The following is a 51,250-nucleotide window of genomic DNA, read 5'->3' on the forward strand; positions in this document are numbered from 1 at the left end:
CAAGATGACTCTTCTCAAGATAAACAGCAAAACTCTAAGCAAGATGACTCTTCTCAGGAGAAACAACTAAACTCTAAGCAAGATGATTCTTCTCAAGAGAAACAGCAAAACTCTAAGCAAGATGATTCTTCTCAAGATAAACAGCAAAACTCTAAGCAAGATGATTCTTCTCAAAGTAAGCAACAAAGCTCTAAACAAAATGATTCTTCTCAGAATAAACAACAAAGCTCTAAACAAGATGATTCTTCTCAAAGTAAGCAACAAAGCTCTGGAGGTAATAGTATTTATGACTTTACCAAACCAGAAAAAGACCGTATTCATTCTCTACAAGATTTAATAGAGAAACTTAAAAAGTCTAGTGATTTTATTAATTACCATACATCTGACGATGAAACGATGCCTTATTGGATTTCTTACTATCGCCCTTCACTTGATGGAGAGAAATTACAGAAATATTTAATGCCCACTCTTTTAGAGAAACCCTGTGCTTCTCTAGAACAACTAAAAGAACATATTCCGATGAGCGGCATTACAATTACGAACGATTTACAAAAAATTGAGGATATGGTTTTAAAGGGGCATGCGATTATTCAATTGAATCAGCAAGATCAAAAGTGTATGCTTGCAAACATTGCAATTGATAATTATCGTGCACCAACCCCTCCTTTAAACGAATCAACTGTTATTGGTCCGCAAGAAGGTTTTGTAGAGGATATTGATACAAACATTAATTTAGTTCGAAAACGTCTTCCTGTTTTAGATTTACAAACAAAAGAAATGATTATCGGCGAGTTTTCCAAAACAAAAGTTGTCATGATGTATTTAGACAACCTCGCTGAAAAAGATAATGTAGATTTTCTAGAAGAGTCATTACGCGCTCTTGAATATGATCAAATTAATGATAGTGCTTATTTACAAGAATTAATGGGTGAAAAATCGATTTTTCCTCTCTATATCAATACAGAGCGCACTGATAGAGTTACAAAAGCACTAATTGATGGGAAAATTGCAATTTTTGTTGATGGTTCACCAAATGTTCTATTAACGCCCGTATCATATTTCGATTTCTTTATTTCACCAGAAGATTATAATGTCTCTTGGCTATATGCAACATTTTCAAGAGTTTTACGACTTATCGCTGTCCTTTTCTCGATTTGTGCAGCTCCATTATATGTTGCCGTTTTAAATTATCATTATGAACTAATTCCAAGCGATTTGCTGGAAACATTGATTTTATCTCGAGCGCAAGTTCCATTCCCACCTTTAATTGAAGCACTGTTTTTGGAATTAGTTATTGATTTATTAAGAGAAGCCGGCGCAAGGTTACCGATGAAAGTGGGGCAAACACTCGGTATTGTGGGCGGTATCGTAATCGGGCAAGCATCTGTACAAGCTGGGTTAACGAGTAACATTTTATTAATTATCGTTGCACTATCAGCACTCGCTTCTTTTATTACACCTATTTATAAAATGGGTAACGCTGTTCGATTACTACGCTTTCCTTTTCTTATGTTTGCAGAAATAGGCGGATTGTTCGGGATTTCTCTTGGATTTATCTTCTTATTTACTCATCTATTCAGGCTTACTTCCTTACGTAAGCCGTACGCTTTGTTTTATCCGACAAGACAACAATCCGTTAAGGACTCTTGGATTCGTTTTCCTTTAACAATGATTGATACAAGAGATGTACAAGCAAGACCACAACATGTAAAAAAATCAGCAAAAGGGATTTCAACAAAACATAGATCGGACTTTGATGATTAAGAAATGAGGTGCATTGATGAGTAAAGTTCAAGAAAAATATCAAATATCTCCTATCTTTGTTTTCTTCTTAATTCACGGTGCACAATTTGGAGCTGGCGTTCTCGGCTTCGCTCGAATTATAGCAAAAGCCGCCGGATACGACGGCTGGATAGGAGTTCTCCTCACAGGAATTATCATTCATATTCTCATCTGGATGATGTATTATTCATTAAAAAATACAGAAGGAAACTTAATTGATTTACACAAACAGATTTTTGGAAAATGGATTGGAAATGGTATTAGTCTCATCTTTATGGCTTATTTTTTTATTGTAAGTATTTCTGTCGTTCGAACCTATGTCGAAATTATTCAAGTGTGGATGTTTCCTAGCGCATCCACCTGGATGCTCACTTTCTTTTTATGTTTAATAAGTTATTACATTATTTCATCAGGATTCCGCGTCATTACAGGAATTTGTGTTATTTCCGTTGGTGGAACATTAGGTTATCTTTTTCTAAGTCTTTTCATTTTGAAATTCTCACATTGGGATAATTTACTTCCAATGTTTTCACATTCTTTTACAGATATTTTGAAAGCAGCTCAACTATCCATTTATAGTATGACAGGATTTGAAATTTTCCTTATGGTTTATCCGTTTGTTAAAGAACCAGAAAAATCCCATAAATTTGCACAATATGGTGCATTATTCTCTAACTTCTTATATTTATTTAGTACCATTCTCGCTTTTACATTCTTTAGCGAAAAACAACTACTCAAAACAATTTGGTCTCAACTGTCCATGACACAAGTTATTAAGCTTCCTTTTATCGAGCGACTTGAGTATATTGCTATTTCCGGTTATGCTCTCGTTATTATTACAAGCTTTATTCTACCTTTATGGGCCGCTACTCGAGGAACACATGAAATCTTTCGTGTAAAACAACGAGGTATTTTAATTGCATTTATGCTTATCACCTTAGTTGTTTCACAACTTTTAACAAATAGGCATGATATTAATGATTTTATTAGCAATACATCTAAAGTTAGTTTTTGGCTTATATATGTATACATCCCAATTCTATTTATTATTGTGTGGGTGAAAAAAAAATGGAAAAAACCAAAAGAAAATTAATACTTCTTATTTGCATCAGTGTCTTCAGTCTAACTGGTTGTTTACAAAAAAATATTATTGATGATGTTCAGCTCATTCAAGGAGCTGCCTTCGATACAGCAAAAGATAATAAAGTAAAAGTTACATTTGTTTGTCCCATACAAAAAAAGGGAAATAAAGTTCAAGTTTATGAAGGAACAGGAAACGCAGTAAAACAAGTAAAGGCAGATACATCTTTGGAATCTTCGCAACCGTTCGCAAGCGGGCAAATGCGTGTTGCCTTATTCACAACAAAGATTGCTAAAAAAGGATTATCAACTTCCTTTGACACATTAATTCGTGATGTGAATATTGGTAACTCACTGTATGTTGGACTATTAGAAGGCAGTGGTACTGAACTATTTAAAGGAAAATATAGTACCTCTTACAATGTTGCGATTTATATAAAAAAAATGTTAGAACATAATATGGACACTGGGCCATTGCCAACTGACAATTTATATTTAGGTGCCTTCAGGTACTACCGTGAAGGACAAGATTCTTATATGCCTATCCTAAAAAAACATGGAGATAAAATAAAAATTACTGGTATTGGTCTTTTGAAAAAGGATAAGTTGGTCGGAACAATTAAGTATCACGATATGTTTGTTTTCAAAGGACTGCTAGAAAAGCACCGCTTGGACTCACATGAATTTAAAACAAATCCTGGCTATGCAATGATTAATAACATTCGTTCCGTTCCTACCTACGAAGTAAACATAAAAGATGGGAAACCTTCTTTCTATATTCACGTTAAGATGGATGCTCGTATTCAGGAGCTTTCTAGAAAATTTAATTTAGAAAACAAAAAAAATACAACAAAAATAGCCAAATCAATCGAAAAACAATTAGATGCAAAAGCTACAAAACTAATTAAACAGTTTAAATCTCTAAATGTTGATCCTCTTGCACTAGGAGCAAAATATAGACAACATTATCGCCCATTCAAATTAGAAGAATGGAGACAAATGTATAAAGATGTTCCGGTTCATATAAAATACACCGTAAATATTACAAATTCTGGTGTCATTGAATGAGAAATGATTGAACTCCTCTCTCCAGCATGATACAACGGAGAGAGGAGTTTTTTATTATCAAATAGAGAGAGAAGATATTTATGGGGGAACTTATGTCTAAAAAATTAGTAAAGCCTATTTTAAATGGTATTTTATTTCTCGGTGTCTTTTTATTTGCTCATACATACTTAAAAAATGTTTCCTTCACACGTTATTTACTTGTCGTTATACCAATGTTACTCGTCGGTATTTTTGGCATCGATCTTATTTTATCCCTTTTAATAAAAAAAGAAGAATAACAAGCGAACATCTTATTTCGATAAGATGTTCTTTTCATTTCATAATCACCTTATGTTACAATGAAATTCGGCAGAAAACGAGAAAGGATGAAACAACATGGCAAACGAAAAAGGTTTAGATAAAGGATTCGAACTTGTTGCAAAAATGCATGAAGAGTTCGGACATCCTGTGACAAATACTCCAACAAAACTAACAGAAGAGCGTGCAAAAATTCGTGCAAGTTTTATGCAAGAAGAGCTAGAAGAATTTCTAGAAGCAACGACTGTTGAAGATCAATACGATGCACTGATTGACCTTATTTACTTTGCATTCGGAACGTTTGCCGAAATGGGCGTACGTCCTGATAAAGGGTTCGAAATTGTAAATAACGCAAACATGGCAAAACTATTCCCTGATGGAAAACCCCGATTCCGTGAAGGCGACGGCAAAATTCTAAAACCAGAAGGCTGGCAAGCACCAGAACCACAACTTCGTGCTGAAATCGAACGTCAGCGCAAAGAAGCTGAAAAAAACTGCTAGGATTTCCTAGCAGTTTTTTATTATGTCTTTTTTCTGCAATTCATTAATGACCCACGTGTCCCGCGTGTCCTGCTGCTCCACTAATGCTAGCTGCTCCTGCCGCTGCCCCTGCTGCTCCTGCTCCAATTCCACCTGCCCAAGGAGAAGATTGTTGCTGTTGATATTGTTGGTATTGTTGGTGCTGTTGGTGCTGTTGACCATGTTGGCCTTGATGACCGTGTTGACCGTGTTGATCGTGGTGACCTTGGTGACCTTGGTGACCTTGGTGACCGTGGTGACCGTGGTGACCTTGGTGACCGTGGTGACCTTGGTGACCGTGGTGACCTTGGTGACCGTGGTGACCGTGGTGACCTTGATGGCCTTGGTGAGTTTGATAAAGAACAGCTTGCGGATGAATGTGGTGGTGACCTTGGTGATGTACTTGTTGTTGATGACCGTGGTGACCTTGGTCATGATGGTGTCCATGATGACCGTGGTGACCTTGGTGATGATGATGTCCATGATGACCGTGGTGACCTTGGTGATGATGATGTTGTCCATGATGACCGTGGTGACCTTGGTGATGATGGTGTCCATGATGACCATGTTGGCCTTGATGATGGTGATGTCCATGATGACCGTGAACAACTTGCGGATACCCACCTATTCCTCCAGCTACAACACCCACTCCCGGTACCGGGAATCCTGTCTGCACTCCTCCAACGAAAGAAGGAAATGTAGTTGGTGCTCCTACTGGAAATCCTGTCTGTACGCCAGCTACTGATGTCGGAAATCCTCCTGTTACTGTAGGCATTCCACCCCCTGATGTCGAAAAGCCCCCCATTGATGTAGGCATTCCAGTTTGCATGCCAGCTACCGATGTTTGGAACCCTCCTGCTGCTCCACCCATCCAGCTCGGAATTCCACCGTATCCTTGTTGGCCAGCCCCTCCCATTAACATCATTTGTTCATAACTATCCGATTCACCTCCGAAGAAGCCATGTGGTGCATTATTGTCCATCCCTTTCATTCCTTTCACCTCTTCTACTCAATTTAGCCTACCTTTTTTATCATATTTCCTATAGAAAAATAGGTGTTTGTCTGTATGGGAATTCCGCTCTTTTATTTATACGTAGTGGAATAATTGAAAACTTAGACTAAAGTGATCCAGAGATTATTTTCTACACAAAAAAGCTCAGAGCATAAATGCTCTGAGCTTTTATTTAGAATGAATTAGTTTGCAACAACGTTAACAAGTTTTCCAGGAACAACAATTACTTTACGAACTGTTTTCCCTTCAATTTGGTCTTGAATTGCTTCAAGTGCAAGTTGTTCCATTTCTTCTTTTGATGCGTCTTTACTCATTGTTAGTTTTGCGCGAACTTTACCCATAACTTGAACAACGATTTCAACTTCATCTTCTACAAGTTTAGACTCATCAAATATTGGCCAGCTTGCATATGTGATTGTTTCATTATATCCAAGTTTGCTCCATAGCTCTTCCCCGATGTGAGGTGCAACTGGTGCGATCATTTTTACGAAACCTTCTACATATTCTTTCGGAAGTGTTTCAGCTTTGTATGCATCATTGATGAATACCATCATTTGAGAAATCGCTGTGTTGAAGCGAAGCTCTGCATAGTCTTCTGTTACTTTCTTCACTGTTTGGTGGTAAGCTTTTTCAAGCTCTTTATTTGGTGCGTCAGTAATTTTCTCACTTAATTCACCGTTATCTTGAACGAATAGACGCCATACGCGGTCTAGGAAACGACGAGCTCCGTCAAGACCATTTTCAGACCAAGCGATTGAAGCATCTAATGGTCCCATGAACATTTCGTATAGACGAAGTGTATCTGCACCGTGGCTTGCTACGATATCATCAGGGTTTACAACGTTACCTTTTGATTTACTCATTTTCTCGTTGTTTTCACCTAAAATCATACCTTGGTTGAATAATTGTTGGAACGGCTCTTTCGTTGGAACTACACCGATATCGTATAATACTTTATGCCAGAAACGAGCATATAGTAGGTGAAGTACAGCATGCTCTGCTCCGCCGATATAAATATCAACTGGAAGCCATTGTTTTACTTTTTCAGGATCTACAAGTGCTTCGCTATTGTTTGGATCGATGTAACGTAGGTAATACCAGCAGCTACCAGCCCATTGTGGCATTGTATTTGTTTCACGACGACCTTTTTTACCAGTCTCAGGATCAACAACATTTACCCACTCGTCAATGTTAGCAAGTGGTGATTCACCTGTACCTGAAGGACGGATGTTTTCTGTTTTCGGAAGAACTAATGGTAATTCTTCTTCCTTCACAGCTGTCATTGTCCCATCTTCCCAGTGAATTACCGGAATTGGCTCACCCCAGTAACGTTGACGGCTGAATAACCAGTCACGCAGACGGTACGTTACTTTTTGATTTCCTGCGCTCGTTACTTCAAGCCATTCAATCATTTTTGCGATTGCTTCTTCTTTATTTAATCCATCAAGGAATGCTGAGTTTACGTGTGCACCATCACCTGTGTACACTTCTTTCGTAATATCTCCGCCTTTTACAACTTCCTTCATCGGAAGATTGAATACTGATGCGAATTCATAGTCACGCTCATCATGAGCTGGAACTGCCATTACGGCACCTGTTCCGTAAGTTGCAAGAACATAGTCAGCAATCCAGATTGGTAATTTCTCACCGTTTACTGGGTTAACTGCGTAAGCACCAGTGAATACACCAGTTTTCTCTTTCGCAAGTTCTGTACGCTCTAGGTCACTCTTCATTTTTACAGCGTTAATGTAAGCTTCTACCGCTTCTTTTTGTTCTGCTGTTGTAATTTCTGCAACAAGTGCATGTTCCGGAGCTAGTACACAGTATGTTGCACCAAATAGTGTATCAGGGCGCGTTGTGAATACTGTGAACTTCTCGTCTGTACCATCGATATTGAAGTGTACTTCTGCACCTTCAGAACGACCGATCCAGTTACGTTGCATATCTTTTAAGCTTTCTGGCCAATCAAGCTCATCTAGATCTTCTAATAGACGATCTCCGTAAGCTGTAATTTTTAACATCCACTGTCTCATCGGACGACGCTCAACTGGATGTCCACCACGCTCACTCTTACCGTCAATGATTTCTTCATTTGCAAGTACTGTACCAAGTGCTGGACACCAGTTTACAGGTACTTCATCAACGTAAGCTAAGCCTTTTTCAAATAGTTTTAAGAAGATCCATTGTGTCCACTTATAGTAGTTTGGATCTGTTGTATTTACTTCACGGTCCCAATCATAAGAGAAACCTAGTGATTTAATTTGGTTACGGAACGTATTAATATTATGCTCTGTAAATTCAGCTGGGCTATTTCCAGTATCAAGTGCATATTGCTCTGCTGGAAGACCAAATGCATCCCATCCCATTGGATGAAGAACGTTATACCCTTGCATACGCTTCATACGAGATAAAATATCTGTCGCTGTATAACCTTCTGGATGTCCTACGTGTAGGCCTGCACCTGATGGATATGGGAACATATCTAGTGCATAAAATTTTGGTTTTTCTGTCTCATCTGGCGTACGGAATGTTTTATTCTCTTCCCAGTACCCTTGCCACTTCTTCTCAATATCTTGATGATTAAAGCTCATGAGATACCCTCCTTGAAATTCTATTTATTTTCACCGCCCAAAATACAAAAAACCTCTCATCCCTAGAAAGGGACGAGAGGTTATAGATTCCCGCGGTACCACCCTAAATTAATGTAAAAATATACATTCGCTTAGATCCGTAACGTGGATTAACGGCAATTGCTACTATTAGTTTCACAACTGCAACTCAAAGGCGAGTTCATAACGAAACGTGGATTGACTTGCACCGACCGTCAACTCTCTAAACCAGCTTCTATTACTACTACTCCTTCTCACTGTTATTACACATATGAGTTAATGTGAACTACCCTCCACTTAGTATCTCTAAAAAGCTTACTTAAAGCGGGGCTTCTCGGTTAATCGTTACTTTTAATAACTAACGAATTCGTCTTAAGACAGCCGAGCTATCTCCCTTGTTCTAAAGGTTGTTTTATTTAAATATATTCTAAAACATGTTACATGTTCCGTCAAACTAAACTGCAATTTTTTCTTCAACTGTTTCTTCTACTTTTACTCGTTTATCATACATGCTCGTTGCTATAAGCGCTACTACAAGCATTACCATGATTGCTATAAACAATACTTCCATATTGTATAAATCAACAATCGCTCCACCAACGACCGGCCCGAACATTTTCCCTACAGTCGCCGCGCTATTTACAACACCTTGATAAAAACCTAGTTTATCTTTTGGTGCAAGTATATTTGCAATCGTCGGAACTGCTGGCCACACAAATAATTCACCGATTGTTAATGTTACCATCGCAACGAGGAACATCGTAAATTGCTGCGCTTGACTTAACACAATGAATGACGCCGCAAAAATGAAGATTCCAATCATAATTTGCTGTTTTAAAGAACGCTTCATCCAGCGAATTAGCATACTAACAAGTGGCTGCGCACAAACAATCATAGCTCCATTTATCGTCCATAATAAACTATAATGACGAAGGCTAATATTCAATTCTTGCATATGTGTTGCAATCGCTCCTTGCCACTGTACGTATGTAACCCAGCATAAAGCATATGCTACACACACGATCAGAAGTGCTTTAAATCCAGGTGTAAGTGACCAACCTTTTTTCGTTTCGATTTCCTTTTGCACTCCTGGCTCTTTCTTGTCTTCCATACCACGGAATCCAATAAAAGCAATTAAGAAGAAAACAAAATATAAAATAAAATTCGCTAAGAAAATATAATCAAAACGATATGATGCAACTAATCCACCACACGCTGTTCCAATCGCAATACCAACATTTTGTCCAACGTACATCGCATTAAATGCCCGTCTTCCGCCCTCTGGCCAAACCGTACCAACCATCGCATACATCGATGGGAAGACCATTCCAGAACCGAAGCCGATTAACGCTAGCCACACAACATATAACGGCCAACCGTGGAAGAACACAAGACCTAAAATTGATACAAGTGTAATAACAATTCCTACTAAAGTTGATTTATAACCGCCCCATTTATCAAATAAAACACCGCCGAGCAAGTTTCCAATTACACCAGTAAGCGAGTTGATCATTAATACCATTCCGGCCACAGATAAAGATTTTCCTAGGTGATCATGCAAATAAATTGTATTAAAAGGCCATAAAAAAGAAGCACCCGTGACATTAATAATCATCCCAGCTACTAATAGCCATACTTTCCTTGGCATAGTTTCCCCTCCTATTCTATTTTTTTCGTTCATATATATAACAGTAAAATTGTAGTCGTTTTTAAATAGGAAGGCAACTGATTAATAGTTGATGAAATTCAGATAATGGTTCATCGGTAAATGAAATTATACTGACCCCTGTTTGAAAATATATCGACTTACCGACAAAAATGACATCAGTAACAATATATAAATAAGGGGAGACTGTTCATACAGACTTCGACTAATCGACAAATATGACATCAGTAACAATATATAAATAAGGGGAGACTGTATGAACTTCATACAGTCTCCCCTTATTTATATTATCCAACTTCTTTTTCTCGCTTCGCACGTTCTTTAGCGCTCCATTTAAATATTTTATCTAATACGGAATATATTCTCCCAGATTCTTTCGTTAACAAAGGTCCTAACGATGCCAATATTAAAACATACAGGGCTGAGAATGGTTTAATCGTTGCCATTAAGCCGCCCGCAATTCCAATATTCGCGACGATAATGGAAAACTCTCCGCGTGATACAAGTGTTAAACCAATATTCGTAGAAGCCTTATGCGATAATCCCGCTTTACGCCCCGCAACCATTCCAGCGGTAAAATTACCGATAAGAGTAATAAAAACTGCTCCTAATGCCAACCACACTGCTCCTCCAAGTGAAAATGGATCTATACTTAAACCGAAGCTGAAAAAGAATATAGCTCCAAAGAAATCACGAAACGGAACAACGAGCTGTTCAATTCGATCACTATGCTCCGTTTCTGAAAAGACGAGTCCTAGTAATAATGCTCCAATCGCCTCTGCAACATGAATCGTTTCTGAAAATCCTGCTACGAAGAACAAAATAGCGAATATTACAATAATAAAAATTTCATTGGACGAAATATCTAACATTTTATTTAAAAACCTTGTAGCTTTTCTAGCAACTACAAAGAATAGTAACATATACCCTACTGCGATTAAAATGGATGTGAGAGCACCTACAAATGACGTTGCCCCTCCGAGTACTAATCCTGAAACGACTGATAAATATACCGCTAAAAAGATATCGTCAAACATAATGATTCCTAAAATTAGTTCCGTCTCTTTATTACCAGATCTTCTTAAATCAACAATTACTTTCGCAACAATTGCACTCGATGAAATTGTTATGATCCCAGCAATAATTAATGTTTCTAATAAGGGGAAACCCATTATATATCCGTAAAGTAAACCTAATATAAAATTAAGCGATATATGAACAGTTCCCCCAAAAGCAATTGATTTTCCTGATTTAATTAATTTTTTAATTGAGAATTCTAAGCCTAAATAGAATAAGAGGAATATAACGCCAACACGGCCAAGGAAGGAAATAACTTCTCCGCTTTCAATAAATCTTAAATCGATAAGCCCTAAATCTGGGGCATGAGGCCCCACTAGCATACCGAGTATAATGAGAAACGGAATAATCGAGAACTTTAACTTTGCAGCGAGAATAGCTGCAAAAGCGACTAATACTAACGCAGTCCCAACTTCAAAGATTAAAGTATCCATCGATTATGAATCCCCTCCTACTGAAAGCAACTCATTAATAATTCTTTTTACTTCATGTCTTTCACCTGATAATACAAGCATATCGCCAGCTTCAATGATAGAATCTGGGCCTGGATTAAAGAACTTCTTCATATTCTTTTTCAAAATGGCAATAATCGTTACATTATATGTGTTTCGGACATGTAAACTACCAATTGTTTTTTGTACGACTGGTGCATTATTTTCCACCTTAAACCACTCAATTGATAATCCTTCAAAGGCCATTTCAATCGTATCTAAAGCTTGTGGCCTATACACCATTCCGCCCAATATAGCTGCAATTTGTCTCGCTTCAGAATCACGAAGAGAGACGCTTGAAATACTCTCCTCATGATCAGCATCAAAATGGTACATTTCTCTTCGGCCATCATCATGAATAACGATAACCATCTTTTCATTACCTTTTGTAATCACTTCAAACTTACATCCAATACCTGGCAGTTCACTCTCTCTAATATTCATATTTTCCGCCTCCTAATTTTTTTAGTTACGGCTTTTATAAATCGACATCAATCTCCGTTTTAAAGGTCTCATCCTTTGAGATACCTAAATACTTTAGCGTCTCTGATGGAGTCGCGTGATGAAAATGTTTTTGCAATAGCGCAATCGCTATCCCTCTTTTGTACGCATGAAATCCAAACGTTTTTCGCATTGAATTCGTTCCGATCTTACCAACAACTCCAACTGCTTCTGCAGCATTATGAATTACACGATACGCTTGTTGGCGCGTAATTGAATTTGGCGTTTTATTAGATTGAAATACGTAATTTTCTCTTTTAACGCCAATAGATTGTACGTAATCTAAAAGCGCTTCTTTTACTTTTGTATTTAAATAAATATCTTGTTTAAATTTTTCATCTTTCACAGGAAGAGAATAAAACTCTTTAACAGTCCCGTCTTCATTTAATACATCTTCAAATTTCATGCCAAGTAGTTCTGTAATTTTTAATCCTGTGTTAATTCCAATAACAAATAAAAGATAGTCTCGCTGGGAGTGCTCTTTTAAATATTTTTTCATAGCCTCAATTTGGCTTATATCTTTTAATGCCTCTACAACTTCCATACATGTATTCTCCTCATCTTATGAACGGTAATTTTCTCATCATGTTGTCCATTTTACCTTATCATGCTATGAGATTTCCATGTATTATCCATTATTTTCACAATATACTTTTGTGATCCAAGCAATTTTCAATTTGGAAATTTACGATTGTACAAATACGTTGTGGTTAGAAAAGAAATAGGGGATAAAAGTTCAGCTTCTTTCTATAGATTGGATTCCTCCTTTCCTTATCCAGCTGCTTCTACTTTTATATTACGTTACTTATTTACATTATATTATACATTTCAGTAACATTAAAGTATTTTTTCTGAAAATAATAAAAACCGAGCAATTTCGCTCGGTTTTTTATTAATCTTCTTTCGGAAGAACAATTCCTTTATACAATTGAACTGTAATAAGGTAATAAATCGTGTAAATAACTACGAAAATTACGATTGGTATCCAAATACGGAAGTACGGATCGACTAAAATAAATCCGAAAATATTCATACCAACTAATACGTGAGCGATACCCACAATTGCTGGGAATAAGAATACTAAGAATAACTCTTTATAAATTGATTTCGTTAATAATTCACGGCGTACACCGATTTTACGAAGCATTTGATAACGCGTAATATCTTTTGATGCACCAGAAAGAATTTTGAACATAAGACAGCTTGCCATCATTGCTAAGAAAGCAATTCCAAGGAAGAAGCCCATAAACACTGTTCCGCTCGCAACACCGTAGAACATGTCATACACTTGATATTTACTACTCATTTGCTCAGCTTTTACATTTTTATATTTAGCTAGCTGCAACTCGTCAATTTTTTTCCATTCTTTTGTGTATGCTACGAAATCGTCTGTTTTTCCAGTAAATACGATTCCTTCTTTACCATTTACAGTATCGTACATTTTTTGATCTACAACTTTAATGGCACGATCTTGGTATATATAATATGGTTGGATTGTTCTAAATGCCTCATCCCATTCTTCAGGCATTGTTTTTTCATTTTTATCTTGTTCTGACCTCACTCCTGCTACTGTACCTACTGGAGCTTCTCCTGAAACTTCTTTATATTTACCGAAACTTTCTTTACCTACACCATCTCGAATAAATGGCTTATGTTTCTCTAAATCTTCTTTTACATAATAAATATATTTGTCGTCTACTTTATAACGGTACTCAGCTTTATTTTTAAATGATATACCATCTAAAATTTTCTTCTCTTCAGCTGTAGGATTATGAACAATTGAATCATAAATTTCAAATCCATCAACCGTTTTTATAACGTTATTTTTAAATGCCATACCACCTGAAATTGCACCAGCTCCAAGAGCAACTAACATCGCTACTGTTGCAAGTACCTTTGTTAAGCTATTAATACGGAAATTTAATTGTGCAAATGTAAAAGCATTAAGTCCTTTTTCACTACGCTTTTTATTACTCTTTAACTTTTTAATAATAACTGGAAGGAGTGATCCAAATAGCATATAAGTACCTGCTGTTGTTGTAACTAATGCAATAAGGATTCCCATTTCTCTTAATGTTTCCATATTAATCATAGCTGCATAACCAATACCTAATAAAATAACCGCTAGGAATGCAACTAAACCTGTCATTTTTCCTTTTACCACAACACGTTCTGTTTGTGCATCTGCATGTACAAGTTGCAGTACAGAAATACGTGATAATTTAATACTGTTCATAATTGCTGATAATACAAATAGCGCAAAGAAGAAGATGCAAGTAACAGTCATAGATGGCAGGTAAAATGCTTTATAGCCTTCACCAGCAAATTCTAATTGTTTCATTAATAATTGTCCGATACCCTCTGCAAGTCCTACACCAACTGTAATACCAATGGCAAGAGACGCAGCGCCTAATACGATCGTTTCAATAAACATAAGTAATGTAACTTTATGCTTTTTTGCTCCTAGCATCATATACATACCGAACTCTTTTTGACGAAGAGATAATAAGAAAGAGTTCGCATATAAAATATAGAAGAACGTTATAATAGCTAGTAAAAATGAACCTGCTTGGAATACGAATCCAATTGATTGAATAACTGAGTTAGATTCGATAAACGCTTTATTCAGCGCTAACGTTTGGAACATGTAAAAAATTGAAATCGACATGACAAGACCAACAAGTAAGACGATATAATCTTTCAGCTTACTTTTCAGCCCCGACATGGAAAGTTTAAATAACATACTGGAACCTCCTTTCTTACGCTTTTTGTGTACCTAAGTCCGCAAGCACATCTAAAATTTCTTTATAAAACTCTTCACGTGTACCGTCGCGGTGAATTTCTTTATATAGCTCACCATCTTGAATGAATAAAATACGCTGACAGTAACTTGCACTATACGGATCATGTGTAACCATCATAATAGATACGCCTTGATCTTTATTTAAGTTTGTCATCGCATCAAGTAAACTCGTTGCATTTTTAGAATCAAGCGCTCCTGTTGGCTCGTCCCCTAAAATAATTGCAGGTTCATGCACTAACGCACGTGCTGCTGCTGAACGTTGTTTCTGTCCACCAGATACTTCAGATGGATACTTTTGAAGTATTTCTGTAATCCCTAACATATCCGCTACTTTTTCTACTTTCGGTCCAATATTACGTGACGCGACACCTTGAAGAGATAATGGAAGTGCGATGTTTTCATAAATAGATAAGTTCTCTAATAAGTTGAAGTCTTGAAAAATGAATCCTAACTTTTGTGAACGAAAATCAGAAAGTTCACCTTGCTTCATTTTCGTAATGTCCGTACCCGCAATTTCAACAACGCCGCCCGTTGCTTTATCAAGCGTTGAAATTACATTTAACAATGTCGTTTTACCAGAACCAGATGGCCCCATAATTCCAACAAACTCACCCTCTTGAATTGAGAATGAAACACCTTTTAACGCATGTGATTGGTTCTCACCTTTTTTACCGTACACTTTTTGGACGTTTTTCACGTCTACAACTGGTTTCGTCATATATATCCTCCTACGCTTGTTTTTCCATTACCTATTTTGCGCTTTTTGGAAGTGAACTGCTATTTGTTAACATTACATTTACCTTACACTTTTGTAATATAAAAAAGATGAGTGTGTAAGGTTCGTTGATAAATGAAAATTTTATTAGCGATTCGACAAGTAATATCGACTTACCGAAAAAGATGACAATAAAAATGGGCTGTTCCACAAAAGGAACAACCCACTTCTCTCTTTATTTCTTTAAAGGTGTTACCGTCCAGTAAGTAACAACTCGCCAAATCCATTCTAGTGGACCCATTTTAAAGACCTTCATCCAAATTACGCTAAACACAATTTGAATTGCATAAATTGCAATACACACATATAACGTCTGCATGTACGTTAAGTTTTCTGCAAAGTTAAATACACTGCCCGCAATTAAAATCATTGCAGTTTGTCCAATATAATTTGTTAAAGCCATTCGTCCATAATATTTCAGTGGTGCTAACAATGTTTGAACCGGTTTTAATTGAAGTAATAAAATTAAAGCTCCAACATAGAAAGCTGAAATAATAGGTCCTACTGTAACACCAATTTTTAAAAATTGGCCTGCAGCATTCATTGTTCCATCCTCATTCTCAAGTATCATATTTATAAATGGTTCAGCAGGAACGTGCCCGTATTGATACCATACAGCTACGACACTTAAAACAAACATAACACCTGTAAAAATAGCGACTTTCTTTATATTTTGCGTGAGATTTTCAAATACACGATATTGTCCTGCAGCAAGCCCTAATAAAATTAAGCCAAGTGGTAATAACTCTTTAACTCCCATTACACTGAAGGCAATTGTCAAAATAATTCCTAGTACTAAGTTCACTTCTTTTTTCGCTTTATAAAACGGTAAAACGATTAACCCGCAAATTGCGTATAACGCTAATGCTTCTCCAGGCTGAAACATGTGATGAATTAAACCAAAAATAAATAATGCTACTAAGCGACGTAAAAATAAAACATAGCCATTTTTCCCTTTCGCAATCGCTCTTGAAATAAAGATATAGAATCCCACTCCAAATAAGAATGAGAAGATTGAGAAGAAACGACCTTCTACAAATAAATATAAAAATCTTTGATAGCTAGCATCCACTGTATTAGGATCTGGAATTTTAATGTTAAGTAGTGCGAGAATATTTACTAAAATAATCCCTAGTAGTGCAAAGCCACGAATGTAATCTAACTCATCAATTCGCTTGTTTGTAATATTGTTCCCCATAAAGCAACTCCTTGTATAAAATTTAATCCTTCCTTACTCTACTGGAGAAAGTTGCTCACAACTATCGACAAACCTTACAGTAATCTTACATTATTGTCATATAACAAAATAAAACCAGGTCATATTTCGACCTGGTTTACTCTGATTGTTTCGATTTTTGCGGTTGTCCTTTTTTACTATTACGCTGTTTTACTTGAACAATCGGATCAAGCTCATTCGAAAATTCAGCTTTATGTCCATTTTGCGTTTTTTGCTCTGGATTATTTTGATCTGAACGTTTCGCCATTACATTCACTCCTTATTAGTGCGGTGTAATAATCATTTGATGTTGCAATTGGCGAATTGCCATACGTGCTCTATTTAACTGCTCACGTTGCTCATCATTCGCATGTTGTTGCATCGTTTGTAAATCGTTATATGCTTGTTCTAATTGTAACTGCGCATCCGAATACTCCATCGTATTGTAATGCTCTTGTCTCATACCTTGGTCTAATTGTTCTTTCGCATATTCCACCGCTTGTTCCGCTTGTGTAATATACGATTCAAGTGATTGACGCTCTGCCATAATTGTCCCTCCTTGCTTCAATTCCCCTTTAGTGTGTCCCTTCCATCTCTACCTTATGAGTATGTTATAATGGATTTTGTTTCATTTTGACTCGGCTTAGGAGGGAAAGTAATGAAGGTTCAAAACCCTTTTCCATATACAAACGACAATAAACGTTATCATACATGGAATTACCATTTACGAAATGAATTTGGTGAAAAAATCTTTAAAGTTTCATTAGATGCTGGCTTCGATTGCCCGAACCGGGACGGTACAGTTGCTTACGGCGGTTGTACATTTTGCAGTGCTGCCGGATCTGGTGACTTCGCTGGTGATCGCCGCGATGATGTTATAACGCAATATCATGAAATGAAAGAAAAAATGCGCTCAAAGTGGAAAGACGGAAAATGTATCGCTTATTTCCAAGCGTACACAAATACACATGCACCACTTGAAGTTTTAAAAGAAAAATTCGAACCGCTTCTAGCAGAAAAAGACGTTGTCGGTCTTTCTATCGCGACTCGTCCAGATTGCTTACCAGACGATGTCGTTGAATATTTAGCGGACTTAAATAAACGCACATACCTTTGGGTTGAACTCGGTTTACAAACTGTTCACGAACGAACTGCAAACCTTATTAATCGCGCTCATGATTACCCATCTTACGTGGAAGGTGTAAATAAATTACGTAAGCATGGCATTAGAGTTTGCTCTCATATTATTAATGGTCTTCCACTTGAAGATTACGACATGATGATGGAAACAGCTCGTGAAGTAGCAAAGCTTGACGTACAAGGAATTAAAATTCATTTACTTCACTTATTAAAAGGAACGCCAATGGTGAAGCAATATGAAAAAGGACAACTCGAGTTCCTTTCTCTTGAAGATTACGTAAGTCTCGTTGTTGACCAACTTGAAATGATTCCAGAAGACGTAATTGTGCACCGCATCACAGGTGACGGTCCGCCTGATTTAATGATTGGCCCAATGTGGAGCTTAAATAAATGGGAAGTATTAAATTCCATCGATGCAGAATTTGTACGCCGCGGAAGCTGGCAAGGAAAATATGCAAATGAGGAGAAACAAAAATGAAATTAGAACGTGTATTACCGTTTGCTCGCTCGCTTCTGCAAACGGCAGTAAAAGAAGGCGATTACGCTGTAGATGCAACTTTAGGAAACGGCCATGACACTTGCTTCCTAGCTGAAATCGTTGGAGATAGCGGAAAAGTATTTGGATTTGATATTCAAAAAGAGGCAATCGAAAGCTCAACAACTCATCTAAAAGAAAAAGAACTTTTTGAACGTACTGTTTTAGTTCACGATAGTCACGATACTCTTCTATCCGTATTACCAGAAGATGCAAAAGGAAAAGTAACAGGCGCAATTTTCAACTTAGGTTACCTTCCAGGCGGAGACAAGCATATCGTTACAAAACCGAACTCAACAATCTCAGCGATCGAACAACTATTAGAAGTAATGGCACCTGAAGGTATCATCGTTCTTGTCATTTACCACGGACATCCAGAAGGACAAGTAGAACGCGACGCTGTACTTACATTTGCTGAAAAACTAGACCAAAAACAAGCTCACGTACTACGATATGGCTTCATTAACCAGCAAAATAACCCGCCATTTATTGTGGCGATTGAAAAGCGATAAAGTGAAACTTTAATCAGTGGGGGCATCCCCACTGATTATTAGTTGAACCAATCGGGCATTTATGGGCAGTTTATCTCCCACCTAACCTCTTTGCTCCAGGCGAATTTTAAGGTGGGAGTTTTACTGCCCGTTAATGCGGGGGAATATATCAACGATTTTTCAATTATATCTATCGTAACTCGGGATATATCAACGATTTTTTCGATATATCTATCATAACTTACAATATATCAACGATTTCTCGGATATATCGATTGTTCGACAAAACATAACAAAAAAAGACGTGCATTCACTGCACGTTTTTTTGTTATCCTCCTATATAATGGATATATACAATCTTAAAGGAGACAAACCAATGATCGGAATACTAGCAGGAATGGGTCCAAAATCAACTGGACCATTCGTCGATACAGTTGTAGCAAGGTGCCAAACAATATACGGAGCAAAGCATGATATGGACTTTCCTCATATGATGATCTACTCGTGTCCAACACCGTTTTACATGGATCGCCCTATTGATCACGGAGCGATGAAAAAAGCGATTATTGACGGAGCACAAAAACTTGAAAGTACTGGCGGAAGCTTTATTGCCATGCCGTGTAATACGGCGCATCTTTATTTTGAAGAATTACAGCGTTCGCTTTCTATCCCGATTTTAAATATAGTCGATGAAACGTTACAAGCAATTCCTGAAAATACAAAAAGAGTCGCTCTTCTCGCAACAGAAGCAACTGTTCAAGCTAGGATTTACCAAGATGGGATTGCAAAGCGTAATATAGAATACATTCATCATGAAAAATGGCAGGAAAGCATTAATCAAATTATTACTTGCATTAAATCTGGAGAGATTGAAGAAGCTCGCGAATTGTGGAATACGCTCGTTTTACAACTGAGAGATGAAATAGATACTGCAATTATCGCATGCACTGATTTGAATGTAGTGGCTAGTGAGGATTTTGTTGATTCCTCTCAATGTCTTGCTGATGCTGTTGTTGAAATGTATTTATCAAATAAGAAGAAACATTTATAAACGTTGAAACCCCTAAAAACTTTTAACTTTCTTCACAATTCTTTCAAAGTAATCACACTTAATCTCGCTATATTAAATAAGTAGTTATTCATATAGGGAAGGTTAGGGGAACTGAAAGTATGAAAGTAAATCGTTCGCTTCATTACATTTTTTGGCGTTGGCATTTTTATGCTGGACTTTTTATTACGCCGCTTCTTATTACTTTGTCACTGAGCGGAATTGGGTATTTATTTCGGGAGGAAGTTGAAGATTTCATCTATAAAGATTTATATTTTGGAAAGAGCGCTCAAACAGAATCTATTTCGATGGCTGATTCTATTTCCTTAACAGAGAAAAAATATCCACATTATAGCGTGGCGAAAATTAGTGAGTTTAATGGGGATTATAATACGAGACTTACGATTGCAAATGAGTATACTGGGCAACAAAAATATGTGTATTTAGATAGTAATAATCAAATTGTTGAGGATCAAAACGCAAGTGAAACGTTTGCCAATATCATGCGGGAATTACATAGTTCTCTTTTAGTTGGTGGCACTGTCGTCAACTATACTGTAGAACTTGCGGCATGCTGGACAATCTTTTTAATTGTAACCGGATTGTACATGAGTATACGCCAATTCAAAAACACACCATCATCCAATAAGCGAGAAAAGGCAAAAAGACGTCATTCTATTATCGGTATTATATTTACAATTCCTCTCTTTCTGCTAATCGCATCTGGATTGCCATGGTCAGGATTTATGGGGAACCAAATTTATAAAATTGCATCTTCTAATGAATCACTCGGATATCCAAAATTGTACATGGCACCGCCTGAATCAAAGGTAAAAGAATTGCCGTGGGCAACAAGAAAAGAAGCTCCTCCTGAATCGAATTCAAATGAACCGAAAGCAATTTCTGTCGATGAATTACAAAAAGGAATTGAAATAAAGAAGCCATATGTTATTTCACTACCAGCTGATCCGAAAGGTGTATTCACTGTTTCGAAATCGAGCGGTTCTGGTATTACAGGGATGCATGTTGCACCAAATGAAGAGATAACAGCTTACTTTGATCAATATAGCGGGGAACTCATTTCAAAAACGGACTATCGTGATTATGGATTACTTGCACAATGGTTCACTTACGGTATCCCACTTCACGAAGGACATTTATTCGGATGGCCAAATAAAATATTATGCTTACTAACGACATTATCTCTATTACTTCTTATTTATTACGGAGTAAAAATGTGGTTAGCAAGAAAGCCAAAAGGAAAATTAGCAGCACCTCCAAAGCAAAGAGATAAGAAAAGCGTACTCGTTTTCTTTATCATGATGGTTATATTAGGCGCTTTCATGCCTTTATTCGGACTATCTGTTTTAGTTATTTTTGCGATTGAACTTCTCATATATGTATTTTCAAAAATACGATCATAATAAAAAGAAAACCACTCTACATGAGTGGTTTTCTTCATCACTGCGCCATTTTCTTTCGGTACATCTTCCCGTTCCAATAGAAGAATCTTGAAGTGAGGCCTCCGTACTTTACAATGCGCCGTGCCATTTTGTGCATATTCTTTTGTGCTGATACTTTTTGATCTGATAAATAAATACCAAGTAATCCTCGGCTTATAAGACGATGAAACTTCGCATGAGGCAAATCACCAATGCTCTTCTCTGCTTCTTCTACAAAGTGTTTCATACGATCTAATATAGCTTGCTCGTTTTCATAATAACTACAGAAATTCAAATCTCCGCCTATGCGGTCTTCTTCTTGATCGATGAAATAATCAAGTAAGATATGAAGTCCTTGTACGTAAGGAAAGTATCCTTGTCTAATTTTCGCAATATCTTCATCATGTAATTCATCATGAAATGCATATGCTACAAGGCAGAAAATTCCAAGCGTAGAACCGGCACATGCTGAAAATTCAAACCAGCTCATCTCAGGTAAGTTTTCTTTATGTGCTTCAAACCATGTTTTCAGGCGCGGTTCTCTCTCTTCTAACTTCACGTGTTTATGAATTTGTAAATCACAATAATAACAAGCAAGTTCATGCAGAACAGGAGCAATTTTTTCATAGTGCTTCGTTTTCTTTAAAACATCTTGGCACGTTTCAACAAGTTCATCTAAATAACCACCATCATCTTGATCATCACGATAACGATAATAATTACCGCCACCTTCCACTTCAGGTGATAGTGCCATTAACATTGATTCATGTAGAGCGGCAAAATCATTCGGATCAAGTGATGTACTGCGATCACATAAATTATCTAAATAGTCACTGATTGTTTGATACGCTACGATAAAACGAATACATTCCTCTCGGTGTTCATTTGCTAGCAGCGATAAAATGCCACCACCCTCACAATGAAACGTTTTATGCTCAATACTTGCGATTGCCTGACTATGAAGCTCATCATTCGGAATATGGTAGGCACGCTCTTTCCACATCGCTAGCTCATGGTGTACAACCGGAAACACATCACGGTATACTTTCGCCATGAGCGTTATGGGATTACTCGGTACGTTCACTTCTTCCTTCATCTCCTCTATTAAATGTACAAATAATGATTTATTTGTTTGTTTTTACTATATTATTGACATGCATTTCAGTAAATGACTGAATATAATTCAAAATTTCATCACGCTCATACTCATTTAATAACTCATGATAACAATTCGGCCATTCTTTATATGCCTTATCACTTATTTTAACATTATCAAACCACATGCGGACACGTGTTTTATCTACAAGTTTATCCTCACATGCTTGCATTAGCAAGAGCGGAACATCTGGAAAAGCATCTATTTTCTTATGAGCAATTTCAATAGACTTAATCAATTCACTATACCAACGCACTGATACTTTGCGCAAGAACAATGAATCATTCTCCATTGCATCTCTCACTTCATGATTCCTTGTTGACATTTCCACCGTAAGATTCGTTGCAAATTGCAATTTTGGAGCCACAACATTTAATATTTTTGCAGCAAATTGAAGCGGAGCAGAGGGCCCAGTCACTACCCCTAAACAAGGCGAACTCAAAATAATACCATCTACATCTTCTCTCTTCGTTTCTTGCATCATACGAATGACAATAAGACCACCCATACTATGACCGAATAGAAAAATAGGTAACCTATACTTTCTTGCTTCTTTCACCCATAATTTAACTTCCTCTATGTATTCATCAAACGAATCAATATGTCCTCTATTTCTTGAAGTCGTTCCATGTGACGGAAGGTCCCCCATCACGACGTGGTAGCCGAGATGATTCCACATTTCCGCAACGGCTTCGTAACGTCCGTGATATTCCATTGCGCCGTGCACGATAACAATGACAGCTTTCGCTTCCTCTGCTTCATAATTCCACATATGGACCTCCTCCATTTCACTCTTTCTCATAATTTGATACACTAAAACTAGTCTCTAGGAAAGGAAGACTTTACATGATATATCCTTACAAAGAAAAAAATCCGAAAATTGCGAGTAGTGCTTTTATCGCTGACTATGTTACGATTACAGGCGATGTTTCCGTTGGCGAGGAATCAAGTATTTGGTTTAATACAGTCATCCGTGGTGATGTGTCAGCAACAATCATTGGAGACCGAGTAAATGTACAAGACCAATGTACACTCCACCAAAGCCCTCAGTATCCTCTTATTTTAGAAGATGATGTTACAGTTGGGCATCAAGTTATTTTACATAGCTGTCATATTAAAAAGGATGCTTTAATTGGAATGGGATCCATTATATTAGATGGTGCTGAAATTGGCGAAGGAGCTTTTATCGGTGCCGGAAGCCTCGTTTCACAAGGAAAGAAAATTCCACCAAACACGTTAGCTTTCGGTCGTCCCGCGAAAGTCATTCGTGAATTAACAGAAGAAGACCGTAAAGATATGGAGCGTATTCGTACGCAATACGTTGAAAAAGGTCAATATTATAAATCATTACAGAAGTAAATTTCCGCTGCCATAAGATTGGCAGCTTTTTTTATATAAAATCTAACTTTTTCTTTACAAAATATTATTACTCCCTCAACAAAATCTTATTAAAATAAAAGCTAATATCTCCATATATATGTAAACGAGGGAGGAGAATTTTCATGAAGGTCAGTGGATTATATAAAATAGAATGTTACATTTTTAAAGGAATTAATCGCTACTTTGATCAAAAAACATTAAACATCTTTTTCAGCAATATTACCCATATCGGTGGTGCTACTTTCTCCATTGCACTTACACTTTTCTTTTTAATTTTTGCAAAAGGGACTTTACACCAAGCAGCAATCGCTACTGCTATTTCTTTAGCAATTAGCCATATTCCTGTACAAATATTAAAAAGGTGGTATCCACGAAAACGTCCTTATTTAACAATTCAGGATGCGAAATATCCAGTCCATCCATTAAAAGACCACTCTTTCCCGTCTGGTCATACAACAGCCGTTTTCTCTGTCTTCATTCCATTTATTTGCTATAATCCAAGCTTACTTGCTTTCCTATTACCGTTAGCATTATGCGTCGGTATTTCACGTATTTATTTAGGACTTCACTATCCGTCAGATGTGTTCGTCGGCATGTGCCTTGGCACTTGCTCTGGCATCATCTCTTTTTATCAATTCATCCCACTTTTCACATAAAGGAGTGATATGATGAGAGTCGCCATTTTTACCGATACTTTTACGCCACAAGTTAACGGGGTTGCGAAAACGTTAGAACGATTAACAAGTTACTTTCAGAAAGAACAGATCGCCTATTCTGTTTTCGCCCCTCAGCATACAGCTGAAGATAATTTCGTAGCTAATGTGAACAAGATGAGAAGTATCCCGTTAACAATATTATATCCAGAATGTCGCTTTTCTTTTCCTACTCCGCGTATTAAACGGGAACTTCATTCCTTTAAACCTGACATTATTCACATTGCCACACCTTTCAACATGGGACTTTGTGGACTGTATTACGCCAAAAAGTTAAACATCCCAGTTGTCGGTTCTTATCATACTGATTTCGATGCGTATTTACGCTATTACAAAATTGAATTTCTCTCCAATATGCTTTGGAACTATTTAAAATGGTTTCATAGTCATATGCAAAAAAATTTTGTTCCCTCCTCTGAAACATTACATCAATTAAAAAATAAAGGCTTTCAGGCCCTCTCCATTTGGGGACGTGGTGTAGATTGCACACTCTTTCATCCAGCTTACAATACAGACCTATTCCGAAAAAAATATAATATTACAGCGAAGTACGTTCTTTCCTATGTAGGACGAATTGCTCCTGAAAAAGATATTGATACGTTGCAAAACCTTATCGTTAAAACATCGCATACTCGAAACGACATTCATTGGCTCATCGCAGGAGACGGACCTCTAGCAACAAATTTGCGTGAAGCTGTTCCACAAACAAATGTCACTTTTACTGGCTATTTACAAAGTGCAGATTTAGCTGAAGCATATGCTTGTTCTAACATAATGGTATTTCCATCAGCTACTGAAACATTCGGAAATGTCGTACTTGAATCACTCGCATGCGGCACACCTGTCATTGGTGCAAATAGTGGCGGGGTTAAAAATATTATTACAGATGGAAAAACGGGAATTCTTTGTCCCCCTAAAAATGAGGATGCATTTCTATCATCCATTTATTCTTTATTGCAAAATAAAGAGCAACTTATACAAATGGGGATAACAGCTTCATCTTATGCGAAATCAAAAAGCTGGGATGAGATCTTTCGCGGCTTACTTAACCAGTATGAAGAAGTCCTTCAGCATAACACATCAGAGTTACTTGCTTAACTAGAAAAACTCCCTTCAAAAAACGAAGGGAGTTTATTACACACTTGTAAATTTTAGTTAAACTAATGATACATAAGGTGAAATATCATTTATTTCCATATTTATTATAGCAAAAACAAACATAACTAAACAGACTTGTAATAAAAACCCATAAAAATTAATATATGGTTATACACTATTTTAACTGTATAGTGATTTTAAGAAATTCCCCTTAAAATCAACTTACTCACATACCTTTATACAGTAATTGTTCCCCAATTTCTGTATACAAAAAAACCTTTCATTCATTTGAAAGGTCTTTTTGAGCCTGCACATATTCTTCTTTCGTATTCACATTTATAAACCAATCCGCATTCGCTTGTACATCTTCACCAACAATATACTTCACATTACATTGTGATAAAAGCTGCCCCATACTTCTTTTCTCTTCCTGAAGTAAAGCATAAATCTTTTCTTTCACGCGGTTATGATACGCTGCAAGTAGCGGCTGTTTTCTTCCATTAATAATAGGTACAACTGCATCATATTCATTGCTCGTTTGCTCCAGTAAAATGGTAAACCATTCATGCGAAACATTTGGCGCATCGCAAGGCATAATAGCATACCAATCTGCTTCTATGTATTCCATTCCTGATACAATACCGGCCAGCGGTCCATTCCCTTTATAGTGCGGGATATCTTCTATAACAGGAACTTGTACGAATTGCTCTACTCGCTCTTTTATATCAGAATGACTAATGACTACAACTTCTTGGAGCGCACTTGTCATCTCTTTCAAAATATGCTCAATAAAAGTACTACCTTGCCAGCTCGCTAACGCTTTCGGCTCACCAAATCTACTCGACATACCGCCCGCTAATACAATTCCAGCCCACCTACTCATTGGCGATGTAGCTCAAATGTAATATGGCCTAATTCCGGTAAAATTAATTTATTCATCGCAAGGCGAACCGCCCCGCTCGATCCTGGCATCGAGAAAACTACTTTGCGCCCAATTGTACCCCCAATCGCTCTACTTAACATTGCGCTGCTTCCGATATCTTCTAAATAACTAATCATGCGGAACAACTCACCAAACCCGACAATCTCTTTATCTAATAGAGCTGACACTGCTTCAATTGTTACATCACGCTTCGTAATACCAGTACCGCCATTTGTTAATACAACATCTACATCTTCCTTATGATAACCAGCTAACACTGCTTGCTGAATACTTTCTTTATCATCTTTTACAATTTCATAAGAGGTTACTGTATGGCCCGCTTCTTTTAACAATTCATGTAATAGTTGTCCGCTCTTATCCGTTTCTTCCGTACGTGTATCGGAAATCGTAACAATCTTGCAACGCACTTCTTTTGGAGCTTGTTTTTTATGTTCAGTTACACTCATTTTTTATCTTTCCTTTCTTAAAGACTTTTCTTCATTTTATCATACATATCTTTACACAATTATGTATGAAGCCAATCATGCGCCATGATACAATATAAGTATACTAATCCACAAAAAGGAAAGTGCACTTTCTTATACTCCTAGACTACACATCTTTAGTTACTCTTTATATTTTCTACATAATAGAATTCAATTTTAAAACTTGTACTAAAAAATAAATTGGAGGTCTACATAGTATGGAACTTTATAAAAAATTAACAACAACATTCATCCTCTTATTCGTCGCTTCAATCACTGTCGGCTTTTCCTTAAAAGGCGCAATTCCATACGCTACATTAGTAAGCATTATATTCGCGACACTATTTTTACTAAGCAGTGCCTTTTGCGCAGGTAAAGCACGTCAAATGAACGGTTGATTACATATGTTCCAGAAGAAACCCACCCTTTGTAAATCATATAAAAAGGAAATACAAACGTATGAAAAGGCTTGGATTCATATGCCATTTCCAGCAAGTGGCATGACTAATATGAAAAAGTATATTGAGCTAGATGGAGAAGTATATTGTAGTTCATGTATTCAAATTGTAAGTAAAACGAAATAAAAAAAGCTTTGCGCTCACCGCGCAAAGCTTTTTTTCATATATTATAGACCAGCTTGCTCTTTTAAAGCTGCAGCTTTGTCTGTACGTTCCCATGAAAGATCTACATCAGTACGTCCGAAGTGGCCGTAAGCTGCTGTTTGTTTGTAAATTGGGCGACGTAAGTCTAGCATTTTAATAATACCAGCTGGGCGAAGATCGAAGTTGTTACGAACTAGTTCTACTAGTACGTCTTCAGATACTTTACCTGTGCCGAATGTATCAACTGAAATTGATACTGGTTGTGCTACACCGATTGCGTATGCAAGTTGTACTTCTGCTTTGTCAGCAAGACCAGCTGCTACGATGTTTTTCGCAACATAACGAGCTGCATATGCTGCTGAACGGTCAACTTTTGTTGCATCTTTACCAGAGAATGCACCGCCGCCATGGCGAGCATATCCACCGTAAGTATCAACGATGATTTTACGTCCTGTTAAACCAGCATCACCTTGTGGTCCACCAATTACGAAGCGGCCAGTTGGATTAATGAAGAATTTCGTTTCTCCATCCATTAATTCTGCTGGTACTACAGCTTTAATTACGTGCTCTTTTAAGTCGCGATCGATTTCTTCCCATGTAACATCTGGGTGATGTTGTGTAGAAATTACGATAGTATCAACACGTACTGGTTTACCATTTTCATCATACTCAACTGTAACTTGCGTTTTTCCATCTGGACGTAAGTATGACAATGTATCATCTTTACGTACTTCAGTTAAACGGCGAGCTAATTTGTGAGCAAGCGAGATTGGAAGTGGCATTAATTCTTGTGTTTCATTACATGCAAAACCAAACATTAAACCTTGGTCTCCTGCACCAATTGCCTCAATCTCAGCGTCAGTCATTTGACCTTCGCGTGCTTCTAGCGCTTGGTCAACACCCATAGCGATGTCAGCAGACTGCTCATCGATAGATGTTAAAACAGCACAAGTTTCTGCATCGAATCCGTATTTTGCGCGTGTGTAACCAATGCCTTGAATTGTTTCACGAACGATTTTCGGAATATCTACGTAAGTAGAAGTCGTAATTTCCCCCGCTACCAATACTAAACCAGTTGTTACAGTTGTTTCACAAGCTACACGTGCATTTGCGTCTTTTGATAAGATCGCATCTAAAATTGAATCAGAAATTTGGTCACAAATTTTATCTGGATGTCCTTCAGTTACAGACTCAGATGTGAACAGATGACGTTTTTTTGTCATGTGGTAAACCTCCCTACAGTAATTGTATATATTGTACGGAACTCATCCTTAATTTGCCACAAACTGCGACATACATTTATTCTCCCACACAAGCATACAGAAAAACCTTTCCTACTTTACATAGAGGAAAGGTTTAATTTGCTACTTGCATACTGCTTTTTGCCCTTCGCTCTTATCGTTCGAGACCTGTAGCCTCGCACAGGTTTTAGCACCTATTCACCTGCATTTATCAATACAAGTGAGGTTGCTGGGCTTCATCGGGCCTGTCCCTCCGCCAGCTCGGGATAAGAGAGTATCCGTCCCAACCTATACTAAAGAAATGATATTCATTTGTCAATTAATATTCACATTTTCCTGAAAGTTTTTCTCAATACGCCTAAAATGAAATATTAATAGGGAAATAATACATTCACACAAACAAAAAGAAATAAATAGTATACATTATTTATATAATTGTGTTATACTCTTGTTGGGGATTACGAGAAATATTTCATTAAATGAAAAGGATGGTATATAAATATGAGTACTGTGAATGTCCAAATTGGTTTACACGAATTATTGAACGGAAGCAATGCACAGATTCAACTAAGTGTTCCGCAATTAGTGGAAAAAGTATTAATGCGAAATGAAGGGAAATTAACTTCTACTGGTGCCGTTTCTGCTTCAACAGGAAAATATACAGGACGTTCTCCTAAAGATAAATTTATTGTGAAAGAAGCATCGGTTGCTGACAAAATTGCTTGGGGAGCTGTGAACCAACCGATTTCTGAAGAACATTTTAATAAATTATATACTAAAGTTTTAGAATACTTAAAAGAAAAAGAAGAGTTATTCGTCTTCAAAGGATTTGCAGGCGCTGACCGCAATTACCGCCTACCAATTCAAGTTATTAATGAATATGCATGGCACAATTTATTTGTACATCAATTATTCATTCGTCCAACTGAAGAAGAATTAACAACTCATGAGTCAGGGTTCACAATTGTTTCTGCACCGAATTTCAAAGCTGATCCAGCTGTTGACGGTACAAACTCTGAAGCATTCATTATGGTTTCATTCGAAAAACGTATTGTACTAATTGGTGGTACAGAATACGCTGGAGAAATGAAAAAATCAATCTTCTCTATTATGAACTTCTTACTACCTGAACAAGATATTCTTTCTATGCATTGCTCTGCAAACGTAGGTGAAGAAGGTGACGTAGCACTATTCTTCGGTTTATCTGGAACAGGTAAAACAACCTTATCTGCTGATCCAAACCGTAAATTAATCGGTGATGATGAGCACGGTTGGTCTGATAACGGTGTATTCAATATTGAAGGCGGTTGCTATGCAAAATGTGTAAACCTTTCTCACGAGAAAGAACCACAAATTTTCGATGCAATCAAATTCGGATCTGTTTTAGAAAACGTTATCATTAATAACCAAACGCGTATCGCAGACTACAACGATACTACTTTAACAGAAAATACTCGTGCTGCATACCCTATGCATGCGATCGACAATATCGTACTGCCAAGTGTTGCTGGACACCCAAATACTATTATTTTCTTAACTGCTGATGCATCTGGCGTATTGCCTCCAATCAGTAAGTTATCAAAAGAGCAAGCTATGTATCATTTCTTAAGTGGTTACACTAGTAAACTAGCAGGAACAGAGCGCGGTGTTACATCTCCGCAAGCTACATTCTCAACTTGCTTCGGTTCACCATTCTTACCACTTGATGCATCTCGCTACGCTGAAATGCTTGGTGAAAAAATCGAGAAACACGATGCGAAAGTATTCCTAGTAAACACTGGCTGGACTGGCGGCGAATACGGCGTTGGTAAACGTATGAACTTAGGTTATACTCGTGCAATGATTCAAGCAGCATTAAGCGGTGAACTTGCAAAAACTGAAACAGCTAAACATGACATCTTCGGTCTTGAAGTTCCACTTCACGTACCAGGTGTACCTGACGAAGTGTTAATGCCTGAACAAACTTGGGCTGATAAAGCTGCTTACAAAGCAAAAGCAATCGAGCTTGCAAATGAATTCAAAGAGAACTTCAAAAAGTTCGAAAGCGTTTCTGAAGATATTATTAACTTAGGCGGCCCAATCGCTTAAATTAACACTTTCTGTTGGAATAACCCTTTACTCATATGAATAAGTGTCGTGTAACCGTAAAGTTTCGCGTACTCACCGACAAAACCCAATGCGGCTTAACGGTTACACACACTTACATAAAAAAGAAGCTTACGTTTTTACGTAAGCTTCTTTTTATATCTTATATAAAGTGCAACGTTAATCTCTTCATCTGTGACTTAGTTCAATAAATTACAGAAAATTCATTTTATACTCATTCATTTTTAGTTTTTTATGATACAATTTACATATACAGGAAAGGGTGAAGCCTATGAAAAATTTTTCTCGTGCAGGAAAAATTTTATTCATTTACGGAGCGATCCAAATTTTTTGGGGACTTGTAATGCTTAACGTTAATTTATTTGAGCATACAAGTGAAACGATAAAATATATTATTCTAATTATCGGAATAATTTGTTGTATTATATCCAAATTTTTTAAAGAACATAAAAGTCCTACTAATACGTGATTTCATGTTAACTTATTAGAAGCAGAAACCTGCATTTCAGGCAAAGTTTCGCTTCCTGTTGTACTATCCATCACTGAATCACTTATCCCAGAGTAAACCTATTTCCACAGGGACAAATCACGGTTTCGAACATATAAATTATATCCCTACTCATTACATCTCTCTGGTTTCACATCGCATGAGGCTAAAAGAGGCTCTGACCGCTTCTATCCCTCACTGGATCCTCTATTCCATCCAAAAGAGGTTTTTTATCTTTTTATCTTTTTTAGCTCTTCGTTAATTCTTTCTCATCTTTCATGCTATAGTATCCTAAATTCACAACGATTAAGAAATAACCACCCATAATCCCTACTGCAAATGCCCACATAACCATGTGGTGCTCAATTTCGTACATAATAATAGCACCCAAAATGGCAGCTGCAAAACGGTTAAACATACCGAGTGTCGGTGCTTTCGTCTTCTTTACAATACTATCTCCAAGCTTCTCAATTCTTCTCCCTAAAAGCCAAACGCAATACATACTTACAATAAGCCCAATTCCAGCGCCTAAAAAGTGTGCTGAAAACGGTGTTAACATCCAACCTAGTAACAAAATACCTAGTATATAATACGATTGGATTTTAAATGATCTTAGTGACATACTAATCATGCTGTACCTCTCTTCATTCGTTCTTATCTATTCAACAAAAAATTTCTTTCAAATTCATATTCCTTACATCCATTTCACTCAAATTAAAAACAACATAAACCGTATGTTTATGTTGTTTAAATGTTTTTAGGAAATAATATTATACAAGATTTCGAACATCATATTCTCATATTTTGTGACGGTTTTCCAAACTTTTTTCGTCCATTTATGAAAAAAATGATATCAATCTATGAACATACGGATATGATGTAATAAGCACACAAATAAAGGGGGCGTCTAATGATTTATTTTTTAATGGCTCTCATTCACCTCATTATCCCTGCACTTATCGGACTTTCATTGTATTGGTACACGAAAAACCATAGCATTTTTTACGCTGTCCTCGGTGTTCTTCTTCCAGGTATTATTCTTATTACACTCTTCCGTATTCCATTTTTAAACTTAATTCCACTTATTACTGCTATCTTATTTCTCATCTTCTTACCAAAAATAAAAAAATAGGAAAGCAGATCATAGGTGATCTGTTTTCCTATTTTGATATAGGTTCCCCCGCAGTAGAATGAACTTTTACTTTCTCTGATTTCACAAACCATAGACCGAAAAAAATAATAATTCCACCGATGATTTGTTGAAACGATACATATTCATTTGCCCAGATAGCTGCAAATAAAACAGCTACAAGCGGCGTTATATACATATATACCATCGTATGTGACGCCCCAATTTTTTGAACACCAACATACCACATGACTAAGCCGAATACTGTTACAAAGAAAATGGAATATAGTAAGGCGAATAGTGTCATTCCGTGTGTAATGTGAAATGGCATTATAAATACATATGGTCCACTTAACAATAAAAGCGGAATCGCGCCAACTAAGGCTGACCATGCGGTAACACGTAGTGCTGAATATTTTTTAATTAATGGTCCTGCTAAAACAGGATAAAGCCCCCAGCATATTGATGTAATAAGTCCAATTCCATTGCCATAAAAAGAACTAGCAAGTGAATGTCCTGCTACTAAAACTAATGCTGCACCACTAAAGGCAATGATAGAACCTATGAGCTTTCGAGAAGAAAACTTTTCTTGTTTCAGAAAAATCGCAAATACAGTTGTAAAAATAGGTGAAATAGAAATGAGTAAAGAGGCATTTGTAGCGGATGTATATTTGACAGTTTCCATAAATAACGTTTGATACAGTACAATACCTACAACGCTAACGATGATTAATCTAGGTATATCCTTTCGCTCCATATAAACCGACTTTTCAATAAAAAAAGTAAGAAGTAACAGGAGCGGTGCCGCCGCCATCATACGAAGTGCGGTAAACTCAATTGTTGTAAATTCTAAAAGTCCATACTTCGCAATTGTATAGTTAATCCCCCAAATAATAACAACACTTAAAATTAATAACTCAATTCCCCATCTTCTCATGCGTATCCCCTCCGCAAAGAAAATTATACAGAAAATTCAATCATGTGTACATTTCATTATGTGAAAAAACTTTTTATTATATGAAACGTTTTGGTAAATGAAATTATATTGGCGCAACTCCATTTATATCGGCGACTTCCCAAATATATCGACTTATAAAATAAAAAAAGGTGATTCCAAAATACATTTTGGAATCACCTTTCCTTTACTATACTCGAACGTGTAATTTCATATTTGGATTATAAAACTGGCTTGGGCTCTTCAACTGAAAAGTTCCTCCACTTTCATGCCAATCAACCGTTAACTTATCGTCCATAAATACAAGCTTTGTACGATCAGCGATAAAATTCATTGTGCTTGATTCAATATCCACATCGCGCTCATCTTTCTCTGCTACAGCTACTAAATCGATGATTCCGCTCATGACACAACCGCAACCCTCATTATCGTAAAATAACTTTATATATTTCGCTTCACTTGGAATCGTATCCATAATCTTTTTATATGCTGCTTCTGTTACAGTAACGTACATATGTTAATCTTCATCCTCTCTTCTCTTATCATTCATATATTGTATCACCATTTTTCTTAAAATTTATATACAGAAAATTAAGACTAATATACAATGTATGTGATAAAGTTTCAGCAATCGAGCTTTTATGAGTAGTTCATGCAGGAGAAAGGAGGTTTGCTATCCGTGTTCAAACTACAACGATATCCTATTTTATTAAGTCTATTTGGTAGTTTCTTCATTTCTAGCGAAATGCTATTACAGCATGTACTTCCCTATTCTCCTTCTATCGGCTGGATTCTAGGCTTTATTTGTTTCCTATCGCTTCTTATTTCGCTACGAAGAATACAAACAACTCATAAAGCAAGAATCATCTTAAGGAGGATTATTAAACATGCCAGCCTTAAAAAAAATAGAGCAATCACTCGATCACTTATTTCAAATTGAAAAATACGGAAAAGATAGTGCCTTTAGTCGATTTATCCCAGCCGTATATGATTCTATCAAATTTCCTTGGCAACAATTTTTCGAAGCAAATTTTGTAGATTTATTTAACGGCCTTATGATGCACGGATCTGAAAATGTAAACAAAGTATTTTTAGCTGTATTCCCTACAGATAACGTTCTTGAAACATTCATTTCACAATCCACACCCGGTGATTTACTCTTTATGCACCATCCCCTTGTAATGGAGTGCGGTGATCCAATTGGAAGATCTGGCCGCGGTTTCATACCAATTCCTGAAAAATATTTGCAAGGAATAAAAGAAAAACAACTTTCTATATATACATGTCACGTACCAATGGATTTTCATCAAACACATGGAACGAGTATTTCAATTGCAAAAGCATTAACCGCTACTGTAGTGGACGACTTTGCATATGGAGGTCCAGAACAAGAAGCAGTTGGCCTTATTTGTGAAATAGATGAAACATCAACAGAAGCACTCCAAAAACATCTAAAACAACTCTTCCAGATTCCTTACACAGACTTCGAAGGTAAACGACATGATTCCATCAAAAAAATCGCAATTATCGCTGGATGTGGCGATGTTGTATCTTTAATGAAGGAAGCAGAAAAAAAAGGTGCCGAAGCATATATTACAGGAGAAATCCATTGCCATATCGACAATGATTACGGGCGACATAAATACTCGCTCATTATGGATTATGTAAAAGAAACAAATATGTCTCTAATTGGGGTGTCACACTCTGCCTCTGAATATTTAGTGAAAGAGACATTGATGTATGATTGGTTTAAAGAGAATTTTGATGTGGATGTTATTTTGCTTCCTCAGGAGAAATGGTGGCTCTAACACTACTTAATTCTTCTACCGCTATTTTTGAAATCTAGACACAAAATACGATCAGCCACACAAAAATATAGAATCCGTAATATACATATAGTAGTTCTATTTTTAAAACTAGATTTTCAAAATATAGAAAGGAGAACGTACATGTATCAACGTAATTGTTTTAGTTGCGATGGCAGACGCAATAGTGGTGGTTCTAACGGAAACACTGGGCCCACTGGTAGCACCGGGGCTACCGGAAGTACTGGACCTTCCGGGCCTACTGGGGCTACCGGACCTACTGGTAGTGCTGGACCTTCCGGAGCTGGTTTCCAAAGTACTACCACCTTCAGTCTAGCAGCGGCCCCCAACTATAAAAAAGGACAAGTTGTCACTTATACGGGCAGTGGCTATGTTGTAAAAAAGGATGCACCTCAAGGATTTCCAAATGTATCTCCGGATTATATCATATTAGTAGAAAGTGGACCTACCGGTAGTACCGGACCTACGGGGAACACCGGACCCATGGGATCTGCCGGTAGTGCTTCAGCAAAAAGTATTGTTTTTCAAGGAACAAATGCTGGTTTTCAACGTATAGCGGGTTCTCCTGGAATTGACTCCAATGTTATTCCATATGTCACTGCTGGAGCCGGTAGTATTGTCGGCTTTTCTGCGTCTATAAATATAAATAATTTACCTGCTGCTATTTATACGATTAATATTTGCAGAAATGTCCCAACAAATCTCACAACCCCTTCTTCTAGCTACATCCTATCTACTATTACCTTAACTACTACTGACAAAATTACCGGAACTATGGTATTTTCCATTAAACCAACGGATAGCGGAGCAGGACAAATTCAAGTATTTAATCCTTCTCCGGCAGTAGGTCCCGCTAATGTAACTTGGACTAGCATTACAACTGGAAACCCAGTTGCAAGAGGAGATGCTATATCCCTTTATATTACCCCTGGAATTACTGCAAGTGCTGTATATTCTATTTTTCTCATTACTGATATATAGCAATTCATTCCATAAAAAAAGACCCGAGATTCGGGTCAACAAATAGAAATATAAATGAACTACAACAAATAACAGACAAAGCCATTATATATTTTTCATAGTAAAACATCCATTATTTTCTTTTTACACTATCAATATATTATTTTTCGTTATCGTCCTCTTTTTTAGAACGTCTACCTAAGAAGAACACAAGAACTAATAATATAATTACCAGTAGTACTCCGCCGATAATGTAATATAGCGTGTAGTCTTTTTTCGCTTCTACCGCTGTATCATTTAACTTATCGGCTGTCTTTCCTTCAATTGTAAATTTCTTCGTCCATTCCCACTTTTGATCGCCATCAGTGGCTTTCACTTCTACTCGGTACATTCCTGGATCAAACGCTTTGTTTTCCCAGCTAATAGCGTAATCAAAGTTTGAGTTTGGCGCCATTCTTAAATTTTCTTTTTTCGCTTCAAATAAAACGTCTGTACCTTTTTCTTTATATACCTTTGCATCAACACTTAAATTTTTTAACATTGCTGGCTTTACGTTTTGTAAATTTGCAGTAACAACGTTACGCCCGTTAATTTGTGTTGGCTTTACTTCGTTTAATTTCATGTCTGGTTTTACTTCAGCATCCGTCTCTTTTAAAACAACGCCAATTACGTATGCATATTTATTTTCAATTTGCACACCTTCATCTTTTTTCTTTGCATTCTCATCTTCTTTTTCTTTAAAGTATAAACCACCTAAAATAACACCATCAAACGACTCACTTGGCATTTCCAAGTTTATATCAACTGTCACTATGCTGTTAGCTGGGACTTTCGTTTCTTTTGGCATTTTAGCAATTTTAGAAAACGGATATTTCAAAGTAGAATCCGTTTTTGGTTCTACTGTACTATAATCTGTAATACCATTGCTATTCGTAATTGCTGTATTAGCAAACGATTCTACCACAACTTCTTTATTCGTATCATTTTTCATTTGGACTTGAATTGTTTGCTTTTGTCCAGGTTGCATTTTCAAATCAAAATACGTTTGATTTTTATCAATTTGATTTTCTGGTATAACTGCTGTCACAGCGAATTTCATTTCAGCCGCATATACTGAAAAAGCGTTTACCATGAAGAATGTAATTAATAGTAAGCTAGTAAATAGTTTTTTTACCATCTCTTATGTAGTCCCCTTCATATCCATTTTATAGACAAGAAAGAGATAAGGTTAAAGCCATTCCCTTATCTCTTCTCATTTTCCTCTTTTATCTTAAAATTCCTCTTACTTACATAGGAGCGTCTGTTAGTTCCCAAGTTAGTGAAGTTGTGTATTGTGTTTGTTCTTTTTTCGTTTTACCTGGTACAGATAACTCTACGCTTTGTTTCGCTTCTGTTGCATCTTTACCAAACGTATTTACCCATGTACCCATACCTTGGTTTTCTTTTGCATCGATTAAATCAGATGCTGCACCACTTGGATTTAATGTGATAGATTGTTCTGCTGTTGGTGCGTCGCTACCTGCGTTTGATTTCAAAGCTGAATTTTTTAATGTTAATGCTGCACCATCCAACGCTTTATCATCTGCAGTTTTGAATTGACCATTTTGTTTTACTGTTAAATGCCATCCAGCATTTGTACCACGATTATCTGTTACTTGAACGTAGTTCGGCACGTCAATTACAGAACCGTCTACTTTTTTCTTTACTTTATCTAATTCTGCAAAGTAGATTTCGTTATTCCCTGATGCTTTTTGTGTTTTAAAGTTGAAGTTAGATACATAATCAATACTTAGTGGACCATCTGTACCTTTTTTATCTGGATCAACTGGATCTACAGTTTCATCTGGATTCTCTGGATTAACAACATCAATTTTATCTGTATTTTTCTCGAATTTAATGAATGCTTTTGAGTCTAATTTCCCGCCATCTTTCTCAGCTGCAAATGCAGACGTCCCTACTGATACTGATGATAATGTTACCGCTCCAATTAATGCTATTTTTGCTAGTTTCATAGTTTTATACCCCTTTATAATCATTTTTTAAAATTCAGTCATTCTTAATTTTCAATCTTGTATAAGCTTAGTTTGGTGTATCTTCTAAAGTCCAAGTTAACTCAGCTGAATATTTCGCACCTTTTTCTTTCGCCGTCGTACCTGGTACGAATAAGCTCACACTCTGTTTACCTTGTTCTGTTCCTTTACCAAATGCAGTCGTCCAATCACCCATACCTTTATTCTTTGCGGCAGTAGTAATTTCCACCGCATCTCCACCTGGAGCTAGCGTTACTTTATTTTTAAATGTTGTAGGTGCATATTGTGCATCAGTTACAGAATTTACAGCTGGGTTACTTAAGCTTAAAGCTGCATTTGTTAACTCACTATTACCACTTTTAAATTGTGCATTTTGCTTTACTTTCAATTTCCATCCTGCATTTGTACCACGGTTATCTGTTACAGATACGAAGTTAGGTACTTCAACTGTTTTGCTCCCTTGTTTCACTTTATCCAATTTTGCAAAGTACGTTTGATCATTACCAGAGATAACTTGCTCGCCGAAGTGTAAGTTAGAAACGTAGTTAATACTTAATGGACCTTTTGTTCCTTTTTCATGGTCATCAGGGTTCTCTGGTGTAACTTTTTCATTTGGATTTTCTGGATTGTTTGGATCTGTTGTGCTTGTATCTTCAATAAACGTTACATCGGTTTTTGATTTCATATTTGCTTTCTCTTCCGCAAATGCTGAAGTTCCTACTGCTGCAACTGATGTTAATGATACTGCACCGATTAATGCTAATTTTGCTAGTTTCATATGTACCTTCCCCTTTTCTCTGTTTTCATCTATTTTTTATTTTGAATACACTTGCTTTCCCCTAATTCTTTTGAATACATATAGAGATAAAACAATCGAAAACAATCCTATATATTGTTTGAAGTCCCGTGTCTGGCCTCCTGTTTTCGGTAAATATTTATCTCCATTTTTATTTTTATCAACTGTCTCTTTTTTTGTATTTATCTTTGTCGGATCAGTTGATGTATTTGGTGTATAGCTATTCGAAAATGTAATACCCGCTTTTGAATTCGTACTTGTAGCCGTTACTACATTTGCCATAAGAAACGGCACACATATAACTGTGGAAACGATAATACCAACTATTTTTTTCATTACTCTCTCCTTTCTAAAATTTATATATTTCATATATTTTTAGAGAGGAGCATCGGTTAATGTCCATTCTAGCTGTCCAGCATATTTTGTATTTGCTTTGACATTCGGCCCTGGTTTTACTTGTAAATGAATTCCCTCGTTTTCCTTCCAATTTAATGAAACCTCCTCGTCGTTTTTAGAAGTATACGAGAATGCTTCTATACTAGAATTACTTAAAGGTGTATCCTTTCCATTTCGTTTGTAAATCAATGCTCCCGTCAATGTGTCATTTTGCGCTGAAGTTAATGGTGTAATTTCCTTTACATATACACTCCATTTTTGCTTTTTAACACGATTATCGGTTACCTTTAAAGAATTTGAAATCGCCTTCGGTGTGTATGTCGTTGTTTTCGATGGAATTGTTACATCTCCAAAGGTAATTTCTTTTGGTACGTCTACTAACTTTAAAGTCCCATCAACGACAGTAACCGGTACTTGAATCTCCGCTTGTACACCTTGCTTCGTTTCAATTACAACCGTTACAGTATGATTCCCTATTGTTTTTGTATCCGGAATATTGATTAACTTCATTACTGATATTGGTTTATCTACATCCAAATTCGTATCTACAGATAAATCTGTCACAAATTTAGAAATATCCATTTTTGTTAAATCTGTTCCTTGCACTACTTTTTGTGGGACTGGTTTCCCAGTCGGAATACCTTTATACCTTATTTTTGCGATTCCATCTCGATTACTATCTTGCCCATTCTTATCGTCATCTAAATAGTTTTTAGCTGACACCGGTATTTCAAGATAACCATCTTTATAATATTTCATTACATCAGCACCTTTTACAGGAGAACCTGTAATTGTCATCTCGTAAATTTTCCCGTTGAATTCTTCTGTTTTTAGCGCATTTGCTTTCGCAACCGCAGTGACCTTATTGTTTTTCCTGCTAATATCAAAGAAGCTACTTACATCATCTCCACTTTCCACATCTTGAATGGAAACATCATTCACAGTAAAATCCTTATTCACTTCACTTTCTAATACAAAAGATTTCGCATAGTGAATATCTTTCGATTGAGCAGGCATATTTTGATATACCTTATAAGAAAGTTGACGGGAATTATCTTCCACGATATCTCCTATTACACTTGGAGCTGGAATTTCAATTTGTGCAATCGCTAATTGGTCGTATGATACATTAACACCTGAAGCATTTAATCTAACTTCTAGCGGTAGTTCTGTTAAATTATCAAATGTAATTGTCATATCTGCTTCTGGAGTAGCTACTGGGCCTGCTGTTCCAGAAAACTCTATTTTATTATTCCCTTTGTCTTGATACCTAATTGAACTCGTATCATACACGTATAAATTCGTTAAATGACTACCATCATTACGTAACGTTACATTTTTATAACTATTTATCCTTTTGAAATTCCACATTGCCGTTAATGGTACTTTTTTACTTGTTCCGTGTTCATAAAATTCAAAGGAAGCATTATAAGTTTGTCCTGACCTTCCGTTCCCATATAATTGTAAAAAGTTTTTTGCATCACCTTTAGTTATTGGTGTTTTAACATCTACAGATGAAGCTGTCATAGAGTGAATATTAATACGGACATCAATCCATTTCCCTTGATATTCACCAGCTTTTTTTACTAATACGTACTGTTCTCTATTTGAATTTCTAAATGTATATTGACTTTGACCAGTTCTGTCATTGCTACTACCCTTTACCTCATATGTTACTTGTGGGCTCCAAACAAATCTAAAAGCATATTTACCCGGGATAGAAGGCCCTTCACCTGTTCTATTATTTATTACCTTTACATTTGGATATCTAAGAATACTTGTAACAGGACTAGCAGCTAGTAGAGATTGGCTCTTTAATACCTTCTCAGCTTGAATAGCAGGTAATTCCTGATTATTTTCGTTTACCTTATTGCTCTCTTTTAATTCATTTTCCTTTGATACGAGTTCTTCATTAACCTTTTCTTTCTCTAAAGTATTCGTTTCTTTTGGAACTTCAGCATTAGTAGGCTTTATTTCTTGTTTTTTATTTTCTTCCGATACTTTTACTTTTTCATTTTTTTCTTTTTTCACAACTTCCTCTGAAGCCTTTGGATTTTCATCAGAAATAGCTACATTTAAAGCCTCTTTTTTCTCTACAACATGTAGAGAAGGAGATTCAATTTTCTTTTCATTACCTTCAAACTTCACTATCGGTTCAAATTTGTACTCTCCAGCTTTTTTCATTTGAATGACTACATATACGTCACCGATAGAATTACTTTGTTCATTCTTTTCAATTTTTACAATGTGATCTTCTGTTACTGAAATGTTTTGAATCGCTTTATTATTTTCATTCATTTTTTTCGTTTCTTCTTCATTAAAGAGCTGCTCATTAGATAATTTCAGCTCGATATTAGCATCTTGTTTATTTGTATTTGTAATCTTTAATACTACATTTTCATCAACTTTTATTTCTTGTTTATCCATATGAACGATAAAACGTCCTTGCTCGTCATTTGTAACCGCATAAACTTTCGTTGCAGAGTAGTCTAGCACACCAACTTGTGTAAATAATATTCCTCCAGCGAGAAGTATACGCCCAAATTTCCCTATTTGATTTTGCAATGTACTTCCCTCCCTCGCTTTTTATGTACAGAATATTCCGAACATTAAATGTATTAATCGACTAAATTTACAATCATAATGTGTATTCTGAAAAAATAAAAAGCCTGGTTGCCTTTTCGATTTTCATATATCACAACATGTGTGAAAATCCAAACTGCAACCAGACTATCATAGTAATTTTCATTACCTTAGACTCTTAGCTTTGCGACCTATCCTTTCGAACAGTGTGCCTATTTATTTTTTTTGAGACAACAAAAAGTCCAGTTGCCTCTTCGATTTTCATACACACAACTATGTGTGAAAATCCAAACTGACTATCATAGTAATTTTCATTACCTTAGACTCTTAGCTTTGCGACCTATTCTTTCGAACAGTGTGCCCATTTATTTTTGTGTGAGAATACAAACTGCAACCAGACCATCATAGTAATTTTCATTACCTTAGACTCTTAGCTTTGCGACCTATTCTTTCGAACAGTGTGCCCATTTATTTTTTTTTGAGAAAACAAAAAGTCCAGTTGCCTCTTCGATTTTCATACATACAACTATGTGTGAAAATCCAAACTGCAACCAGACTATCATAGTAATTTTCATTACTTTAGACTCTTAGCTTTGCGACCTATCCTTTCGAATAGTGTGCCAAATATAGGAATTTATTTATCGTGTTTTGAATATACCATTAAAACCCAAAAAAGAAAATAGTTTTTTTAGAAAAAAATAATTAATTTTTATAGTCTAAATTCCCCCCGGAAAATCCATAATGAAAACTTTCAAAAAACATTTTGATATTAAAAACACATCATACATTCTTTATAGATAAAGTGAAACTTTAATCAGCCCTCACCAATCGGGCTGCCCGGCAAATAGCGGGATAAAATAAAAAAACATCACTTCCAAATAAGTGATGTTTTTTGTAGTTAATGCAGTGGTAACATAACCTCAACCGTCGTTCCAACCCCAACTTCACTTTCAAAACTCATTTTACCGTTGTGGTCTTTAATAATTTTTTCTGTAACTACTAAACCTAGACCAGTTCCTGTTTCTTTCGTTGTATAAAAGGCTTCGTTTAACTTTGGAATTTTATCTTTCGGAATGCCGCATCCCTCATCTTTCACTTGAACGATGATTCCTTCTTTTACAGTAACTTTAATCGTAATTGTTCCGCCAACTGACATTGCTTCAATTGCATTTTTAATTAAATTAAAAAAGACCTGTTTTAATCGTTTTTCATCACATGTAATTGATGGTAAGTCTTTACTGTAAATACCTTGTATGTGGACTCCTTGTTTTAAAGCAGGCTTTTCCATAACTCGAATAACATAAGAGATAATTTCTTGTATGTTATGAGTTTCTGATTCTAGTGATTTAGATTTCTCAAATCCACTAAGTTCTGTAGCAATTATATGAATCCGATCTACTTCTTGTTTCATAATATCACTATAAATTTTATCCTCTGGATGCTTGTCTGCTTGTTTATTCACAAGTTTTTTTAAGTTTGCTAAAGGTCTTCTAATCTTATAACCAATAACCGTTGCCATCTTTCCAACAGCTGCTAGCTTTTCTGTTTGTTTTATTTCTTTGTCCATCATCTCAAGCGTACGAACGTAAGACTGAACCCTCAAAAATATAATCCAACATATAATAGTAAATACACTATATAATGCCATTGGGATTAAAACGAGAGAAGATTGAATAATGATTCCTGTAAAAGCGTACTTCCCGACAAGTATCGCTGGAACTAACCAGAAATATCTTTTATTCACAAAGATTGGTGCAAACAAAATAAAAAATACTTCTACTATATTTCCACCGTCAAATTCCGCATCGCTACCATAATAAATCATAATGTTGTGGATACAATCTAATACATTATAGCCAATTAGAATAATATACTTTACCGCAAAAACATTCTTCCATTTCATAAAGTATATTCCAATGCAAAACAATACTACCATCAAAAAGTAAAGCCATAAACCTAAACCATCTTCAAACTTTCCTACGCCTTCTTGCTCTCCCGCGATTAAAGGTACGATAAATTCATAGGCAAGATCATACACAAAAAATATAATAAAAAATAAACTTAAAAATACTTTCAACGCCTTTATTTCTTCATTTTTAAATATATAGCCTTTATTCATATGGTAACTCCTAGCTTTTCTTCCACTTGAATTTCAGTATTTCCACACTTCCTTGGCAGAATAATGTCTATTCTCGTTCCAGTATTTCTTTCACTTGAAATATGTAACTCACCAAGGTGCTCGGCGACAATTCGATTCGCTACTGTAAGACCCAGACCAATTTTATCTTGTTTCGTTGTATAAAAGGCCTCTGTAACACGGGCTAAGTTTTCTTGCTTAATACCATGACCATTATCAATTAAGCTGATCATCACATACTCTTTCCCTTTATTTTCTAACCGTAAATGTAATATGCCACCTTGCTCCATTGCTTCTAAAGCATTTTTTATCGTATATAGAAAGACTCCTCTTATTCTTCGTTCATCACATTCAACTTCTATTGTTTGTTCTCCCACATTAGAAATAAGCTGCACATTTAATTCATTCATTTTTTCGCGAAGAGTTGTTGTTGCTTGTAATACAATTTTTCCCAGATCATGTTTCTTATAAATAGAAGGCTTGCATGTAGCAACTTCCATCAACTCACTTATCATATTATTCATATTTTCTATTTCAAAGATCATACGTTTATAAACAGGATCCTCTTCATGCTTCTCTCTTTGTAATTGCGTAAATCCTTTTAATGAAGCGAGTGGATTTTTAATTTCATGTCCAACCGTCGCTGCCATTTTTCCGATTACTGCTAATTTTTGTGATTCACTAGCAATCGCAATACTTTCCTTTACAGCTGAAAGATATTGTAAAAATCGGTTTAAAATGATATATGCAGCTATTAACATAAGTGTACACATAATAAGGAACATAAATGCTTTTATTTCCTCTAATACAAATAAATAAATTAAATATTTTCCTACAATAGAAGAAAGTAAGATTACATAAAATTTTTTATTTAAAAATATGGGTACAAAGAAAATGAGAATAATTTCTATTATATTTGTCGCATCAAACGCCGCCTTATTATAAAAAATATACGAAAATATATTAGCGATTTCTATCCCTATGTATGCAAATATCCATGCATATTTAACAAGGTTTGCCTTCTCTTTTTTCACTAAATATATATTCACGCACAGTATTGCTACTCCGCAAATAACTTGCCATACTATGTTGTATCCCTTATCCATTATTGATTTATTGTCTAATACAATTGCATAGAAAATTTGATATACAATAACAATAACATATAACACCCATAAAAGGATTTTTGCATTCCTTTCTTCTTCTTTATATGATAGAAAACTTTCTTTCACTTCAACACCCCTTCAAAATAACATCTCAAAGAATACCATTTATTATAATAAATGATTTTCATAGACAAACAAAGATAAATCGCACATTTGAGGAAAATCATCCCAACGATGCAACATCTTCATGCTATATACAAGCATAAAAACCATAAACAATAATACGTATATTATGGGAGGTGTTTTTATGGACGGCAAAAAAAATAAAAAGATAGAACAACTCCAATCTTTCACGCGTGAAAATGAAGGAAAGGAGATGACAACAAATACAGGTGTTAAAATTTCAAATGATGAAAACTCTTTAACAGCTGGAGATCGTGGCCCTACCCTTCTAGAAGATTTCCTTATGCGAGAAAAACTTTCTCACTTTGACCGTGAACGAATTCCAGAACGAGTCGTTCACGCACGAGGATACGGAGCACATGGCATTTTTGAGTTATATGAATCTTTAGAAGAGCTAACAATGGCCCATTTTCTACAAGACCCTTCAAAAAAAACACCGCTTTTCATTCGTTTCTCTGAAGTAGCTGGATCAAAAGGAGCAAATGAAACGAATCGAGATGTAAGAGGATTCGCCGTTAAATTTTATACAGAAGAAGGAAATTTTGATTTAGTAGGAAACAATATTCCCATTTTCTTTATTCAAGATGGCATTAAATTCCCTGATCTTATTCACGCCCTTAAACCAGAGCCGCATAATGAAATTCCACAGGGACAAACAGCACATGATACTTTTTGGGACTTCATCGCCAATAATCAAGAATCAGCTGCAATGATGATGTGGATTATGTCCGATCGTACAATTCCAAGAAGCTTTCGAATGATGCAAGGATTTGGCGTTCATACATTTCGTTTCGTTAATAAAAATGGAAAGTCACGATTCGTGAAATTCCACTGGAAGCCAAAGCTCGGCGTTCATTCGTTAATTTGGGATGAAGCACAAAAACTAGGTGGTGCTGATCCAGATTACCATCGCCGTGATTTGTGGGAAAATATTAATGCTGGAAACTATCCTGAGTACGAACTTGGCATTCAAATTTTAGAAGAAGAGGACGAATTTAAATACGGCTTCGATATATTAGATGCAACGAAAATTTGGCCTGAAGAAGATTTTCCCGTTAAAATCATTGGGAAAATGACCTTAAATCGCAATGTAGATAATGTATTCGCTGAAACTGAACAAGTGGCACTACACCCTGGAAGTATCATTCGTGGTATTGACTTTACCAATGACCCTCTCTTACAAGGTAGACTCTTTTCTTATACAGACACACAATTAGCACGCGTTGGTACAAATTATCAAGAACTACCGATTAACCGTCCAATATGCCCATTTCATAACAATCAAAGAGATGGTGCGTCTAAATATATAATCGACAAAGGAAACGTTGCCTACCATAACAATTCCTTAGCAAATAATTCTCCTTATACTGTACCTGGGACAAAAGGGGGGTTCGTTACATATCCTTCTACTGTATCTGGTCATAAAACAAGGGAAACTGCTGCTAGCTTCAAAGACCACTTCTCTCAAGCTCGTTTATTTTGGAATAGTATGAGTCACGTCGAAAAAATCCATATTATACAAGCTTTCTCCTTTGAATTAGGAAAAGTCAAAAGTAAATCTGTCCGCCAACAAGTCGTTGATATGATTGGACATATTAGTACAGAATTGGCTACTTTAGTTGCAGAAGCTCTCGGAGCAAAAGTCCCAAATGTGCAAGAATCCAACGTTACAAAATCATCTCCAGCACTCAGTATGGCAAATACGACCTTTAGTCCTAATACATTACGAGTAGGTGTCATTGTTGCAAATGGATATGATGGGCCAAGCGCACAATATATAATAAATCAGTTCAAACAAGTAGGTCTTCAACCAGTGATCGTTTCCGAACGATTAGGCATAGTGCAGGGAACGTCAAATGGACATTGGGAAGTAAATGATACTTTCTTAACAGGCTCACCACTCCTTTATGATGGATTACTTCTTATCGGCGGAAAGATGGATGATCATTTTCTTAACAAAGCAAGTTCCTTTGTCGTAGAATCATATAATCACTTTAAGCCGATTGGCTCCTTCCAAAACGGCTCTTCTATTATTCAATCTTTAAATATAGAAGGAAAGCCTGGTGTTTTAATAGAACAAGACCCTACGCGACTAGCAAATGAATTTATTAAAGCTATGACAAAACAACGCTTTTGGGATAGAGCATATTCATAAAATAGGGGGACATTTATGTTTGTTACTGTCGAGAAAGATGTGCATATTTTTGTGCAAGACGTTAATCCTGGTCCAGGTAGTAAGACTGTTTTCTTCGTTCACGGATGGCCTTTAAATCATCAAATGTATCAATATCAACTCAATGTTTTACCAGAGCATGGCTTTCGCTGTATCGCCATGGATATACGAGGGAATGGGCAATCTGATAAGCCATGGACTGGTTACACGTATGATCGATTAGCCGATGATATCGCAATTGTTCTAGAAGCACTCCAAGTAGAGAACGCTACATTAGTCGGTTTCTCAGTTGGTGGTGCTCTTTCTATTCGCTATATGTCTCGCTATAATGGGCGCCGCATTTCTAAGCTCGCATTAATTGACGCTGTCTCCCCCTCTTTCGTTAAAAATCAAGAGTCTCCTTACGGTGTACCGAAAGAACAAGCAGATGCTCTCATTAATCAAATGTATGCTAATTTACCAAAATTTTTAAATGATGTATCTTTATCCTTTTTCAATAGAAACTTAGGAGCTGCAACCCTTGAATGGTTTTCTTATCTCGGTATGCAGTCCGCTTCTTATGCCCTTATCAAAATTTTACAAGCAGCTGCAAATGAAGATGTAACGAAAGATTTAAATAAAATTAACGTCCCAACAAAAATCTTCCACGGCGTTCACGACCAACTAATTCCTTACAAAAGTGCTGGGCTTACGCAACAACGAATTAAAAATTCTCAGTTACATGCTCTTACAAATAGTGGCCATGGTTCACCAATCGATCAAGCGGATGAATTAAATAAAGAACTGATAAAATTTTTACATGCATAACAACTGCAATACAAGATTGAAAGTTAACATAATCGATTTTTTACAAAACATAAAATTCACACATTTCTCACAAATATACAAATAAAACGATTACATTTTCATATATACTAAATGTACAAGTAATACTCCCTAAACCCAGCTTGTCTGGTTACCCCGTTAAATACTATGAAAAAAGAACTTGTATCGTTATACAAGTTCTTTTTGTTTCTTTTATTAAAAGAGGATTTCTTTGCTATATTGATTTCCAACGAGTAAATCATATTGAAGCATTTTATATTGCTCTAACATTTCTTTTTGTTTCTTTGTTAAATCATTGATTACTTCCCCATTTTTATCAACTTTTAATTCATCTCTAAGCACTGGTATTTCCTTGTAAAGTCCCGATAAAAATTGATAAAATGAGGATTTATTTAATCCTGCATAATCAAAAATAAGATTAGAAAAATGAATTGGGCTTACTAAACCTAAATTATCATTTGGCATATCAAAGTTTGCATACATTAATAGCGGCGTTTGCGCCATTGCTAAACGTTCACTCGGTGTTTTTTCATTCGTTATATACCCATTTTCTTTATAAAAAGATTTATTTGTTCCTAATGATGGAAGGTGATCTCCAAAGAATACTAATAATGTAGGTCTATCTAAATTATCTAGTTGCTCTATTAAATATTGAAGAGCCTCATCTGAACGTCTTAACCCTTCTGTATACGTCTCTAATTCTCCCTTTGATTCTTCATTTTCTAGCCCGCTAATTTCTATTAGATTTTCACCAAATCGGCCCTCTGTAAATGGAAAATGATTTTGCATCGTAACTGCATGAATAAATGTAGGTTGTTTTTGTTTCTCTAACTCAGCAATTATCTCTTCACTCATCGCTAAATCACTAATATAATCTCCATCAATATCCACATTTTCCATCGTGTCCTCTGCATTAAACTTATCAAATCCTAACACCTTATATACATCATCACGTTTAAAGAATGTGCGTCCAAATGAATGAATTGCACTTGTGTAATAGCCTTCTTTTTTCAAAGCCGTCGGGATTGATGGAATTTCTTTCTTATTTGTAATAACCTGCTGATATGGTATAGAACCTGGCTTTAACAAACTCATTGAATAACTCGTTAATGCCTCAAATTCAACGTTCGCCGTATTTCCCCCAAATGTAGGAGAAATAGTTTGTCCACCAGGAAAGTTTTCTATATAATGATGTAAATTTGGTACAGGATCTTCACTAAAAGAAAGGTTGGTTACTTTCGTCGGATCCCAAAACGATTCACTCATTACAAAAATAATATTCGGTTTCTCTTTTTTCTTTTCGTTCCCTATATTTCCACTATATTGTTTTTTTATATCGTTTGCTATTTGAAGCATATTTTCTTTAGAATAATTTTTTGGTTTTTCCATAACTGTTGTATCTAAATTGCTAATAAACCCCAGTACAAAACCATTTGAAGCATAGTTCTCATTTTGATTCCACAAAACAAAATCTACACCTGATTTTTTAAATACTTTATTCATAAATGTATTCGCAAAATTACCGTACGCATATAGAACAAAAATAGATCCTACTACTAATAAGGCTCTTATTCCTAGATGAATCTTTACATTTTGAATATACCTTCTCATATATATCCCTGCTACAATACAAGCTACGATACTTACGATAATGATTAAAATATAACTCCAGCTAAAATAGTCCATCACCATCGGTATAACAGATTGCATATGCGTAATTTGTGTGAAATCAGAAGGATATAACGGATCCCCTCTGAAAATAAGCTTCAAATAATTCACAATACCTAAAATGACTAACGTACAGCTAGATAAAACCATACTTAGAAAAACCTTACCTATTAAATTATATACAAGAATATATATTGCATAAATTACTACAAAACTTAATATAAACTGCATATTATAAATGTAAATCCAATTCATTGTCTCTATGAAACTCATATTAACTTGCATTACAATATAAAATAATGCTACTGCATGAGCTAGCAAAAATAATATAAAATGCACTCGCAGGGATACCCTAGGTATAGACATCTCTTTTTTATTGAAATGCGTAATATAAAATGTTATGCCCCATATGAAAATCATCATAACACTTAAAACAAGCTTTTGATTTAAATGATCTTTCATCATGTCTAAATTAAAAACCTTTAAAATCATAAACAGCATAGTTATTACTAATAAAGTCACCATACTACTTATAATGCTAGAAATTAATATACTTCTTTTCGGAAGATGAAAAAGTGTAGAACCATACTTCAATTCATTCCCTCTTTTCTATGTATTAATTTCACCCCGCATCAAAAAAACTATTTGTATTAAAATAACATATATCCTATATTTCGTCTGCAAACTTGCTTCTACTATAAATATATTTCCTTAATACTTCCTTAATCAATAGTTAAATTG

At 36.0% G+C, this 51,250-nt stretch carries 48 protein-coding genes, 5 riboswitches and 1 other annotated feature; of the genes, 21 read left to right on the forward strand and 27 right to left on the reverse strand.

Going from position 1 to position 51,250, the window contains the following annotated elements; all coding sequences use genetic code 11:
• The 5 genes from DN403_RS01825 to DN403_RS01845 all read left to right on the forward strand — a co-directional run.
• On the forward strand, nt 1-1,764 hold a 1,764-nt coding region (locus DN403_RS01825), incomplete at its 5' end, for a spore germination protein (RefSeq protein ID WP_149185276.1).
• A 16-nt stretch (nt 1,765-1,780) separates the two neighbouring features.
• A complete protein-coding gene (locus DN403_RS01830) occupies nt 1,781-2,875 on the forward strand; it encodes a spore germination protein (RefSeq protein WP_000049049.1) in 1,095 nt (364 codons plus the stop codon).
• Nucleotides 2,851-3,930, forward strand: coding sequence for a Ger(x)C family spore germination protein (locus tag DN403_RS01835; protein WP_000416067.1), 1,080 nt, complete (start codon nt 2,851-2,853; stop codon nt 3,928-3,930). The genes DN403_RS01830 and DN403_RS01835 overlap by 25 nt, the downstream gene beginning before the upstream one ends.
• A 92-nt stretch (nt 3,931-4,022) precedes the next feature.
• On the forward strand, nt 4,023-4,208 hold the full coding sequence (locus DN403_RS01840) for a macro domain-containing protein (protein ID WP_000038780.1): 186 nt from the start codon (nt 4,023-4,025) through the stop codon (nt 4,206-4,208).
• 97 nt (nt 4,209-4,305) lie between these two features.
• Nucleotides 4,306-4,728, forward strand: a complete 423-nt coding sequence (locus tag DN403_RS01845) for a pyrophosphohydrolase domain-containing protein (RefSeq protein WP_016077189.1) — start codon at nt 4,306-4,308, stop codon at nt 4,726-4,728.
• Between the two features lie 43 nt (nt 4,729-4,771).
• Here the strand turns inward: DN403_RS01845 and DN403_RS01850 are convergent, their stop codons facing one another.
• The 11 genes from DN403_RS01850 to DN403_RS01900 all read right to left on the reverse strand — a co-directional run bounded on the left by DN403_RS01850 (nt 4,772) and on the right by DN403_RS01900 (nt 17,443).
• Nucleotides 4,772-5,737, reverse strand: coding sequence for a hypothetical protein (locus tag DN403_RS01850; RefSeq protein ID WP_149185277.1), 966 nt, complete (start codon nt 5,735-5,737; stop codon nt 4,772-4,774).
• Between the two features lie 203 nt (nt 5,738-5,940).
• Nucleotides 5,941-8,349 carry a leucine--tRNA ligase gene (leuS, locus tag DN403_RS01855; RefSeq protein ID WP_000009441.1) on the reverse strand — a complete coding sequence of 803 codons (2,409 nt, stop codon included), beginning with the start codon at nt 8,347-8,349 and terminating at the stop codon, nt 5,941-5,943.
• 65 nt (nt 8,350-8,414) lie between these two features.
• Nucleotides 8,415-8,634 (reverse strand) — a binding site (T-box leader).
• A 187-nt stretch (nt 8,635-8,821) separates the two neighbouring features.
• Nucleotides 8,822-10,015 (reverse strand): MDR family MFS transporter, encoded by a 1,194-nt coding sequence (locus DN403_RS01860; protein WP_001137549.1) that lies wholly within the window; start codon nt 10,013-10,015, stop codon nt 8,822-8,824.
• 305 nt (nt 10,016-10,320) lie between these two features.
• Entirely contained in the window at nt 10,321-11,544 is a 1,224-nt protein-coding gene (locus tag DN403_RS01865) for a cation:proton antiporter (RefSeq protein WP_000380177.1), read from the reverse strand.
• 3 nt (nt 11,545-11,547) lie between these two features.
• Nucleotides 11,548-12,045 (reverse strand): cation:proton antiporter regulatory subunit, encoded by a 498-nt coding sequence (locus tag DN403_RS01870; RefSeq protein ID WP_001026053.1) that lies wholly within the window; start codon nt 12,043-12,045, stop codon nt 11,548-11,550.
• A gap of 34 nt (nt 12,046-12,079) precedes the next feature.
• Nucleotides 12,080-12,646, reverse strand: a complete 567-nt coding sequence (locus DN403_RS01875) for a tyrosine-type recombinase/integrase (RefSeq protein ID WP_000454200.1) — start codon at nt 12,644-12,646, stop codon at nt 12,080-12,082.
• 348 nt (nt 12,647-12,994) lie between these two features.
• Complete coding sequence (locus tag DN403_RS01880) at nt 12,995-14,845, reverse strand: FtsX-like permease family protein (RefSeq protein ID WP_000897786.1); 1,851 nt, start codon at nt 14,843-14,845, stop codon at nt 12,995-12,997.
• Between the two features lie 16 nt (nt 14,846-14,861).
• Entirely contained in the window at nt 14,862-15,623 is a 762-nt protein-coding gene (locus DN403_RS01885; protein WP_000165835.1) for an ABC transporter ATP-binding protein, read from the reverse strand.
• A gap of 232 nt (nt 15,624-15,855) precedes the next feature.
• On the reverse strand, nt 15,856-16,878 hold the full coding sequence (locus tag DN403_RS01890) for a DUF418 domain-containing protein (protein WP_000527709.1): 1,023 nt from the start codon (nt 16,876-16,878) through the stop codon (nt 15,856-15,858).
• 136 nt (nt 16,879-17,014) lie between these two features.
• Nucleotides 17,015-17,164 carry a glycogen biosynthesis protein GlgD gene (locus tag DN403_RS01895; RefSeq protein ID WP_149185278.1) on the reverse strand — a complete coding sequence of 50 codons (150 nt, stop codon included), beginning with the start codon at nt 17,162-17,164 and terminating at the stop codon, nt 17,015-17,017.
• Between the two features lie 15 nt (nt 17,165-17,179).
• Entirely contained in the window at nt 17,180-17,443 is a 264-nt protein-coding gene (locus DN403_RS01900; protein WP_000840869.1) for a YtzC family protein, read from the reverse strand.
• Between the two features lie 111 nt (nt 17,444-17,554).
• Here DN403_RS01900 and mnmL point away from each other — a divergent pair, with 111 nt between their 5' ends.
• The 4 genes from mnmL to DN403_RS01925 all read left to right on the forward strand — a co-directional run bounded on the left by mnmL (nt 17,555) and on the right by DN403_RS01925 (nt 21,534).
• Nucleotides 17,555-18,514 (forward strand): tRNA modification radical SAM protein MnmL/YtqA, encoded by a 960-nt coding sequence (mnmL, locus tag DN403_RS01905; protein WP_000868035.1) that lies wholly within the window; start codon nt 17,555-17,557, stop codon nt 18,512-18,514.
• Entirely contained in the window at nt 18,511-19,083 is a 573-nt protein-coding gene (gene mnmM, locus DN403_RS01910) for a tRNA 5-(aminomethyl)-2-thiouridylate-methyltransferase MnmM (protein WP_000764475.1), read from the forward strand. The genes mnmL and mnmM overlap by 4 nt, the downstream gene beginning before the upstream one ends.
• A gap of 355 nt (nt 19,084-19,438) precedes the next feature.
• Entirely contained in the window at nt 19,439-20,113 is a 675-nt protein-coding gene (locus DN403_RS01915; RefSeq protein WP_149185279.1) for an aspartate/glutamate racemase family protein, read from the forward strand.
• 119 nt (nt 20,114-20,232) lie between these two features.
• Complete coding sequence (locus DN403_RS01925) at nt 20,233-21,534, forward strand: PepSY-associated TM helix domain-containing protein (protein ID WP_149185280.1); 1,302 nt, start codon at nt 20,233-20,235, stop codon at nt 21,532-21,534.
• A gap of 37 nt (nt 21,535-21,571) precedes the next feature.
• Here DN403_RS01925 and DN403_RS01930 read toward each other — a convergent pair whose 3' ends face one another.
• Both DN403_RS01930 and DN403_RS01935 read right to left on the reverse strand, forming a co-directional pair.
• Complete coding sequence (locus DN403_RS01930; RefSeq protein ID WP_001102476.1) at nt 21,572-22,636, reverse strand: tetraprenyl-beta-curcumene synthase family protein; 1,065 nt, start codon at nt 22,634-22,636, stop codon at nt 21,572-21,574.
• 40 nt (nt 22,637-22,676) lie between these two features.
• Nucleotides 22,677-23,480 (reverse strand): alpha/beta hydrolase, encoded by an 804-nt coding sequence (locus DN403_RS01935; protein ID WP_000267427.1) that lies wholly within the window; start codon nt 23,478-23,480, stop codon nt 22,677-22,679.
• Between the two features lie 74 nt (nt 23,481-23,554).
• Here DN403_RS01935 and DN403_RS01940 point away from each other — a divergent pair, with 74 nt between their 5' ends.
• The 3 genes from DN403_RS01940 (at nt 23,555) to DN403_RS01950 (ending at nt 25,899) form a co-directional block, all read left to right on the forward strand.
• On the forward strand, nt 23,555-24,067 hold the full coding sequence (locus DN403_RS01940; protein WP_000640205.1) for a gamma carbonic anhydrase: 513 nt from the start codon (nt 23,555-23,557) through the stop codon (nt 24,065-24,067).
• A gap of 143 nt (nt 24,068-24,210) precedes the next feature.
• Nucleotides 24,211-24,744 carry a phosphatase PAP2 family protein gene (locus DN403_RS01945; protein ID WP_000868582.1) on the forward strand — a complete coding sequence of 178 codons (534 nt, stop codon included), beginning with the start codon at nt 24,211-24,213 and terminating at the stop codon, nt 24,742-24,744.
• A 12-nt stretch (nt 24,745-24,756) separates the two neighbouring features.
• Complete coding sequence (locus tag DN403_RS01950) at nt 24,757-25,899, forward strand: glycosyltransferase family 4 protein (protein ID WP_016077183.1); 1,143 nt, start codon at nt 24,757-24,759, stop codon at nt 25,897-25,899.
• 280 nt (nt 25,900-26,179) lie between these two features.
• Here DN403_RS01950 and DN403_RS01955 read toward each other — a convergent pair whose 3' ends face one another.
• Nucleotides 26,180-26,782 (reverse strand): molybdenum cofactor guanylyltransferase, encoded by a 603-nt coding sequence (locus tag DN403_RS01955; protein ID WP_016077182.1) that lies wholly within the window; start codon nt 26,780-26,782, stop codon nt 26,180-26,182.
• Nucleotides 26,779-27,288 (reverse strand): MogA/MoaB family molybdenum cofactor biosynthesis protein, encoded by a 510-nt coding sequence (locus DN403_RS01960; RefSeq protein ID WP_000117130.1) that lies wholly within the window; start codon nt 27,286-27,288, stop codon nt 26,779-26,781. The genes DN403_RS01955 and DN403_RS01960 overlap by 4 nt, the downstream gene beginning before the upstream one ends.
• A 236-nt stretch (nt 27,289-27,524) precedes the next feature.
• Here DN403_RS01960 and DN403_RS01965 point away from each other — a divergent pair, with 236 nt between their 5' ends.
• Both DN403_RS01965 and DN403_RS01970 read left to right on the forward strand, forming a co-directional pair.
• A complete protein-coding gene (locus DN403_RS01965) occupies nt 27,525-27,704 on the forward strand; it encodes a hypothetical protein (RefSeq protein WP_000424807.1) in 180 nt (59 codons plus the stop codon).
• Between the two features lie 6 nt (nt 27,705-27,710).
• Nucleotides 27,711-27,890, forward strand: coding sequence for a hypothetical protein (locus DN403_RS01970; protein ID WP_000486788.1), 180 nt, complete (start codon nt 27,711-27,713; stop codon nt 27,888-27,890).
• A gap of 41 nt (nt 27,891-27,931) precedes the next feature.
• On the opposite strand, the gene metK is transcribed toward DN403_RS01970, so the two are convergent.
• Entirely contained in the window at nt 27,932-29,131 is a 1,200-nt protein-coding gene (metK, locus tag DN403_RS01975) for a methionine adenosyltransferase (protein WP_000163117.1), read from the reverse strand.
• A 169-nt stretch (nt 29,132-29,300) separates the two neighbouring features.
• Nucleotides 29,301-29,422: riboswitch (SAM riboswitch) on the reverse strand.
• 228 nt (nt 29,423-29,650) lie between these two features.
• On the opposite strand from metK, the gene pckA reads away from it, so the two are divergent.
• Entirely contained in the window at nt 29,651-31,237 is a 1,587-nt protein-coding gene (gene pckA / locus DN403_RS01980) for a phosphoenolpyruvate carboxykinase (ATP) (RefSeq protein WP_000108813.1), read from the forward strand.
• A 289-nt stretch (nt 31,238-31,526) separates the two neighbouring features.
• Nucleotides 31,527-31,724, forward strand: a complete 198-nt coding sequence (locus tag DN403_RS01985) for a hypothetical protein (RefSeq protein WP_000788101.1) — start codon at nt 31,527-31,529, stop codon at nt 31,722-31,724.
• Nucleotides 31,725-31,989: 265 nt separating this feature from the next.
• Here DN403_RS01985 and DN403_RS01990 read toward each other — a convergent pair whose 3' ends face one another.
• Entirely contained in the window at nt 31,990-32,373 is a 384-nt protein-coding gene (locus tag DN403_RS01990) for an ATP synthase subunit I (protein ID WP_000624926.1), read from the reverse strand.
• Nucleotides 32,374-32,652: 279 nt separating this feature from the next.
• Between DN403_RS01990 and DN403_RS01995 the strand changes: the two genes are divergently transcribed.
• Nucleotides 32,653-32,874 carry a hypothetical protein gene (locus DN403_RS01995; protein ID WP_000639042.1) on the forward strand — a complete coding sequence of 74 codons (222 nt, stop codon included), beginning with the start codon at nt 32,653-32,655 and terminating at the stop codon, nt 32,872-32,874.
• A 28-nt stretch (nt 32,875-32,902) separates the two neighbouring features.
• On the opposite strand, the gene DN403_RS02000 is transcribed toward DN403_RS01995, so the two are convergent.
• Both DN403_RS02000 and DN403_RS02005 read right to left on the reverse strand, forming a co-directional pair.
• A complete protein-coding gene (locus DN403_RS02000) occupies nt 32,903-33,808 on the reverse strand; it encodes a DMT family transporter (RefSeq protein ID WP_001255421.1) in 906 nt (301 codons plus the stop codon).
• Nucleotides 33,809-34,016: 208 nt separating this feature from the next.
• Nucleotides 34,017-34,340 (reverse strand): iron-sulfur cluster biosynthesis family protein, encoded by a 324-nt coding sequence (locus tag DN403_RS02005; RefSeq protein WP_000289572.1) that lies wholly within the window; start codon nt 34,338-34,340, stop codon nt 34,017-34,019.
• 373 nt (nt 34,341-34,713) lie between these two features.
• Between DN403_RS02005 and DN403_RS02010 the strand changes: the two genes are divergently transcribed.
• Both DN403_RS02010 and DN403_RS02015 read left to right on the forward strand, forming a co-directional pair.
• Nucleotides 34,714-35,634 (forward strand): Nif3-like dinuclear metal center hexameric protein, encoded by a 921-nt coding sequence (locus DN403_RS02010; protein WP_149185281.1) that lies wholly within the window; start codon nt 34,714-34,716, stop codon nt 35,632-35,634.
• Between the two features lie 141 nt (nt 35,635-35,775).
• Nucleotides 35,776-36,633 (forward strand): collagen-like domain-containing protein, encoded by an 858-nt coding sequence (locus DN403_RS02015; RefSeq protein WP_074790622.1) that lies wholly within the window; start codon nt 35,776-35,778, stop codon nt 36,631-36,633.
• 139 nt (nt 36,634-36,772) lie between these two features.
• Here DN403_RS02015 and DN403_RS02020 read toward each other — a convergent pair whose 3' ends face one another.
• From DN403_RS02020 to DN403_RS02050, 7 genes are all read right to left on the reverse strand, one after another.
• The gene (locus DN403_RS02020; protein ID WP_149185282.1) at nt 36,773-37,789 is read right to left on the reverse strand and encodes a WxLIP family cell surface protein; all 1,017 of its coding nucleotides are present in this window, start codon (nt 37,787-37,789) and stop codon (nt 36,773-36,775) included.
• A 109-nt stretch (nt 37,790-37,898) separates the two neighbouring features.
• Nucleotides 37,899-38,624, reverse strand: a complete 726-nt coding sequence (locus DN403_RS02025) for a WxL domain-containing protein (protein ID WP_000761506.1) — start codon at nt 38,622-38,624, stop codon at nt 37,899-37,901.
• 67 nt (nt 38,625-38,691) lie between these two features.
• Complete coding sequence (locus tag DN403_RS02030; RefSeq protein WP_000761529.1) at nt 38,692-39,420, reverse strand: WxL domain-containing protein; 729 nt, start codon at nt 39,418-39,420, stop codon at nt 38,692-38,694.
• Nucleotides 39,421-39,456: 36 nt separating this feature from the next.
• Nucleotides 39,457-39,774, reverse strand: coding sequence for an EF2685/EF0750 family sortase-dependent surface protein (locus DN403_RS02035; RefSeq protein WP_000724871.1), 318 nt, complete (start codon nt 39,772-39,774; stop codon nt 39,457-39,459).
• Nucleotides 39,775-39,813: 39 nt separating this feature from the next.
• Nucleotides 39,814-42,399: a WxL domain-containing protein gene (locus tag DN403_RS02040; protein ID WP_098506037.1), complete on the reverse strand. Its 2,586-nt coding sequence runs from the start codon at nt 42,397-42,399 to the stop codon at nt 39,814-39,816.
• A gap of 152 nt (nt 42,400-42,551) precedes the next feature.
• Nucleotides 42,552-42,640: riboswitch (cyclic di-GMP riboswitch) on the reverse strand.
• 61 nt (nt 42,641-42,701) lie between these two features.
• Nucleotides 42,702-42,789: riboswitch (cyclic di-GMP riboswitch) on the reverse strand.
• A 14-nt stretch (nt 42,790-42,803) separates the two neighbouring features.
• Nucleotides 42,804-42,892: riboswitch (cyclic di-GMP riboswitch) on the reverse strand.
• 68 nt (nt 42,893-42,960) lie between these two features.
• A riboswitch (cyclic di-GMP riboswitch) is annotated at nt 42,961-43,049 on the reverse strand.
• 266 nt (nt 43,050-43,315) lie between these two features.
• Nucleotides 43,316-44,536, reverse strand: a complete 1,221-nt coding sequence (locus DN403_RS02045; protein WP_001032631.1) for an ATP-binding protein — start codon at nt 44,534-44,536, stop codon at nt 43,316-43,318.
• On the reverse strand, nt 44,533-45,786 hold the full coding sequence (locus tag DN403_RS02050) for an ATP-binding protein (RefSeq protein ID WP_149185283.1): 1,254 nt from the start codon (nt 45,784-45,786) through the stop codon (nt 44,533-44,535). The genes DN403_RS02045 and DN403_RS02050 overlap by 4 nt, the downstream gene beginning before the upstream one ends.
• Before the next feature lie 181 nt (nt 45,787-45,967).
• Between DN403_RS02050 and DN403_RS02055 the strand changes: the two genes are divergently transcribed.
• Together DN403_RS02055 and DN403_RS02060 are read left to right on the forward strand one after the other, a co-directional pair.
• Complete coding sequence (locus DN403_RS02055) at nt 45,968-47,998, forward strand: catalase (protein ID WP_000348754.1); 2,031 nt, start codon at nt 45,968-45,970, stop codon at nt 47,996-47,998.
• A gap of 15 nt (nt 47,999-48,013) precedes the next feature.
• A complete protein-coding gene (locus DN403_RS02060; RefSeq protein ID WP_098829224.1) occupies nt 48,014-48,823 on the forward strand; it encodes an alpha/beta fold hydrolase in 810 nt (269 codons plus the stop codon).
• 213 nt (nt 48,824-49,036) lie between these two features.
• On the opposite strand, the gene DN403_RS02065 is transcribed toward DN403_RS02060, so the two are convergent.
• The gene (locus DN403_RS02065; RefSeq protein WP_000873641.1) at nt 49,037-51,103 is read right to left on the reverse strand and encodes an LTA synthase family protein; all 2,067 of its coding nucleotides are present in this window, start codon (nt 51,101-51,103) and stop codon (nt 49,037-49,039) included.
• Between the last annotated feature and the right edge of the window lie 147 nt (nt 51,104-51,250).

This window comes from Bacillus sp. AY2-1 (assembly GCF_008368965.1).
GTDB lineage: Bacteria > Bacillota > Bacilli > Bacillales > Bacillaceae_G > Bacillus_A > Bacillus_A thuringiensis_S.

Bases quoted from the DNA above. Each gene is read 5' to 3' on its own strand.
- DN403_RS02035 (WP_000724871.1), bottom strand. From the start codon at position 39,774: ATGAAAAAAATAGTTGGTATTATCGTTTCCACAGTTATATGTGTGCCG.
- DN403_RS01935 (WP_000267427.1), bottom strand. From the start codon at position 23,480: ATGTGGAATTATGAAGCAGAGGAAGCGAAAGCTGTCATTGTTATCGTG.
- DN403_RS01845 (WP_016077189.1), top strand. From the start codon at position 4,306: ATGGCAAACGAAAAAGGTTTAGATAAAGGATTCGAACTTGTTGCAAAA.
- DN403_RS01865 (WP_000380177.1), bottom strand. From the start codon at position 11,544: ATGGATACTTTAATCTTTGAAGTTGGGACTGCGTTAGTATTAGTCGCT.
- DN403_RS01840 (WP_000038780.1), top strand. From the start codon at position 4,023: ATGTCTAAAAAATTAGTAAAGCCTATTTTAAATGGTATTTTATTTCTC.
- mnmM (WP_000764475.1), top strand. From the start codon at position 18,511: ATGAAATTAGAACGTGTATTACCGTTTGCTCGCTCGCTTCTGCAAACG.
- DN403_RS01965 (WP_000424807.1), top strand. From the start codon at position 27,525: ATGGAACTTTATAAAAAATTAACAACAACATTCATCCTCTTATTCGTC.
- DN403_RS01830 (WP_000049049.1), top strand. From the start codon at position 1,781: ATGAGTAAAGTTCAAGAAAAATATCAAATATCTCCTATCTTTGTTTTC.
- DN403_RS02015 (WP_074790622.1), top strand. From the start codon at position 35,776: ATGTATCAACGTAATTGTTTTAGTTGCGATGGCAGACGCAATAGTGGT.
- pckA (WP_000108813.1), top strand. From the start codon at position 29,651: ATGAGTACTGTGAATGTCCAAATTGGTTTACACGAATTATTGAACGGA.
- DN403_RS02060 (WP_098829224.1), top strand. From the start codon at position 48,014: ATGTTTGTTACTGTCGAGAAAGATGTGCATATTTTTGTGCAAGACGTT.
- DN403_RS01960 (WP_000117130.1), bottom strand. From the start codon at position 27,288: ATGAGTGTAACTGAACATAAAAAACAAGCTCCAAAAGAAGTGCGTTGC.
- DN403_RS01940 (WP_000640205.1), top strand. From the start codon at position 23,555: ATGATATATCCTTACAAAGAAAAAAATCCGAAAATTGCGAGTAGTGCT.
- DN403_RS01850 (WP_149185277.1), bottom strand. From the start codon at position 5,737: ATGAAAGGGATGGACAATAATGCACCACATGGCTTCTTCGGAGGTGAA.
- metK (WP_000163117.1), bottom strand. From the start codon at position 29,131: ATGACAAAAAAACGTCATCTGTTCACATCTGAGTCTGTAACTGAAGGA.
- DN403_RS01990 (WP_000624926.1), bottom strand. From the start codon at position 32,373: ATGATTAGTATGTCACTAAGATCATTTAAAATCCAATCGTATTATATA.
- DN403_RS01955 (WP_016077182.1), bottom strand. From the start codon at position 26,782: ATGAGTAGGTGGGCTGGAATTGTATTAGCGGGCGGTATGTCGAGTAGA.
- DN403_RS01915 (WP_149185279.1), top strand. From the start codon at position 19,439: ATGATCGGAATACTAGCAGGAATGGGTCCAAAATCAACTGGACCATTC.
- DN403_RS01885 (WP_000165835.1), bottom strand. From the start codon at position 15,623: ATGACGAAACCAGTTGTAGACGTGAAAAACGTCCAAAAAGTGTACGGT.
- DN403_RS02000 (WP_001255421.1), bottom strand. From the start codon at position 33,808: ATGAGAAGATGGGGAATTGAGTTATTAATTTTAAGTGTTGTTATTATT.
- DN403_RS01950 (WP_016077183.1), top strand. From the start codon at position 24,757: ATGAGAGTCGCCATTTTTACCGATACTTTTACGCCACAAGTTAACGGG.
- DN403_RS01880 (WP_000897786.1), bottom strand. From the start codon at position 14,845: ATGTTATTTAAACTTTCCATGTCGGGGCTGAAAAGTAAGCTGAAAGAT.
- DN403_RS02030 (WP_000761529.1), bottom strand. From the start codon at position 39,420: ATGAAACTAGCAAAATTAGCATTAATCGGTGCAGTATCATTAACATCA.
- DN403_RS01970 (WP_000486788.1), top strand. From the start codon at position 27,711: ATGTTCCAGAAGAAACCCACCCTTTGTAAATCATATAAAAAGGAAATA.
- DN403_RS01995 (WP_000639042.1), top strand. From the start codon at position 32,653: ATGATTTATTTTTTAATGGCTCTCATTCACCTCATTATCCCTGCACTT.
- DN403_RS01835 (WP_000416067.1), top strand. From the start codon at position 2,851: ATGGAAAAAACCAAAAGAAAATTAATACTTCTTATTTGCATCAGTGTC.
- leuS (WP_000009441.1), bottom strand. From the start codon at position 8,349: ATGAGCTTTAATCATCAAGATATTGAGAAGAAGTGGCAAGGGTACTGG.
- DN403_RS01945 (WP_000868582.1), top strand. From the start codon at position 24,211: ATGAAGGTCAGTGGATTATATAAAATAGAATGTTACATTTTTAAAGGA.
- DN403_RS02055 (WP_000348754.1), top strand. From the start codon at position 45,968: ATGGACGGCAAAAAAAATAAAAAGATAGAACAACTCCAATCTTTCACG.
- DN403_RS01870 (WP_001026053.1), bottom strand. From the start codon at position 12,045: ATGAATATTAGAGAGAGTGAACTGCCAGGTATTGGATGTAAGTTTGAA.
- DN403_RS01925 (WP_149185280.1), top strand. From the start codon at position 20,233: ATGAAAGTAAATCGTTCGCTTCATTACATTTTTTGGCGTTGGCATTTT.
- DN403_RS01890 (WP_000527709.1), bottom strand. From the start codon at position 16,878: ATGGGGAACAATATTACAAACAAGCGAATTGATGAGTTAGATTACATT.
- DN403_RS01900 (WP_000840869.1), bottom strand. From the start codon at position 17,443: ATGGCAGAGCGTCAATCACTTGAATCGTATATTACACAAGCGGAACAA.
- DN403_RS01860 (WP_001137549.1), bottom strand. From the start codon at position 10,015: ATGCCAAGGAAAGTATGGCTATTAGTAGCTGGGATGATTATTAATGTC.
- DN403_RS01895 (WP_149185278.1), bottom strand. From the start codon at position 17,164: ATGGCGAAACGTTCAGATCAAAATAATCCAGAGCAAAAAACGCAAAAT.
- DN403_RS02045 (WP_001032631.1), bottom strand. From the start codon at position 44,536: ATGAATAAAGGCTATATATTTAAAAATGAAGAAATAAAGGCGTTGAAA.
- DN403_RS02020 (WP_149185282.1), bottom strand. From the start codon at position 37,789: ATGGTAAAAAAACTATTTACTAGCTTACTATTAATTACATTCTTCATG.
- DN403_RS02005 (WP_000289572.1), bottom strand. From the start codon at position 34,340: ATGTACGTTACTGTAACAGAAGCAGCATATAAAAAGATTATGGATACG.
- DN403_RS02010 (WP_149185281.1), top strand. From the start codon at position 34,714: ATGCCAGCCTTAAAAAAAATAGAGCAATCACTCGATCACTTATTTCAA.
- mnmL (WP_000868035.1), top strand. From the start codon at position 17,555: ATGAAGGTTCAAAACCCTTTTCCATATACAAACGACAATAAACGTTAT.
- DN403_RS02025 (WP_000761506.1), bottom strand. From the start codon at position 38,624: ATGAAACTAGCAAAAATAGCATTAATTGGAGCGGTAACATTATCATCA.
- DN403_RS01875 (WP_000454200.1), bottom strand. From the start codon at position 12,646: ATGGAAGTTGTAGAGGCATTAAAAGATATAAGCCAAATTGAGGCTATG.
- DN403_RS01985 (WP_000788101.1), top strand. From the start codon at position 31,527: ATGAAAAATTTTTCTCGTGCAGGAAAAATTTTATTCATTTACGGAGCG.